Source organism: Halorientalis persicus, from assembly GCF_900110215.1.
GTDB classification, from domain to species: domain Archaea; phylum Halobacteriota; class Halobacteria; order Halobacteriales; family Haloarculaceae; genus Halorientalis; species Halorientalis persica.
Window position 1 is genome coordinate 109,596 of sequence record NZ_FOCX01000003.1, and the last position, 54,591, is coordinate 164,186.

General features: G+C 67.9%; 59 protein-coding genes and 1 tRNA gene (2 of these 60 running past the window's edge). 36 read left to right on the forward strand and 24 right to left on the reverse strand.

What is annotated here, in order from left to right:
* Both ligA and BMX17_RS04300 read left to right on the forward strand, forming a co-directional pair.
* On the forward strand, positions 1–156 hold the 3' end of the coding sequence (gene ligA, locus BMX17_RS04295; protein WP_092658021.1) for an NAD-dependent DNA ligase LigA. 1,923 nt of this gene lie to the left of the window's left edge; the window shows 156 of its 2,079 coding nt (coding positions 1,924–2,079); the start codon falls outside the window, past its left edge; it ends in the stop codon at positions 154–156.
* A gap of 52 nt (positions 157–208) precedes the next feature.
* The gene (locus tag BMX17_RS04300; protein WP_211611286.1) at positions 209–577 is read left to right on the forward strand and encodes a hypothetical protein; all 369 of its coding nucleotides are present in this window, start codon (positions 209–211) and stop codon (positions 575–577) included.
* Positions 578–601: 24 nt separating this feature from the next.
* Here BMX17_RS04300 and BMX17_RS04305 read toward each other — a convergent pair whose 3' ends face one another.
* Both BMX17_RS04305 and BMX17_RS04310 read right to left on the reverse strand, forming a co-directional pair.
* Positions 602–865, reverse strand: a complete 264-nt coding sequence (locus BMX17_RS04305) for a DUF7967 family protein (protein ID WP_092658023.1) — start codon at positions 863–865, stop codon at positions 602–604.
* Entirely contained in the window at positions 865–1,131 is a 267-nt protein-coding gene (locus BMX17_RS04310; RefSeq protein ID WP_092658025.1) for a DUF7967 family protein, read from the reverse strand. The genes BMX17_RS04305 and BMX17_RS04310 overlap by 1 nt, the downstream gene beginning before the upstream one ends.
* Positions 1,132–1,232: 101 nt before the next feature.
* Between BMX17_RS04310 and BMX17_RS04315 the strand changes: the two genes are divergently transcribed.
* The 5 genes from BMX17_RS04315 to BMX17_RS04335 all read left to right on the forward strand — a co-directional run bounded on the left by BMX17_RS04315 (position 1,233) and on the right by BMX17_RS04335 (position 7,845).
* Entirely contained in the window at positions 1,233–1,967 is a 735-nt protein-coding gene (locus tag BMX17_RS04315; RefSeq protein WP_092658027.1) for a hypothetical protein, read from the forward strand.
* Between the two features lie 34 nt (positions 1,968–2,001).
* Positions 2,002–3,759, forward strand: coding sequence for an excinuclease ABC subunit C (locus BMX17_RS04320; RefSeq protein ID WP_092658029.1), 1,758 nt, complete (start codon positions 2,002–2,004; stop codon positions 3,757–3,759).
* Between the two features lie 166 nt (positions 3,760–3,925).
* Entirely contained in the window at positions 3,926–5,740 is a 1,815-nt protein-coding gene (locus BMX17_RS25885) for a hypothetical protein (RefSeq protein ID WP_092658031.1), read from the forward strand.
* Positions 5,741–5,800: 60 nt separating this feature from the next.
* A complete protein-coding gene (locus BMX17_RS04330; protein ID WP_092658033.1) occupies positions 5,801–6,955 on the forward strand; it encodes an SPFH domain-containing protein in 1,155 nt (384 codons plus the stop codon).
* 86 nt (positions 6,956–7,041) lie between these two features.
* Positions 7,042–7,845 (forward strand): MOSC domain-containing protein, encoded by an 804-nt coding sequence (locus BMX17_RS04335; RefSeq protein WP_092658035.1) that lies wholly within the window; start codon positions 7,042–7,044, stop codon positions 7,843–7,845.
* A gap of 2 nt (positions 7,846–7,847) precedes the next feature.
* On the opposite strand, the gene BMX17_RS04340 is transcribed toward BMX17_RS04335, so the two are convergent.
* Together BMX17_RS04340 and BMX17_RS04345 are read right to left on the reverse strand one after the other, a co-directional pair.
* Positions 7,848–8,285, reverse strand: a complete 438-nt coding sequence (locus tag BMX17_RS04340; protein ID WP_092658037.1) for a universal stress protein — start codon at positions 8,283–8,285, stop codon at positions 7,848–7,850.
* A gap of 42 nt (positions 8,286–8,327) precedes the next feature.
* Positions 8,328–9,437: a sulfite exporter TauE/SafE family protein gene (locus BMX17_RS04345; RefSeq protein WP_092658039.1), complete on the reverse strand. Its 1,110-nt coding sequence runs from the start codon at positions 9,435–9,437 to the stop codon at positions 8,328–8,330.
* A gap of 216 nt (positions 9,438–9,653) precedes the next feature.
* Here BMX17_RS04345 and BMX17_RS04350 point away from each other — a divergent pair, with 216 nt between their 5' ends.
* Complete coding sequence (locus BMX17_RS04350; protein WP_092658041.1) at positions 9,654–9,839, forward strand: hypothetical protein; 186 nt, start codon at positions 9,654–9,656, stop codon at positions 9,837–9,839.
* 136 nt (positions 9,840–9,975) lie between these two features.
* On the opposite strand, the gene uvrB is transcribed toward BMX17_RS04350, so the two are convergent.
* Together uvrB and BMX17_RS04360 are read right to left on the reverse strand one after the other, a co-directional pair.
* Entirely contained in the window at positions 9,976–12,039 is a 2,064-nt protein-coding gene (gene uvrB, locus BMX17_RS04355) for an excinuclease ABC subunit UvrB (protein ID WP_092658043.1), read from the reverse strand.
* 45 nt (positions 12,040–12,084) lie between these two features.
* Positions 12,085–13,395 carry an MFS transporter gene (locus BMX17_RS04360; RefSeq protein WP_092658045.1) on the reverse strand — a complete coding sequence of 437 codons (1,311 nt, stop codon included), beginning with the start codon at positions 13,393–13,395 and terminating at the stop codon, positions 12,085–12,087.
* A gap of 153 nt (positions 13,396–13,548) precedes the next feature.
* Between BMX17_RS04360 and BMX17_RS04365 the strand changes: the two genes are divergently transcribed.
* Entirely contained in the window at positions 13,549–14,298 is a 750-nt protein-coding gene (locus BMX17_RS04365; RefSeq protein WP_092658047.1) for a HEAT repeat domain-containing protein, read from the forward strand.
* On the opposite strand, the gene BMX17_RS04370 is transcribed toward BMX17_RS04365, so the two are convergent.
* Positions 14,283–15,563 (reverse strand): MFS transporter, encoded by a 1,281-nt coding sequence (locus tag BMX17_RS04370; RefSeq protein WP_092658049.1) that lies wholly within the window; start codon positions 15,561–15,563, stop codon positions 14,283–14,285. The two genes, BMX17_RS04365 and BMX17_RS04370, sit on opposite strands and share 16 nt — an antisense overlap.
* A gap of 460 nt (positions 15,564–16,023) precedes the next feature.
* Between BMX17_RS04370 and BMX17_RS04375 the strand changes: the two genes are divergently transcribed.
* The 7 genes from BMX17_RS04375 to BMX17_RS04405 all read left to right on the forward strand — a co-directional run bounded on the left by BMX17_RS04375 (position 16,024) and on the right by BMX17_RS04405 (position 21,226).
* Positions 16,024–16,176: a 50S ribosomal protein L39e gene (locus BMX17_RS04375; protein ID WP_092658051.1), complete on the forward strand. Its 153-nt coding sequence runs from the start codon at positions 16,024–16,026 to the stop codon at positions 16,174–16,176.
* Positions 16,176–16,451: a 50S ribosomal protein L31e gene (locus tag BMX17_RS04380; protein ID WP_092658053.1), complete on the forward strand. Its 276-nt coding sequence runs from the start codon at positions 16,176–16,178 to the stop codon at positions 16,449–16,451. Before BMX17_RS04375 ends, BMX17_RS04380 begins: the two co-directional genes overlap by 1 nt.
* Before the next feature lie 2 nt (positions 16,452–16,453).
* On the forward strand, positions 16,454–17,116 hold the full coding sequence (locus BMX17_RS04385; RefSeq protein ID WP_092658055.1) for a translation initiation factor IF-6: 663 nt from the start codon (positions 16,454–16,456) through the stop codon (positions 17,114–17,116).
* A 156-nt stretch (positions 17,117–17,272) separates the two neighbouring features.
* Positions 17,273–18,373: a branched-chain amino acid ABC transporter permease gene (locus tag BMX17_RS04390; protein ID WP_092658057.1), complete on the forward strand. Its 1,101-nt coding sequence runs from the start codon at positions 17,273–17,275 to the stop codon at positions 18,371–18,373.
* Positions 18,370–19,683, forward strand: a complete 1,314-nt coding sequence (locus tag BMX17_RS04395; protein WP_092658059.1) for a branched-chain amino acid ABC transporter permease — start codon at positions 18,370–18,372, stop codon at positions 19,681–19,683. The genes BMX17_RS04390 and BMX17_RS04395 overlap by 4 nt, the downstream gene beginning before the upstream one ends.
* Positions 19,680–20,522 carry an ABC transporter ATP-binding protein gene (locus tag BMX17_RS04400; RefSeq protein WP_092658061.1) on the forward strand — a complete coding sequence of 281 codons (843 nt, stop codon included), beginning with the start codon at positions 19,680–19,682 and terminating at the stop codon, positions 20,520–20,522. The genes BMX17_RS04395 and BMX17_RS04400 overlap by 4 nt, the downstream gene beginning before the upstream one ends.
* Positions 20,522–21,226 carry an ABC transporter ATP-binding protein gene (locus BMX17_RS04405; protein ID WP_092658063.1) on the forward strand — a complete coding sequence of 235 codons (705 nt, stop codon included), beginning with the start codon at positions 20,522–20,524 and terminating at the stop codon, positions 21,224–21,226. The genes BMX17_RS04400 and BMX17_RS04405 overlap by 1 nt, the downstream gene beginning before the upstream one ends.
* On the opposite strand, the gene BMX17_RS04410 is transcribed toward BMX17_RS04405, so the two are convergent.
* Both BMX17_RS04410 and BMX17_RS04415 read right to left on the reverse strand, forming a co-directional pair.
* Entirely contained in the window at positions 21,227–22,462 is a 1,236-nt protein-coding gene (locus tag BMX17_RS04410; RefSeq protein WP_092658065.1) for an ABC transporter substrate-binding protein, read from the reverse strand.
* A 77-nt stretch (positions 22,463–22,539) separates the two neighbouring features.
* Positions 22,540–23,010: a YbaK/EbsC family protein gene (locus BMX17_RS04415; RefSeq protein ID WP_092658067.1), complete on the reverse strand. Its 471-nt coding sequence runs from the start codon at positions 23,008–23,010 to the stop codon at positions 22,540–22,542.
* Between the two features lie 156 nt (positions 23,011–23,166).
* On the opposite strand from BMX17_RS04415, the gene BMX17_RS04420 reads away from it, so the two are divergent.
* Positions 23,167–24,243: a CNNM domain-containing protein gene (locus BMX17_RS04420; RefSeq protein ID WP_092658069.1), complete on the forward strand. Its 1,077-nt coding sequence runs from the start codon at positions 23,167–23,169 to the stop codon at positions 24,241–24,243.
* Between the two features lie 845 nt (positions 24,244–25,088).
* On the opposite strand, the gene BMX17_RS04430 is transcribed toward BMX17_RS04420, so the two are convergent.
* Positions 25,089–25,195: transfer RNA gene (locus BMX17_RS04430), tRNA-Arg, on the reverse strand.
* Between the two features lie 111 nt (positions 25,196–25,306).
* On the opposite strand from BMX17_RS04430, the gene BMX17_RS04435 reads away from it, so the two are divergent.
* The 3 genes from BMX17_RS04435 to BMX17_RS04445 are packed head-to-tail and all read left to right on the forward strand — an operon-like array spanning position 25,307 to position 26,891.
* The gene (locus BMX17_RS04435; protein ID WP_092658073.1) at positions 25,307–25,867 is read left to right on the forward strand and encodes a nucleoside monophosphate kinase; all 561 of its coding nucleotides are present in this window, start codon (positions 25,307–25,309) and stop codon (positions 25,865–25,867) included.
* Entirely contained in the window at positions 25,864–26,280 is a 417-nt protein-coding gene (locus tag BMX17_RS04440) for an RNA-binding domain-containing protein (RefSeq protein ID WP_092658075.1), read from the forward strand. Before BMX17_RS04435 ends, BMX17_RS04440 begins: the two co-directional genes overlap by 4 nt.
* Positions 26,277–26,891 (forward strand): HAD family hydrolase, encoded by a 615-nt coding sequence (locus tag BMX17_RS04445; RefSeq protein ID WP_092658077.1) that lies wholly within the window; start codon positions 26,277–26,279, stop codon positions 26,889–26,891. Before BMX17_RS04440 ends, BMX17_RS04445 begins: the two co-directional genes overlap by 4 nt.
* Here BMX17_RS04445 and BMX17_RS04450 read toward each other — a convergent pair.
* Together BMX17_RS04450 and BMX17_RS04455 are read right to left on the reverse strand one after the other, a co-directional pair.
* On the reverse strand, positions 26,883–28,004 hold the full coding sequence (locus tag BMX17_RS04450; protein ID WP_092658079.1) for a molybdopterin-dependent oxidoreductase: 1,122 nt from the start codon (positions 28,002–28,004) through the stop codon (positions 26,883–26,885). The genes BMX17_RS04445 and BMX17_RS04450 overlap by 9 nt on opposite strands.
* A gap of 40 nt (positions 28,005–28,044) precedes the next feature.
* Positions 28,045–28,998: a lamin tail domain-containing protein gene (locus BMX17_RS04455; protein ID WP_092658081.1), complete on the reverse strand. Its 954-nt coding sequence runs from the start codon at positions 28,996–28,998 to the stop codon at positions 28,045–28,047.
* Positions 28,999–29,094: 96 nt separating this feature from the next.
* Between BMX17_RS04455 and BMX17_RS04460 the strand changes: the two genes are divergently transcribed.
* Positions 29,095–30,036, forward strand: coding sequence for a CBS domain-containing protein (locus tag BMX17_RS04460; protein ID WP_092658083.1), 942 nt, complete (start codon positions 29,095–29,097; stop codon positions 30,034–30,036).
* Between the two features lie 354 nt (positions 30,037–30,390).
* Here the strand turns inward: BMX17_RS04460 and BMX17_RS04465 are convergent, their stop codons facing one another.
* The 3 genes from BMX17_RS04465 to BMX17_RS04475 are packed head-to-tail and all read right to left on the reverse strand — an operon-like array spanning position 30,391 to position 32,609.
* Positions 30,391–31,419, reverse strand: a complete 1,029-nt coding sequence (locus BMX17_RS04465) for a nucleoside recognition domain-containing protein (protein ID WP_092658085.1) — start codon at positions 31,417–31,419, stop codon at positions 30,391–30,393.
* A gap of 54 nt (positions 31,420–31,473) precedes the next feature.
* Positions 31,474–32,031, reverse strand: a complete 558-nt coding sequence (locus BMX17_RS04470) for a magnesium transporter (RefSeq protein WP_092658087.1) — start codon at positions 32,029–32,031, stop codon at positions 31,474–31,476.
* Complete coding sequence (locus tag BMX17_RS04475; RefSeq protein WP_092658089.1) at positions 32,031–32,609, reverse strand: magnesium transporter; 579 nt, start codon at positions 32,607–32,609, stop codon at positions 32,031–32,033. Before BMX17_RS04475 ends, BMX17_RS04470 begins: the two co-directional genes overlap by 1 nt.
* A 121-nt stretch (positions 32,610–32,730) precedes the next feature.
* Here BMX17_RS04475 and surE point away from each other — a divergent pair, with 121 nt between their 5' ends.
* The 6 genes from surE (at position 32,731) to ftsY (ending at position 36,886) form a co-directional block, all read left to right on the forward strand.
* A complete protein-coding gene (gene surE / locus BMX17_RS04480) occupies positions 32,731–33,615 on the forward strand; it encodes a 5'/3'-nucleotidase SurE (protein ID WP_092658091.1) in 885 nt (294 codons plus the stop codon).
* Between the two features lie 171 nt (positions 33,616–33,786).
* Entirely contained in the window at positions 33,787–34,797 is a 1,011-nt protein-coding gene (locus tag BMX17_RS04485; protein ID WP_092658093.1) for an NAD(P)-dependent alcohol dehydrogenase, read from the forward strand.
* A 34-nt stretch (positions 34,798–34,831) separates the two neighbouring features.
* Positions 34,832–35,041, forward strand: coding sequence for a YgaP-like transmembrane domain (locus tag BMX17_RS04490; protein ID WP_092658095.1), 210 nt, complete (start codon positions 34,832–34,834; stop codon positions 35,039–35,041).
* A gap of 52 nt (positions 35,042–35,093) precedes the next feature.
* Complete coding sequence (rpl18a, locus tag BMX17_RS04495) at positions 35,094–35,267, forward strand: 50S ribosomal protein L18Ae (protein WP_092658097.1); 174 nt, start codon at positions 35,094–35,096, stop codon at positions 35,265–35,267.
* The gene (gene pfdA / locus BMX17_RS04500; protein ID WP_092658099.1) at positions 35,264–35,734 is read left to right on the forward strand and encodes a prefoldin subunit alpha; all 471 of its coding nucleotides are present in this window, start codon (positions 35,264–35,266) and stop codon (positions 35,732–35,734) included. The genes rpl18a and pfdA overlap by 4 nt, the downstream gene beginning before the upstream one ends.
* Positions 35,735–35,740: 6 nt before the next feature.
* Complete coding sequence (ftsY, locus tag BMX17_RS04505; protein ID WP_092658101.1) at positions 35,741–36,886, forward strand: signal recognition particle-docking protein FtsY; 1,146 nt, start codon at positions 35,741–35,743, stop codon at positions 36,884–36,886.
* Positions 36,887–36,900: 14 nt separating this feature from the next.
* On the opposite strand, the gene BMX17_RS04510 is transcribed toward ftsY, so the two are convergent.
* Entirely contained in the window at positions 36,901–37,416 is a 516-nt protein-coding gene (locus BMX17_RS04510; protein ID WP_092658103.1) for a Trp biosynthesis-associated membrane protein, read from the reverse strand.
* A 75-nt stretch (positions 37,417–37,491) separates the two neighbouring features.
* The gene (locus tag BMX17_RS04515; RefSeq protein WP_092658105.1) at positions 37,492–38,064 is read right to left on the reverse strand and encodes a hypothetical protein; all 573 of its coding nucleotides are present in this window, start codon (positions 38,062–38,064) and stop codon (positions 37,492–37,494) included.
* A 158-nt stretch (positions 38,065–38,222) separates the two neighbouring features.
* Here BMX17_RS04515 and BMX17_RS04520 point away from each other — a divergent pair, with 158 nt between their 5' ends.
* A complete protein-coding gene (locus BMX17_RS04520) occupies positions 38,223–39,635 on the forward strand; it encodes a signal recognition particle protein Srp54 (RefSeq protein WP_092658107.1) in 1,413 nt (470 codons plus the stop codon).
* A gap of 452 nt (positions 39,636–40,087) precedes the next feature.
* On the opposite strand, the gene BMX17_RS04525 is transcribed toward BMX17_RS04520, so the two are convergent.
* Positions 40,088–41,176, reverse strand: a complete 1,089-nt coding sequence (locus BMX17_RS04525; RefSeq protein WP_092658109.1) for an aminopeptidase — start codon at positions 41,174–41,176, stop codon at positions 40,088–40,090.
* A gap of 182 nt (positions 41,177–41,358) precedes the next feature.
* The gene (locus tag BMX17_RS27240) at positions 41,359–41,487 is read right to left on the reverse strand and encodes a DUF7859 family protein (protein WP_280141356.1); all 129 of its coding nucleotides are present in this window, start codon (positions 41,485–41,487) and stop codon (positions 41,359–41,361) included.
* Between the two features lie 105 nt (positions 41,488–41,592).
* Here BMX17_RS27240 and BMX17_RS04530 point away from each other — a divergent pair, with 105 nt between their 5' ends.
* Positions 41,593–42,438 carry an ArsR/SmtB family transcription factor gene (locus tag BMX17_RS04530; RefSeq protein WP_092658111.1) on the forward strand — a complete coding sequence of 282 codons (846 nt, stop codon included), beginning with the start codon at positions 41,593–41,595 and terminating at the stop codon, positions 42,436–42,438.
* A 207-nt stretch (positions 42,439–42,645) separates the two neighbouring features.
* On the opposite strand, the gene BMX17_RS04535 is transcribed toward BMX17_RS04530, so the two are convergent.
* On the reverse strand, positions 42,646–43,149 hold the full coding sequence (locus tag BMX17_RS04535) for a metallophosphoesterase (protein WP_092658113.1): 504 nt from the start codon (positions 43,147–43,149) through the stop codon (positions 42,646–42,648).
* A 104-nt stretch (positions 43,150–43,253) separates the two neighbouring features.
* Between BMX17_RS04535 and BMX17_RS04540 the strand changes: the two genes are divergently transcribed.
* Complete coding sequence (locus tag BMX17_RS04540; RefSeq protein ID WP_092658115.1) at positions 43,254–44,210, forward strand: cation diffusion facilitator family transporter; 957 nt, start codon at positions 43,254–43,256, stop codon at positions 44,208–44,210.
* Position 44,211: 1 nt separating this feature from the next.
* Here the strand turns inward: BMX17_RS04540 and BMX17_RS04545 are convergent, their stop codons facing one another.
* Positions 44,212–45,444, reverse strand: a complete 1,233-nt coding sequence (locus BMX17_RS04545) for a hypothetical protein (RefSeq protein WP_092658117.1) — start codon at positions 45,442–45,444, stop codon at positions 44,212–44,214.
* 78 nt (positions 45,445–45,522) lie between these two features.
* On the opposite strand from BMX17_RS04545, the gene BMX17_RS04550 reads away from it, so the two are divergent.
* Together BMX17_RS04550 and BMX17_RS04555 are read left to right on the forward strand one after the other, a co-directional pair.
* Positions 45,523–47,724: an ATP-dependent DNA helicase gene (locus BMX17_RS04550; RefSeq protein ID WP_092658119.1), complete on the forward strand. Its 2,202-nt coding sequence runs from the start codon at positions 45,523–45,525 to the stop codon at positions 47,722–47,724.
* 55 nt (positions 47,725–47,779) lie between these two features.
* The gene (locus BMX17_RS04555; protein ID WP_092658121.1) at positions 47,780–49,588 is read left to right on the forward strand and encodes a PAS domain S-box protein; all 1,809 of its coding nucleotides are present in this window, start codon (positions 47,780–47,782) and stop codon (positions 49,586–49,588) included.
* Here the strand turns inward: BMX17_RS04555 and BMX17_RS04560 are convergent, their stop codons facing one another.
* From BMX17_RS04560 to BMX17_RS04570, 3 genes are all read right to left on the reverse strand, one after another.
* Positions 49,589–50,110 (reverse strand): 2'-5' RNA ligase family protein, encoded by a 522-nt coding sequence (locus BMX17_RS04560; protein WP_244514932.1) that lies wholly within the window; start codon positions 50,108–50,110, stop codon positions 49,589–49,591. It lies immediately after the preceding gene.
* A gap of 40 nt (positions 50,111–50,150) precedes the next feature.
* Positions 50,151–50,366, reverse strand: a complete 216-nt coding sequence (locus BMX17_RS04565; RefSeq protein ID WP_092658123.1) for a hypothetical protein — start codon at positions 50,364–50,366, stop codon at positions 50,151–50,153.
* Between the two features lie 63 nt (positions 50,367–50,429).
* Complete coding sequence (locus tag BMX17_RS04570) at positions 50,430–50,612, reverse strand: DUF7554 family protein (protein WP_092658125.1); 183 nt, start codon at positions 50,610–50,612, stop codon at positions 50,430–50,432.
* A gap of 360 nt (positions 50,613–50,972) precedes the next feature.
* Between BMX17_RS04570 and BMX17_RS04575 the strand changes: the two genes are divergently transcribed.
* From BMX17_RS04575 to lysX, 4 genes are all read left to right on the forward strand, one after another.
* Positions 50,973–52,277 (forward strand): argininosuccinate synthase, encoded by a 1,305-nt coding sequence (locus BMX17_RS04575; protein ID WP_092658127.1) that lies wholly within the window; start codon positions 50,973–50,975, stop codon positions 52,275–52,277.
* A 4-nt stretch (positions 52,278–52,281) separates the two neighbouring features.
* On the forward strand, positions 52,282–53,814 hold the full coding sequence (argH, locus tag BMX17_RS04580; RefSeq protein WP_092658129.1) for an argininosuccinate lyase: 1,533 nt from the start codon (positions 52,282–52,284) through the stop codon (positions 53,812–53,814).
* A 229-nt stretch (positions 53,815–54,043) separates the two neighbouring features.
* The gene (gene lysW, locus BMX17_RS04585) at positions 54,044–54,208 is read left to right on the forward strand and encodes a lysine biosynthesis protein LysW (protein WP_092658131.1); all 165 of its coding nucleotides are present in this window, start codon (positions 54,044–54,046) and stop codon (positions 54,206–54,208) included.
* Positions 54,209–54,254: 46 nt separating this feature from the next.
* A protein-coding gene (lysX, locus tag BMX17_RS04590) for a lysine biosynthesis protein LysX (RefSeq protein ID WP_092658133.1) crosses the window boundary here: on the forward strand, positions 54,255–54,591 show its 5' end (the start). Its footprint extends 524 nt past the window's final position; 337 of the gene's 861 nt are visible here — the first part of the coding sequence; it begins with the start codon at positions 54,255–54,257; its stop codon lies off the right edge, out of view.

Consider the following 54,591-nt stretch of genomic DNA (forward strand, 5'->3'; position numbering starts at 1 on the left):
GGGTCGGCCACCAGCAGCGTCTCGGGCAACACCGACTATCTCGTCGTGGGCGAGAACCCCGGGACGAACAAGCGCGCGGACGCCGACGCCGAGGACGTGCCCGAGATCGACGAGGGCGAATTTCTGGATCTGCTCGACGAGCGGGGCCTGCGCTGAGTCTGCCCGTGTCGCTGTCTGTTTTATATCCTCTGGCGGCGTAGTCGAGCGTATGATCCTCCAGTTCGGTGCGTTCGAGGGCCTCGTCGCACTCGGCATGATATTCGTCGTCTTCGGCCTGGGCCTGGCGCTCGTCCTCGGCATCGCCTACATGGACCACCGCAAGGAGATGCGGCTGATCGAGGAAGGCGCCTACGCGGAAGCCGCCGAGGACAGTCGGGCGTGGATCCTCGCGGTCGGTCTCTTGCTGGTCGCCATCGGCCTGGGCAACGCCATCGAGAGCTACCTCGGTGGAGCAGGAATCGAAGGGATCACTGCCTTCCTCGTCGGACTGGCGGCGCTGGCGTACTACGCTATCAAGCGCCGGCAGGGACGGTCTGGGACGGTGGGGGAGGGAGGCGACGACGAGACGAGCGCCTGAGCCGGTCGGCGCGTCCCGGACCGCCTACACCTCGTCGTCGGGATCGTGTTTCTCGGCCATCCGTTCGGCCTCGGTCGCGTAACGCTGTCGGTCCCCGGGATCGACGGCCTCCAGGCGGTCGGGTTCCACGTCCAGCCCCGCCGTGACGGTCGAGTCGAACAGCATCCGCGTCGAGCGTTGCTGGACGACCGCCCGTTCCCCCGCCGGCGTGGCGTAGACGAGTTTCACCATGTCCTCGTGTTCGTACTCGCGGGCGACCAGCCAGACGCGCACGGTGTCGTCGGACATCAGATCTCGTCGTCGGGGTCGTTGTTCTCCGCGACCCGGGCGGCCTCGTCGGCGTAGCGCTCCCGCAGGTCGGAATCGTCGACCGGTTGCAACTGGTCGGCTGTGGCCTCCTTGGCAGCGGTGACGCCGCTGCCCTGGAGCATATTCGACGAGCGGTTGCTCTGCATATAGCGTTCGCCGTCGGGCGTGGCGTAGACGAGCGTGAGCAGCCCCTTGTCGCTGTACTCTCGCTCGACGAGCCAGACCCGTTCGGTGCCGTCGGTCATGGTCGCGGGTTCGGTGCCGGGCGGCTTGTATCCACTCATCGCGGCTCCGCGGCCGAGTCGCGCGCCAGATTCATGTGCACACCTCGCCAACCGGAGAGCCGATGGCGCGCTGGGAGGCACGGGCGAACGAACGACTCCGGAACGGCGAGACCGTCGAGGCGAGCGTCCCGGTCGGCGAGAACGGCGTCGTCGTCACCAGCCACCGCGTGTTCGCGTTCACGCCCACGAGCGATGGTCGGAACTTCCGGGCCGTCGAGCGCCCCAACGTCGAGGGGGTCGGCACGGCGGCCACGAGCGAGATCGACTGGCTCGGTCGTGCCGGCAAGGCCGCCCTGGCCGGGGTCGCGGGCGTCGCGCTCGGCCTGACGGTCGACTTCGGGACCCTGCTGGACCTCGGCGAAATCGGCAGTCAGGGTGCCGGTCGCCTCGGCATGGGCGGGATGCTGGCCGTCCTCCAGCGAATCTCGCAGTTGCTCGGACTGCTCGACGACGCGTTGCTCGTGGGGGGGCTCCTCGCGCTGGCGGGCGCGCTCGGGGCGCTGGGACTGTACCTCCAGAGTCGGACGAAGACGCTCCGGATCGCGGTCGCGGGCGGGCCGGACCTGCACGTCCCGGCCGCCGACCGGGGCGACGCTGTCGTGCGGTTGCGCCGGCACCTCGTCGACGGCGACTCGTCGATCCCGGTCGACACGGGAGCGGACTCCTCGGCGGACGAGGGCCCGGCAGTCGACGCGCCGGGAACCGATACCGTGCCGGGAGGCGACGACCCGCCCGACCGCGGGACGCTGGGGACGGTGCTGGACTCGTTGCGGGCGGACGGTCCAGACGAAGAGTAATCCACATACCCCGTCGACCCGTACGGCCGCCGAGATGGACCCGAGCGAGGTCCGGGCGCGTGCGGCCGACTTGCCCCGCGAGCCGGGGAGCTACCAGTTCCTCGACGAGTCGGGGGCCGTGCTGTACGTCGGCAAGGCCGTCGACCTGCGCGACCGGGTGCGGTCCTACGCCGATCCGCGGGGCGAGCGGATCCGCCGGATGGTCGAACGGGCCGCCGAGCTCGACGTGGCCGTCACCGACACGGAGACCCAGGCACTCCTGCTGGAAGCCAACCTCATCAAGCGCCACCAGCCCCGCTACAACGTCCGGCTGAAAGACGACAAGTCCTACCCGCTGGTCCAGTTGACCGCCCACGCGGTGCCCCGGATCGAGATCACCCGCGACCCCGACGACGACGCGATCGTCTACGGCCCGTTCACCGACAAGGGCCGGGTCGAGACGGTGGTGAAGGCCCTGCGGGAGACCTACGGCCTCCGGGGCTGTTCGGATCACAAGTACGCCAACCGCGACCGCCCGTGTCTCGACTACGAGGTGGGCCTCTGCACCGCGCCCTGCACCGGCGAGATCAGTGAAGCAGAATACGCCGAGGACGTCGAGAGCGTCCGGCGGTTCCTCGAGGGCGAGACCGGCGTCCTGACCGATCCCATCCAGCGGGAGATGGAGCGTGCGGCCCAGGAGGAGGCGTTCGAGCGCGCCGCGAACCTCCGGGATCGGCTGGCGGCCGTCGAGGCGTTCCACGGCGAGGGCGGTGAGGCCGTCAGCGCCGGCGGGAGCGACCGCGGGCGGGCCGTCGACGTGCTGGGCGCGACCGTCGAAGGCGACGAGGCGACCGTCGCCCGCCTCCACGCCGCCGATGGCCAGCTCGTCGAGCGAGAGCGCCACACGCTGGCCGCGCCGGATGGCGACGGCGGCGAGACCCGGATCGGCGCGGTGTTCGCCGCGTTCGTCCCGCAGTACTACGCCGAGCGCGAGTTGCCCGACGCCATCCTGCTCTCGGAGCGGCCCGACGACCCCGAACTCGACGCCTGGCTCGCCGCCGAGGGAGTCGAACTCGGAGTGCCCGGCGCGGGCCGGGAGGCCAAACTGGTCGAGCTGGCGCTGAAAAACGCCCGCCGGGGTGTTGGCGCGCGGGACGACGAGGGGGCGGCGCTCGCGGATGCGCTCGGGCTGGACGCGCCCGTCGAGCGCGTCGAGGGGTTCGACGTGAGCCACGCGCAGGGTAGTGCCGTCGTGGGCAGTAACGTCGTCTTCGTCGACGGGAGCCCCGAGAAGCGCGACTACCGGCGGCGGAAACTCGACGAGCGCAACGACGACTACGCGAATATGCGCGCGCTGGTCCGCTGGCGGGCCGAGCGTGCCGTCGAGGGCCGGGACGACCGGCCCGACCCCGACCTGCTGCTGATCGACGGCGGCGACGGGCAACTCGGTGCGGCCCGGGACGCGCTGGCCGAGACCGGCTGGGACCGGCCGGCCATCGCACTCGCCAAGGAAGAGGAACTGATCGTCACCCCGTCGGGAACACACGACTGGGACGACGACGCGCCCCACCTCCACCTCTGTCAGCGCGTCCGCGACGAGGCCCACCGCTTCGCCGTCCAGTACCACCAGTCACTCCGTGACGACGTGTCGACGGCACTCGACGACGTGCCGGGAGTCGGTCCCGAGACCCGCCGGCGACTCCTCCGGCGGTTCGGGAGCGTCGAGAACGTCCGCGGGGCCGACCCCGATCAGCTCCGGCAGGTCGACGGCGTCGGCGAGAAGACCGCCGAGACCATCGCCTCGCGACTGTGACCGCGAGCGCACCGACGATCTGATGGGATTCCAACAGGACGGGGTGGCGGTTCAGTGGCCTCTGTGCGGTTCGTTTCGTTCGCGATGGGCTGGGAAAATTCTAAGGCGTTGCAGAATGATATGAACACGAACATGGGGGAGGGACCGACCAGCGCGAGCGTCGCGGGTGGTCCGGCGCTCGGAGACAGTACGGCGGGACGGAGGACCGACCGGGAGTCACGGGCGTGTCAGTCCGGGGGGACACGGCGGGGACGCCGTCGACACGCCTGCGGTCGGTCCGGAGGGGGACCGGGAGATGATACCTGACGAGGGCACGCCCTGGCCGGTGATCGGCGGGTTCGTGGTCATCCTCGGCGTCGCCGTACTCGGCGGTCTCGCACTCTCGAACGCGGGGCCGGCCGGCACGGCGCTCGCCACGCAGTCCGACGACACCGACTGGAACACGACCAACGGGTCCGAGTCGGTCGCCCCGGGCTGTCCGCCCGCCGACGCGCTCCGGCAGGAGGTGTTCGACGGCCTGGAAACCCGCAGCATCGAGGAAGTCAGGTCGACCATTCCGTCCGAGGCCGTCAGATGCCTCCCCGAGGACGTGCGGGCGGCGCTGAACCTCGGGAACGAGACCGACGGCACCGATTCGACCGACGACGCCAACACGACCGAGGAGACGAATTCGACTGACGAGACCGACGACACCGACGACTGTCCGCCAGCCGACGTGACCCGGCTGGAGGTCGACGCGGCACTGGCTGACAGCTCCAAGGCGGCGGTGCGGTCGGAGTTCAGCGACGAGGAGATCGACTGTCTCCCCGCGGACGTGAAAGACCAGCTGGGTATCGGGGACGACAGCGACGGAGACGAGAACGGGACCGACGACACCGACGACAGCACGGGCGGGGTCGACTGCCCGTCGGACGAGGAGATCCGCGAGACGGTCGATGCGGCGCTCGAGAGTGCATCGGCCGCGACGGTGCGCGCACAGATCCCCGACGACTACGACGACTGTCTGCCAGCGGACGTGCAATCGAAATTGAACGAGGGGACCAACGCGACTGCGGGATCGACGGCCACGGACGACGCGACCGGATCGGGGAGTGACACCCAGACGGAGACGGACGGTGGCGACGTGGACTGTCCGCCGGCCGAAACCATCCGGAAGGACGTGAACAGGACCCTCGAGAAGATGTCGGCCGCGCAGTTCCGGACGATGGTGCCCGATCAATACGTCGAGTGTTTCCCGCCGGACGTACGCGAACGCCTCGGGCTGACGGCGGAGACGACGGCGACCGACGGCGAGTCGTCGCCGTCGGCCAGCACCGACGGGGCATCGACCGGTTCGTCGACGCCGACGGGCGACCCGGAGTCCGAGGTGCTCGACTCCGACGGTGACGGCGTCGTCAACGCGCGCGATCACGCGCCGTACAACGCCAGTGTGCAGTTCGCGGATTCGGACGGTGACGGCGTCCCGGACCCGTACGACTACGCCCCACACGACCCCGGCGTGCAGGAGAAAGACGACGTGGCTGGGGCCGCCGATCCGGGCGGTGGCGACGGAAGCGGTGACGGGAGCGGCGACAGTATCCCGGTCGCCGCCGGGTCGGCGTTGCTCCTCGTGCTTGCGGCCGGCACGGGTGTGATCGCCTACCGGTATTACGGCGGAAGCGACGGCGACGGCGATGGATTACCGGAGCCAGCCAGCACCGGGCCGGTGGGAACCGGCGGGTCGGGCGCCGAACCACACGACGTGTTCGGGCAGAGTGCGTTCGAGCCCGACGAGGCGGCCGGCACAGGCGCGGAGTTCACGTTCGACGACCACGACGGCGACGACGGCGGGTTCGTCTTCGACAACGATCCGGACGACGAGGACGTGATCACGCTCGACAGCGACGGTTCGGTTCCCGACGAGGAGACCGAGACCGGCTTCGTCTTCGAGGGCGGGCCGAGCCCGGAACTCGACGACGCGGGTGAACCCGCGGACGATTAGTGCGCGGGTGAACCGACACGCCCACCAACAGTTAAATCGCGAGCCGCCGAAGCACCAGTCATGACGGACGGGGGCCGGGAGAGTCTCGCGTACAAGCTCGGGCGAGCGACCGCGAGCGGCGGCCCCTCGGCCTCGCCACGCCGAATCGCGGCCTCGCTGGCCGTCTTCGCGGTCGTGCTGTTCCTCTTCGGCGCGATCGGCGGGACGGAACTCGTTGGGGTTCTCCTGTTGGCAATCGTCGTCGTGGCGGTCAACAGCGCGGTCGTCATCGTGCAGGCCACCGAGAAACAGGTGCTGACGGTGCTGGGGAGTTACCGACGGACGCTCGAACCGGGAATCAACTTCGTGCCGCCGTTCGTGTCGACGACCCACAGCTACGATATGCGAACGCAGACGATGGACGTGCCACAGCAGGAGGCGATCACGCGTGACAACTCGCCGGTGACCGCCGACGCCGTCGTCTACATCAAGGTGATGGACGCGAAGAAGGCCTTCCTCGAGGTCGAGGACTACAAACGCGCCGTCTCGAACCTCGCCCAGACGACGCTCCGGGCGGTGCTGGGCGACATGGAACTGGACGACACGTTGAGCAAGCGCAACGAAATCAACGCCGTCATTCGCCGGGAACTGGACGAACCGACCGACGAGTGGGGCGTCCGCGTCGAGTCCGTCGAGGTTCGGGAGGTGAAACCCTCCGCGGACGTGGAGGACGCCATGGAGCAACAGACCGCCGCCGAGCGCCGCCGCCGCGCCATGATCCTCGAAGCGCAGGGGGAACGGCGGTCGGCCATCGAACGCGCCCAGGGCGACAAACAGTCCGACATCATCCGCGCCCAGGGTGAAAAGCAGAGCCAGATCCTCGAAGCCCAGGGCGACGCCGTCTCCACGGTGTTGCGCGCCCGCTCCGCCGAATCCATGGGCGAGCGCGCCATCGTCGACAGGGGGATGGAGACGCTGTCGAGCATCGGCCAGAGTCCGTCGACGACGTACGTCCTGCCCCAGGAACTCTCCTCGCTGGTCGGTCGCTACGGCAAACACCTCTCCGGGAGCGACGTACAGACCAGCGGTGAGGGGACGCTGGAGAGTCTGGAGTTCGACGCGGAGACCCGCGAGATGCTCGGCCTCGACGACATCGCGGCGACCCTGGAGGAACTCGACACCGAGGCCGAGCGGCCGACGGGCACCGCCGAGGCGGCGGCCGACGGTGACGACTGACCGAACGTCCACCGGTTCGAGGGATACGCCGGCGTGCGTTCGGGATCACAACTATTGAGCGGCGGGGCGACGTACCGCTCGTCACGATGCCCACGCTCTCCCGCATCACCGTCTTCCCCGTCAAATCCCTGGACGGGCTGACACTCGACAGCGCCACCGTCGGCCCGCGGGGTGCGCTCGAACTCGACCGCGAGTACGCCCTGTTCGACGCCGACGGCGAGTACGTCAACGGGAAAGCCACCGCGAAGATCCACTGGCTCCAGTCGTCGTTCGACCCCGCGACCCACGAACTGACGATCGGTCGATACGGCGACGACGAACGCCACACCTTCGGCCTCCGCGACGAGGCGGGGCGAGCGGCCTGTGGCGAGTGGCTCACCGACTTCTTCGGCGACCCCGTCACCGTCGAGCGCGACGCCGCGGGCGGCTATCCGGACGACGAGGAGTTACACGGCCCGACGGTGATCAGTACGGGGACCGTTCGGGCAGTGGCGGACTGGTTCGACCTCCCGCCCGAGAACGTCCGGCGGCGGTTTCGGGCCAACGTCGAGATCGACAGTCCGGAACCGTTCTGGGAGGATCGACTGTTCGCCGACCACGGCGAGGTCGTCGCGTTCACGGTTGGAGACTGCCGCTTCCACGGCGTCAACCCGTGCCAGCGGTGTGTCGTGCCGACGCGGGACCCGGACACGGGCGAGGAGATCGCAGACTTCCGCGAACGATTCGCCGAACGTCGGGAGGCGACGCTCCCGGAGTGGACGCCCTCCGATCGGTTCGACCACCCCTATCGGCTGATGCTCAACACGGTGGTCCCCGAAGCGTCGTGGGACACCGAGATCGCGGTGGGCGACGAGGTAGCGGTCGAGGGCGTGCGAGCGGCCGAGGTCTGAAGTCAGTCCTCGTCGAGTCTGACGGTCATCACCGGGACCGGGGACTTGCGGACGACTTTCTCGGCGACGCTGCCGATGAGGTAGTGGTCGATGCCGGTCCGGCCGTGGGTGCCCATGATCACGAGGTCGACCCCGAGGTCCTCGATGGCGTCGAGGATCGCGGTCTTGGGGACGCCGTCGGCGACGTGGGTCTCGACGGTCACGTCGTCGGGGAGTGCGGCGACGGCGTCCTCGACGGCGGCCTCGGCGCGCTCGTGTTCGGCCTCGTCCCAGACCTCCGGCGAGAGGCCGCTGCTGGGGCTCTCGAAGCGGTTGCGCGTGTCGGCGACCGAGAGGACGTGGACCGTGGCGTCGAAGCGCTCGGCGACGGCCGCGGTGTGGTCGGCGGCCGCGGCGAACCCCTCGCTGCCGTCGGTGGGGAGGAGGATGTCCTGATACATATCTACCTGCGGTGTGACGCCCCGGCGTCAAAAGGGGTGGGATCAGAAGCCGCCGGACATCAGGAAGAGCGCGACGGAGATGACGGCGAAGAGGACGCCGACGCCCTTCTGCAGCGTCCGCGTGTCGAGCGCGCTGGAGACGTAGGGGGCGACCTGTCCCCCGGTGACGGTCGCGGGGACGGTGAACACGACCATGTTCCAGGGCGTCTCCGCGATGCTCAGCGCGTGGATGCCGGGGATCACGGTGCCGGCGAAGACGTGGACGAGCGACGCCAGCACGGCCGTGACCGCGACGACGATGTGGTTGGTCCCGATGGCCACCTTGGTCGGGACGTTCGTCCGGAGCTGGGAGATGATACCGAGTTCGCCGATGCCGAAGCCGGCAAGCCCCTGGAAGGTGCCGCCGACGCTGTAGTTGGCGAAGCGTTCGAGGTACCCCGACCACGTGTACTGGTAGGTCTCGCCCTGCGTGTCGACGCGCGTGATCTGGCCCTCGTCGTCGGCGTCGACGCCGGCGGGCCCGAGTTTGCCGGCGTCGTCGGGCAGGTCCCGCTCGGGTCCACCGTCGGTCGTCACTTCCGTCTCGTCGCCGGACGGTTCGTCGTGGCTGAGGTCTGCCTTGAACATGAGGTACGCGGCCGTCAGGAGGGCCGCGCCCAGCGCCGCGTGGAACAGCCACCCGGGAATGAAAAAGGACAGCAGCGCGCCCCCGATGACGAAGGGGACGGCCCCGCCGACCAGGGTGAGCGCCAGTCGGCGGTCGACCAGCCCGTGCCGGACGAACGCGATGGCCGAACTGGACAGGCCGAACGACTCGCTGATGAGGCTAACTTTCACGATCGTCTCGGTGGTGATCGGCGGCTCTACCAGCGCGTCGGGCGCGAGAAAACCCGCAAACAGCGGGTAGAGGAAGATGAAAAACGGCACGAACAGCGCCGAGCCGCTGATGCCGACGGTGTTGACGGTGGTGGCCCCTAGCAGGAAAAACGGGAACAGCCACCAGAACCGGAGCCAGTACTCCGTGCCGCTCCCAGTGGTCGGGGCGAACAGCAACACGAACGCCACGAAGACGACTGGGGCGATGAACACGAAGAAGTGCTGATACCGCAGGAACGTCTTCTGGAACCGACTGGACCTTGACGACGCGGTCATTGAGTTGTGAGTGCCGGTTTGGGAATTGCTTTACAAAGGCCTTGTCGTTTGCTCGGACAGTGAGCCACGAGAACCGGACACAACCGGCAATATTTCTGCCGGCAGTGACAGACCGTTATATTTCCTGCCGGGTTAGTGGCAACAACTGCCGATTCGACCACCGACGAATACGTTCCCCGAATCTTTAATACAGACCCGAATAAACTAATGGGTGTAATGAGCCTTAAGGAGGGACTTCCAACGGAGAACGAGCAGTCTGCAGAGACCGAGCGCCGGATGGACTCGGAGTCTCTCCCGCCGACAGCGGAGCCCCCGAAGACGGGACTCCGCGGGAAACTGGCGCGGTTCAGTCGCGAGTGGTCGCGCCGCTACGTCGAGATGCGCCTCGACGCACGCAGATAAGCGAGCGCACACGGAGCGCCGAGCGAACGCTTGTGTGAATCAGCCGGTACCGGTCAGTTTACGGACCGGATGCGGGAGACCGAGTCTTCCGGCACGGTTTCTGTGGTCGCCAACCGATCAGCACCGTCCGTCCCGATCAGAACTCCTCGGCCGGTTCCGGGACGACGCCCTCCTCGGCCTCGTCCTGTAGCTCGTACTCCTGTCTGAGTTCGCGGATGCGGTCGCGGATGTCCGCCGCGAGCTCGAACTCCAGGTTGTCGGCGGCCTCCGCCATCCGTTCCTGCAGGTCGGCGATCAACTGCTCGGCCTCGCCCTCGTCGCTCGGGTCCATCCCCGAGACGCCGCCGGTGTCGGTCTTGGAACCGGGGAGGTTGGTCTCGCCGACGGGCTTGTCGATGGTCGTCGGCTCGAAGCCGTGTTCCTCGTTGTACTCCTGCTGGATCTCGCGGCGACGGTTGGTCTCCGCGATGGCCGACTCCATGGCCGAACTCACGTCGTCGGCGTACAGCACCACCTCGCCGTTGACGTTGCGGGCCGCCCGCCCCATCGTCTGGACGAGCGTCGTCTCCGACCGGAGAAAGCCCTCCTGGTCGGCGTCGAGGATGGCGACGAGGCTCACCTCCGGGATGTCCAGCCCCTCCCGGAGCAGGTTGATGCCGACGAGCACGTCGATCTCGCCCAGTCGCAGCGAGCGGACGAGTTCGTGGCGTTCGAGCGTGTCGGTCTCGTCGTGCATATAGGCCACGTCGATCCCGGCCTCTTCGAGGTACTCGGTGAGGTCCTCGGCCATCCGCTTGGTGAGGGTCGTCACGAGGACGCGCTCGTCGCGTGCGATCCGGTCGTCGATCCGGTCCATGAGGTCGTCGATCTGCCCCGTCGCGTCGGCGATCTCGACGGCCGGGTCGACGAGGTGGGTCGGCCGGACGATCTGTTCGACCACCTGCTCGCTGACCTCGCGCTCGTAGTCCGCCGGGGTGGCGCTCACGAACAGTATCTGGCCGGTCTTTGCCTCGAACTCCTCGAACGTGAGCGGGCGGTTGTCGAAGGCGGTCGGGAGCCGAAACCCGTTCTCGACCAGACTCTCCTTGCGTGACTTGTCGCCCTCGTACTGCCCGCGGATCTGCGGGACGGTCTGGTGGGACTCGTCGATCACCGTCAGGAAGTCGTCGGGGAAGTAATCGAGCAGGGTATAGGGAGCTTCGCCGGAGTCCCGATCCGAGAGGTGGACGGAGTAGTTCTCGATGCCCGAACAGTAGCCGGTCTCCCGGAGCATCTCCAGATCGAAGGTGGTGCGTTCCTCGATGCGCTGGGCGGCGACGGCGTCGCCGTTGCGCTCGAAGTACCGCACGCGCTGGTCCATCAGCTCCTCGATCTCTTCGATGGCTTCTTCCAGTCGCTGTTCGGGGATGGAGTAGTGTTCCGCCGGGTGGAGCAAGACGGCGGGGTCGGTGCTCTTGACCTCCCCTTCGAGGGGGTCGATCTTGACCAAGCGGTCGATCTCGTCGCCCCAGAACTCCACGCGGACGGCGTAGCGCCCGTACATCGGGTAGATTTCGAGGGTGTCGCCCCGCACGCGGAAGGTACCCTGCGTGAAGTCCACGTCGTTGCGTTCGTAGTTGAGGTCCACCAGCCGGCCCAGCAACTCGTCGCGTTCGATCTCCTGGCCCTGCCGGAGTTCGAGGGACATATCGACGTAGTTGCGCGGGTCACCGAGACCGTAGATGGCCGAGACGGAAGCGACGACGATCACGTCGTCCCGCGTCAGGAGCGAGCGGGTCGCGGAGTGTCGCAGCCTATCGATCTCGTCGTTGATCGAGGCGTCCTTGTCGATGAAGGTGTCCGTCTGCTCGACGTAGGCCTCGGGCTGGTAGTAGTCGTAGTAGCTGACGAAATATTCGACGGCGTTGTCCGGGAACAGTTCGCGGAACTCCTCGTACAGTTGCGCGGCGAGGGTCTTGTTGTGGGCGATGACCAGCGTCGGCTTTTGAATCTCCTCGATCACCCACGACACGGTGTTGGTCTTGCCCGAGCCGGTAACGCCGAGCAGGGTCTGTTCGTCCATGCCCTGGCGGAACCCCTCGGCCAGCTGTTCGATGGCCTCGGGCTGGTCGCCCGCGGGGTCAAAGGGCGCGTCGACGCGGAAGTCCCGGTCCACGTCGGGACGGTCGGGCGAGAGGGGGCTCCCGGAGGTGTCGCTCATTGTCGGAGTGGTAGGGCTGGAAGGACTTGGGTGGCTCGCTCCCGGTCACCCCTCCACCGCCCCACCCTCGGCACCCGTCCCCGACCCGCCGGTTCGGAGGTGGAGGTAGCTCACGCAGGCGAGCGAGACGAGGCCGCTGACGGCGGCGAGCGCGAACATGACGCGGTAGCCGAACATGGTGTAGACCCGGGCACCGGCGAGGGTCTCGCCGGTCCAGTAGGCGTCCAGAATCGCGCCCATCGCGGTCGGGAAGACGGCCGCGCCGGTGAAGGCGACGGCGTTGACCGCGCCCGTCGCGACGCCGGAGGCACCCGCCCCGTGGCGGTTCTTCACGACGGTGTATCCCAGTGCGTACGACCCGGCGAGGAAACTCACCGCGAAGAAGGCGACTCCGACGACGAGGAACGGGGGTTTGCCGACCAGCGAGAGGGCGGCGAACGTCGCGGTGTAGAGGACGCCGCCGACGACCATCAGCTCCGTGCGTCGACCCAGACCGTCCGAGATGCGGCCGACGACGGGCGGGCCGACGAGCAGGCCGACGCTGCCCAGCAGGGTCAGCGTCGACGCGGTCGTGATGGACACCTCGTAGACCTGCGAGACGTAAGGGACGCCCCACAGCCCGAGGACGGTGATGTTGAGCCCCGTCGAGGTGAACAGGGCGAGGCCGGCGAGCCAGGTCTCGCGCTGGCCGAAGACGGTCCGGACGTTCCGGCCGACTTCCCGCAGGGAGAGCGTCGGTGCGGACGGCACGTTGTCCAGCGACCGGAGACCGGCGTCCTCGGGGGTGTCCCGGGCCAGCACCCAGACGAGGGTGGCGATCAGCAGGCCGACGATACCGATGCCCAGCAGGGTCGTCCGGACACCGAGTGCGGCCACCGTGATCGCGAGCGGCGTCGTCGCGAGGATACCGCCGAGGCCGGCGACGCCGACGGTGAGGCCGTTCATCGTGGCGAACTCGCCGGGGCGGAACCAGTTGGCACAGAACCGCAGGATGGCGATGAAGACGACGCTGCCGCCCAGACCGATACAGAGGCGCGCGAGGAAGGCGACGGCGTAGGAGTCCGCGAGGCCAAAGGCGAGGCCGCCGACGCTCATCACGACGGTGCCGGCGGTCGCGGTCCGGCGGATGCCCAGCCGGTCGGCGAGGACGCCCGCGATCACCTGCATCGGTGCGTAGACGTAGAAAAACGCCGAGTGGAGGGTCCCGAGGGCGGTCCCGGTGGTGTCGAACGCGGCCATCAGATCGGCCGAGAGGACCGCCGTCGAGAGGCGGTGGACGTTCACCAGCAGAAACGCCGTCGCCAGTGCCGTCCACACGATCCAGCGCCGCCGAATCGGATCTGACCAGATGCCCATCATCGGAGCAACCGACACCAGTTCAAAAAACGTTGTGTCGGTTCGGGAAACAGTCCCACGGTCCGAAACAACGTTCGCTTGGCCGTGGTTCCGGGTGGGTCACTTCCGGAAACGGGGCCAGTGGTTTTTTGAGTGGGTTCCGTGCTCCGGGACATGGACGCCGCCCTCCCCGTCCAGATCGAGGCGATCGAACCGGGAACGGTTCGTCGTCGGCCGCGACGCAGTCGCCACGTCCGCCTGCAGGCCGACGGCGCGACCATCGCCGTCTACGATCCCCAGACCGTGGTGACGCCGGACGCCGTCGGCACCGAGCGGGAAGTGGAACTCTCGGCGGAGGTCCCGTCGGTCGAACCCTGCCCCACGGGTGAGGTCGGCATCGACACTCTGGCGGACGGCGACGCCGTGACCTTCTACGGTATCGTCGTCACCTTCGACGACCCGGGGACGGCGGCGTTGCTCGACGTGGGCGCGGGAACGGTCCAGTTCGACACGAGTTCGGTCGACCAGCGGCTCTACGTCGGCGACTTCCTCGAACTGGCCGACCCGGTCGTCCACGTCACCGGAATGTCGCCGACGGGCCAGTCCTACGACGCGTACCTGTCCCAGCTGGATAGCGACCACCCGGCCGCGCGTCGCGAAGCGGCGACACACCTCGGCCACCGCGGACGGGAGTGTGCGGTCGACCGACTGGTCGCGCAGTTCCGCGCCGAGCGCGACCCGAGCGTCCGCCGGGCGGTCGTGACGGCGCTCGGACGGCTCGCGGTGACGGCCCGGCGACCGGACGAACGCCCCGACCCGCGGATTCGCTCGACGCTGGAGGCGGCGACGGGTGACGAGGCCCGAGAAGTCAGGGATGCCGCCGACGACTGGCTCGACCGCGTCGCCGACTACTGGTTCCCCTGAGTCCGATAGAGGGCGACCGAAGCGAGCAGGGCGACCACGCCGGCGGCGGCCGCCAGCCCGAACGCGACCCGGTAGCCAAGCGTCGAGTAGACCTGCGCGCCGTTGATCGTCTCACCGGTTCTGTAGGCGTCCAGTACGAGCCCCATCAGCGTCGGGAACAGCGCCGCGCCGGTGAATCCCATCGTGTTGACCGTTCCGGTGGCGACGCCGCTGGCCCCGCTCGCGTGGCGCTCCTTGATGACGGTGTAGCCCAGCGCGTACCCGCCGGCCAGAAAGCCCGCGGCGAAGAAGGCGACGGCGACGACGGGCAAGGGCGGCCGGCCCGTGATCGCGAGCAGGGCGAACGAGCCGGCGAAGGCGGCCTGTGCGGCGACCATCAGCCCCAGTCGCCGACCCAGGCGGTCCGAGAGCCAGCCGACCAGCGGCGGCCCGAGCAGGAGGCCGGCGCTCCCGGCGAGCGTGTACACCGACGCGCCGGTGACGGAGACGCCCTCGTAGGTCTGGACGACGTAGGGGACACCCCAGAGGCCGAAGACGGTGATGTTGACGCCGGTGCCACAGAACAGGACGGTGCCGACGAGCCAGGTCTCCCGTTCGCGGAGGACGCCCGCGGCGTTGGCGGCCACCGCCGACAGCGAGGGCGTCTTCGCCAGTGGCACGCCCTCGATCTCGGCGAGACCGGCGTCGGCCGGTGAGTCCCGGGCCAGCAGGTAGGCGACGGTCGCCAGCACGAACCCGGCGAGCCCGAGCCCGAACAGCGTCGTCCGCCAGTCGGTCGCCGCGACGACGACCGCCAGTGGCGTGGTCGCGAGGACGCCGCCGAAGCCGGCGGCGGCGATCGTCAGGCCGCTCATGCGGGCGAACTCGGTCGGTCGGAACCAGTTTGCACAGAAGCGAAGGATGGCGATGAACAGCAGACTGCCGCCGAGGCCGATCAGTGCCCGGGCGAGGAAGGCCACCGGATAGGAGTCCGCGACCGAGAAGGCGAGCGCACCGACGCTCATCACGACCGTGCCGGCGGTGACGGCACGACGGCTTCCGACTCGATCCGCCACGAAGCCCGCGGGGAGTTGCATCGCCGCGTAGATGTAGAAAAACGAGGCGTGCAGGGTGCCAAGCGCCGCGCCGGTCGTGTCGAAGGCCGTCGCCAACTGCTCGGCCAGCACCGCCGTCGAGAGTCGGTGGACACTGACCAGAGCGTAGGCCGCCGCGAGCGCTGTCCAGGCGATCCAGCGACGCTTCGTCGGGTCCGACCAGATGCGCACACGTCCCGGTGGAACCTACGGGCTGTTAAGTATTTGTAGTCGAGAGGTAGTCAACGTTCATCCTAGCAGTCGTCGACGAAACATTGTTTGGTAGTGTCTGGCAGGGAAGTGTGGCGGGAGGGCGGTCGCCGTGCAGTCGGGCACCAGCATCCGCCGAGCAGGATGGGACCGGCGGTCCCGCTTGCAGTCAGATGTCGACGACTTCGCGCCGGCGACGAAGCGAGGCGGTTCGTGGGCAAGTATCCGGCGGCCGGCGGTTCACGCGAGCAGCGAAGCCGCTCGCGCCTTTTTCGCCCACGTTCGCGGGAGCATGGCTCCCGCGAGCCCGCCAGAGATCGGAGATCTCTGGAGACGTTTTTTGCTCGGGGGGATGCGCTCGCGCTGCTCGCGCACTCCTCCAGGAAAAAGGTGGGGACGAAAGAACACAAATTTAAGCGGCGGCGGGGTAGAAGCGGGCACTATGGGTAAGAAGTCGAAGGCCAAGAAAAAGCGCCTCGCCAAGAAGGACCGACAGAACAGCCGAATTCCGGCGTGGGTCATGCTCAAGACGGACCGCGAGGTCCAGCGCAACCCCAAGCGCCGCAGCTGGCGTAACAGCGACACCGACGAATAATGAGCGCGAGTGACTTCGAGGAGCGGGTCATCACCGTCCCGCTCCGTGACGTGAACGCGGAACCGAAACACGAACGCGCCGGCAAAGCGATGACGCTGATCCGCGAGCACCTCGCTCAGCACTTCAGCGTCGACGGTGACGCCGTTCGGCTGGACCCCTCGATCAACGAGGAGATCTGGGAGCGCGGCCAGAAAAAGCCCCCGAGCAAGCTTCGCGTGCGGGCCGCCCGCTTCGAGGAAGAGGGCGAGGCCGTCGTCGAAGCAGAGACGGCATAGCTTTGCTCCGCGCGGCCTTCGCCGGTTCGGCGTACGTCGGCGTCTTCGCCCGGGCCACCGACGACTGTCTGCTCGTTCGCCCCGACGTCGACGACGACCTTCGTGAGGACCTCGCCGACGAACTCGAGGTCCCGGCCGTCCCGACGACGGTCGGCGGGTCGGGCACCGTCGGTGCGCTGGCGACCGGCAACGAGAACGGCCTGCTGGTCAGCGGCCGCGCTACCGACCGCGAACGCGAGACGATCACCGAGGCCGTCGACCTGCCAGTCACCGAACTCCCGGGTCGGATCACCGCCGCCGGCAACGTCGTTCTGGCCAACGACACTGGCGCGTACCTCCACCCGGACCTCTCTCGTGAGGCCGTCCAGACGGTGAAAGACGCCCTGGACGTGCCCGTCGAGCGCGGCACGCTGGCCGGCGTTCGGACCGTGGGCACCGCCGCCGTCGCCACGAACCGCGGCGTCCTCTGTCACCCCAAGACCACCGACGAGGAACTGGACTTCCTCGAGGACCTGCTCGACGTGCCGGCCGATATCGGGACGATCAACTACGGCGGGCCGCTCGTGGGCTCGGGCCTGCTCGCCAACGAGAACGGCTACGTCGTCGGCGAGGACACCACAGGGCCGGAACTGGGCCGGATCGAGGACGCGCTGGGCTACATCTGACCGCGTCTTGATCGGCGGGCGCTCGACACCCGCACAGTCCCCCCATCGTATGTCGCTCTCCTGGCAGATACGTCGGCGACCGGCGGCGGCTTCCACGGGGGCCGGGAGCCTGCGAGAGTCTGTGAACGTTTTATACCTCGGCGCATATGCGACAGTATGGCCACAAGTACGGAGACGAACACCGTCGTCGCGTTCGTCCGCGAGCGAGCGGCCCTCATCGCCCTGGGGCTTTTCCTCGCCTTCCTCGTTGCGGATCTGTTCCGCAAACTCGGGACCGGCGCACTCACGGCCGCGAGTCTCGCCGGCTTCGTCAAGGACGGTACAGTGCTCGGGTTGTCGCTCGGTCTCGCGGGCATCGGACTGGCGATGACCTACAGCATCCTCAACTTCGCCAACTTCGCGCACGGCGATTACATCACCGTCGGCGGCGTGGTTGGCTGGATCACCGCGTTCCTCGTCGCCGGATCGGGGTCCGCTAACGTCGAACAGCTCGTCTTGTTGCGGGCGTCGTCACGGACGCTCGGTATCAGCGTCACGACAGCCCCGGTCGCCATCGTCCTCGGGTTGATCGTCTCGGTGGTGGTGACCGCCGGGCTCGCGCTCCTGATCGATCGGCTGGTCTTCCGACCGATGCGCGGCCAGCGCGGGATCGCCCTGCTCATCGCGAGCGTCGGCGTCGCCCTCGCGGTGCGGTATCTGCTGGTGTTCGTGCTCCAGACGGGTCCACGCGGGCTGACCGCCGGGCAGGTCACGCCCTCGTGGGACCTCCCCGTCGGCGGCGGGACGGTGACGGTCACCGCCCACGAACTCACGCTCGCCGTGCTGGCGGTGGCGCTGATGCTCGGCACGCACGTCCTCCTGCGGTACACTACGTTCGGCACCGCCATGCGTGCGATGGCCGACAACGAGGACCTCGCACAGGTCAGCGGCATCCCGACCGAGCGCGTGATCCGCACCACCTGGTTGCTCGGTGCCGGGCTGACGGGCGCGGCCGGGTTCCTGATCGCGCTCGAACGGGGCGCGCTCACCACGAGTTTCGGGTGGCAACTCCTCCTGCTCGTGTTCGCGGCGGTCATCCTCGGCGGGATCGGGTCGGTCTACGGCGCGATGGTCGGCGGGCTCGTGATCGGGCTCGCGAGCCGACTCTCGGTCGTGTGGCTCCCCGAGAGTTTCATCATCGCGGCGGCGTTCGTCGTGATGATCGTCATGTTGCTGGTCCGCCCGAAGGGACTGCTCGGCGGGGTGACGACCGTATGAGCGCCCGAATCGACGACGGCACGGCCGCCGTCGCCGAGTGGTTCGACGGGCGGAGCGACGCCGCACTCCTGCTGGTGCTGGCCGTCGGACTGTACGCGCTGTTCACGGGCGTTTCGCTCGTGCTGGGATACGATCTCGGGGGGATCGTCAACACGCTTCGGCGGATCACGTTCCTCTCGGCCATCTACGCGATGCTCGTCCTGGCGTTGAACCTCCAGTGGGGGTACACGGGCCTGTTCAACCTCGGTGTCGCCGGGTTCATGGCTGTCGGCGTCTACACGATGGGGATGCTCAGCACCGCACCCACGACGAACCCGCCGGGGCTGGGTCTCCCGCTCCCGATCGGAATTCTCGGGGGCGTCCTCGCCGCCGGACTGGTCGGGGCCGTCGCCTCGTTGCCGGCCCTGCGCCTGCGCGGCGACTACCTGGCCATCGTCACCCTCGCCTTCTCCGAGATCGTCCGACTGACCTACCGCTCGCCGGTGTTCGAGACGTTCTCGGTCGCCGGTCTGTCGCTCGGGACCGGCGGCTCGACGGGGATGTCTCTGCCCACCAATCCGATCCGGATGCTGTTCTACGAGAACCCCCAGGCGGTCACGTCGCCGCCGTCGGCCTTCGGCGAGGCGGTGTTCGGGACCTTCGAGGCCCTGGGCGTTCGTGCGCCGGTCGTCGAGGGGATGGCCTACGCGATCGCCCTCCTGTTCGTCGTCGCCGGCGTGTACGTGCTGTTGCGTCGCGTCGGGAATTCACCGTTCGGCCGCGTGTTGAAGGCCATCCGCGAGGACGAGACCGTCGCGGGCGCGCTCGGGAAAGACACCCGCTTGTTCAAGGTGAAGGTGTTCGCGCTCGGCTGTGGGCTGATGGGGCTGGCGGCCATCCTCTGGCGGATCGGCGGGCTCGCCTCGACGGAGGACTTCCGGCCGATCACGACCTTCTACGTGTTCGTCGCGCTCATCATCGGCGGTGCCGGCTCGAACACCGGGAGCGTGGTGGGCGGTGCAGTGTTCGCGAGCCTGCTGTTCGAGGGCCCCAACTTCGTCCGTCGAGTCGTCACGCAGTACGTCGACATCGGCATCGGCCAGACGCCCAACACCATCTTCGAGGCCGTGGGGCCGCTGGCGTCGCTGGACGTGACGCCCCTGCTCGCGTACACGATCTCGGACGTGAACGTCTCGGCGCTCCGGCTCGTCTTGCTCGGCGTCGTCCTCATTTACCTCATCCAGAACCGACCGGAGGGCCTGCTCGGCCATCGGACGGAGACGGCCGCGAGCGTCGATCTCAGCGAGCGGCCGGGAGGTGAGGACCGATGACGACCACCGCGCCCGACAGCGACGGCGCGACCGCCGAAGAATCGGCCGCGACCGGCGACGCGGACGCCGACGACCCGCTGTTGCGGGTCCGGAACCTCGAGAAGACCTTCGGCGGGATCACGGCCGTCGACGGCGCGACCTTCGACGTGGAACGGGGCACGATTACTGGGCTGATCGGGCCCAACGGGGCGGGCAAATCGACCACCTTCGACCTCGTCACGGGCGTGCAGACGCCCGACAGCGGGCAGGTGGTGTTCGACGGGACCGACATCACGGGCTGGCGACCCCACCGCGCGGCCAACCGGGGCCTGGTCCGGACGTTCCAGATCGCCCGCGAACTCGACGAGATGACCGTCCTGGAGAACGCGATGCTCGCGCCACGCGGCCAGGTCGGCGAGAAACTCTGGCGGGCGGTCCTCCCCGGCGCTCGGAGCGCGGTCGTCCGGCAGGAAGAGCAACTGCGCGAGCAGGCCTGGGAGACCCTGGAGTTCCTCGAACTCGACCACCTCGCCGAGGAGTACGCCGGCGCGCTCTCGGGCGGCCAGCGCAAACTGCTGGAACTGGCCCGGGTCCTGATGATCGAACCGGAGATGATCCTGCTCGACGAGCCACTGGCCGGCGTCAACCCCACGCTCGAAGAGAAACTCCTCGACCGGCTCCACGCCCTGCGGGAAGACGGGTACACGTTCCTGCTCGTCGAACACGACATGGACGTCATCATGAACCACTGTGAGCCGGTGATCGTCCTCCACCAGGGTGAGGTGCTGGTCGAGGGCTCGCCCGAGCAGGTGCAAAACGACGACCGTGTGCTGGAGGCGTACCTCGGAGGTGAGGTCTGATGGCGCTGCTGGAGATCCGCGACCTCGACGCCGGGTACGGGGATCTACAGATCCTCGACGGCGTCGACATGAACGTGGACAGCGAGGAGTACGTCGCCATCGTCGGTCCCAACGGGGCCGGCAAATCGACAGTGATGAAGTCGGTTTTCGGGCTGACCACCTACATGGGTGGCTCGGTCGAGTTCGACGACGAGGAGATCAGCGGGCTGGGTCCCTCCGAGATCATCACGCGCGGGCTGAGTTACGTCCCGCAGAGCGACAACGTGTTCGCGGGGCTGACGGTGCGGGAGAACCTGGAGATGGGTGCCTACACACTCGACGGCGTTCCCGAGTCCAGGGTCGAAGCGGTGTTCGAGCGCTTCCCGATTCTCGAAGAGCGCCAGGGTCAGCGGGCCGGGTCGCTGTCGGGCGGGCAACAGCAGATGCTCGCGATGGGGCGGGCGCTGATGCTCGATCCCGACCTGCTCTTGCTGGACGAACCCAGCGCGGGGCTGGCCCCGGATCTGGTCGACGAGATGTTCGACCGGATCGACGAGATCAACGACGCGGGGACGGCCGTACTGATCGTCGAGCAAAACGCGAAGGAGGCCCTCCGTCGGTGTGATCGCGGGTACGTCCTGGTGCAGGGACAGAACCGCCACGAGGACACCGGCAGGGCCCTGCTCGACGACGAGCAGGTCCGTGCGGACTTCCTCGGGGGGTAATCAGGGCGTGATCGTCTCGACCGTCTCCACGCCGGAGTCGGTGAACTCGAAGTACTCGTAGGTGGCCGCCGCCAGGTCGCCGGCCTCGTCGAAGGCTACGGGCCCGGAGACGCCCTGGTAGTTGACGGCGTCGCCGTTGGCGGCCATCTCGATCCCGTCGGCGAGGTTGCCCGGCGTGATCTCCTCCCCGTCGCCCTGTGCGACCGTGCGCATATTGTCCCGGACCGCCGCGCCCGAGTTCTCGCCCGCGGCGGCGTTGGCCAGCACCAGCACGGCCGCGGCGTCGTAGGACTGCCGCGTGAACGGTTTCCCCGACGGATCCCCGTCGTAGACCTGCTGGTACTGCTCCGTGAAGAACTCCACGCCGGGGCCTTCACCGAGCGGCGCGGTCCCGGTGACGTTGTCCATGCTGCGCCCGACGTTGGCCGGGAGGTCGCCCGACTGGAGTCCGTCCGAGACGAGGATGTCCCGGTCGGCGCTGTAGTCGTTGTAGTAGTCCCGGAAGATCGTGACCCCGCTCCCGGGGTAGCCGACGACGACCAACACGTCGGGGTCGTCGCTCAGCGCCTGACTCAACTGCGAACTGTAGGAGTTCTGCCCCTCCGAGTACGACACCGACGCGGTGACGGTCCCGCCGTACTCGTTCTCGAAGGCGTCGACGAACCCGGCCGAGAGCCCGTTGCCGTAGGCGTTGTTGAGATACAGCGTCGCCGCGCTGCTGTGGCCCTGCCGTTCCGCGGCGATCTGGGCCAGCACCTGCCCCTGAAGGGCGTCGGTCGGCGGCGTCCGGAAGAAGTAGTCGTCGTCTTCGAGCGTCGTGAAGTCCGGCGCGGTACTGGCCGGCGAACACATCGTGATCCCGTTGGGGATCGCGACCTGGTTGGCCACCTGCAGGCTGACCTCGGAACTGAGCGCCCCACAGATCATCGGATAGCCGGCGTTGACCAGCGCGTTCCCACCGCTGACACCCTGACTCGCCGCCGTGGCCGTGTCCTCGAACTGTACGTCGACCTCGAAGTCCGTGTCGGCGTCGTTGACCTGCTGTGGCACCAGCTGGGCCGCGTTGCGGATCGGCGGCCCCAGGTCGCTCAGCCCGCCGGTGACGCCCATCAACAGGCCCATCCTGATCGTGCGGCCACTGCCGCCGCCGTCGCCGCCGGTACACCCTGCCAGGCCGGCGACACCGGCGCCTGCGATTCCTCCGAGCACCTCGCGTCTCCGTAGCCGTCTCGTCATACGTGGGTGTGGTTACCTCTCATGGTATATATACTGTTGTGTTACCGAACGTGTCCCATGACCCGAACGAGCACCGTTCAGTCCGTCACTGCCACCGGGGTCGCGTCGGCCAGGTCGGCCAGTCGCTCGGGATCGACGGGGAACACCGTCTGTGGCGTGCCGGCGGCCGCCCACACTTCGTCGTGGTCGAGCAGTGTCTCGTCGATGTAGGTCCGAACGTCCGAGTCGTGACAGAACGGCGGGACGCCGCCGATCCCGTAGCCCGTCGCGTCCCGGACGCGGTCGGGGTCGGCCATCTCGACCTCCTCGGCATCGATCTCGTCGGCCAGGTGGGCCTCGTCCACGCGGTTGGCCCCGCTGGTCACCACCATGATCGGGTCGCCGTCCGCGGCGAACACGAGGCCGCTGGCGATCTGTGCCACGTCACAGCCGACCACTTCGGCCGCGTCGGCGGCCGTCTTCGTCCCCTCGTCGAACTCGCGGACGTCGATCTCGATACCGTGGCGGTCGGCGGCCGTCTCGGCGAACTCCTCGGCTCGGGGATGCATACCCCCGCTGAGGTGTGGGTGGGACAAAAGCGTCTGGGCTGGGCAACTGCAGCCGCCGACGCTCGCCGGCAGGAACCGGGAGCGTTCGCCAGGGAACACACCACCGCGGAAACCAAACAGTAGATTTAGACAGTGGCTGAATAAACCAGTCGGCTGATGACGCTCTCGCTGGTAACGGGGATTCGCTTGCTCGGTGGCGTCGTGCTCCTGCTTGGCAACGGCTTTTTCGTCACGACCGAGTTCGCGATGACTCGCGTCAGGCAGTTCGAGGAGTCGGAATTCCAGGGCAACGGGCGCGGGCTCGAACGCGCCTGGAACATGACCGAGCGGCTGGAGATCTTCCTCACGGGCTGTCAGGTCGGGATCACCATCTGCAGCGTCGGCCTGGGTGTCGTCGCCGAACCGGCCGTCACGGCGGTGATGGGGCCACTGCTGAGTGCGGTCGGTGTCACGGGTGGGCACACGACGCTGTCGGTGATCCTCGCACTGACCGTGGTCAACCTCTCACACGTCATCGTCGGCGAGCAGGCACCGACGTATCTGGGGATCGAGCGCGCCAAGTTCGTCGCCGGCTACGGCTCGGGGTTGCTGTACGCCTGGACGAAGCTCATGTACCCGGTGATCCTCGCGGCCGACTGGGTGGCCAAGGCGCTGCTCGGCCTGTTCGGCGTCGAGATCGACCGGTCGTGGACCGAGGCGGAAGCCGAGGACGGTGTCGCGACCACTCGGGCCGAACTGCGACGCACGATGGGCGAGTCGCTCAACCAGCTCGGCGTCCCCGAGGAACGCCGGACCGAAGTCATCAACGCACTCGACATCGGCCAGCAGTCCGTCAGCGAGATCATGGTCGACCGCGACGACGTCGTCGCGCTCTCGACGACCGACGACTTCCGGACCAACATGGACCGGATCGACGGCGCGCCTTACGTCCGCTTTCCGCTGCTGGAGGGCTCGCTGGACGCGTTCGTGGGCGTCGTCTACGCGCCGACGGTGTTGCACAACTACGAGGCGCTGGACGCCGGGACCACCTCGCTCGAAGACCTGGCGACCCCGCCGCTGACCGTCCCCGCCGACACGACCGTCAGCGACTTCATCGACCGGTGCCAGGCCGAAAACCAGGAACTCGCACTGGTGACCGAGGACGACACTGTGGTCGGGCTCTTGACTGCCACAGACGCCTTCGAGGAAATTACCGGCGAACTCGACGATCCGATGGATCTTGCGTCCCAGTGACTGCCGACGCTGTCTGTCCGGACGTGACGCGCGCAGCACGGATCGAATGCGCGGTCGTCGAACGGCCTCTCGGAGTAATCGGTGTCGACGACTGTTCGATGTTCGACGTCGATACGACGAGGACACCGTGATCCTGCTGTCCGGGTTTCCCAAAGTTACTGGTCGAAAGACCTGGTGAGTGGACAGATACCGGTGGTTCGCCGTCCGCTTCGTACCGTAACGACCGGGAAATCAAACTTTATTCTGCCTGCATCAAATTTTTAATCATGGCTGGGGTTGACCAAACTGGCAACTACAGGAAGACTGACGACCGATACTGTACGAATTGCCAGCAGGTCGTGTCCCCGAAACGACGGCTCAGCTACTTCGGGCTGTTCGGGACGGTGATCGTGTCGATGATGTTTTTCACGTTCGTGAGTGCCAGCCTCCTTCTCGGATTTATCTTGGGGGGCTGTGTGGATACCTGGGATACAATGGCTATTCCCGCTCGATGGATGAGCCCACCTGCCCGCTCTGTAATGCCCAGGACCTCGAGCACCCCGAAACCCAAAATAGCGTTACCGGACGCCGGCAACAGCACAGCGACGAGGAGTGGAACTGGACGGAGTGACGCAACTGCGACACGGGGTCGTGTCGCTCGGCGCGGTGTGCGCCTCGCGGCTCGTTCCTCCCCGCTCGGACGTGCCGAGATGCTCACTACGTTCGCATCTCGCGCCTCACAGAAGCGGGCACGGTGGGATTTGAACCGGAGGAAGACGGTCGGTCTCGCTCCGCTCGACCGCTGCGACTTCCAGGGTTCAAATCCCCTGCGTGCCGGTTCGGTCGTCGCTTCGCTCCTCCCTGCACGGGCACGGTGGGATTTGAACCCACGACCGTCGGATATCTTCCGTCGGCACCAAGCGGTACCGTCGATAGAAGTCCGACGCTCTAGTCCGGACTGAGCTACGTGCCCTCGGGTTGGACTGTACCGTGAGAGACAAAAAGAACCTCGGTTTCGGGGATGGGGTTCGACCGCCACGGCCAGTCACAGCCCTTAAACGCGCTTCGGGACTACCGATGTGCAATGACCGTTATCGGGACAGTCGGCCTCCCGGGCAGTGGGAAAGGCGAGGCTGCGGAGGTCGCCCGCGAGCTGGGCGTGCCGGTCGTGACGATGGGGGACGTGATCCGCCGGGAGTGCCGGGACCGCGGGCTGGACCCGGCCAGCCATCACGGCGAGATCGCCCAGGCACTCCGCGAGGAGAACGGGCCCGCAGCCATCGCGGAGCGGTCGCTTCCGCTGATCGAGGAGCGACTGGCCGGCGAGGACACCGACACCGTCCTCGTCGACGGCCTGCGCTCGGACGTGGAACTGGACGCGTTCCGCGACCGATTCGGCGACGACTTCTATCTCGTGAGCATCGAAGCGCCGTTCGAGGTCCGCCGCGAGCGGATCACCGACCGCGGGCGTGACGACACGGACGGTGGCGAGAGCCTCCGAGAACGCGACGAGCGCGAACTCGGGTTCGGGATGGGTGAGGCCATGGAGCAGGCCGACGTGACCATCGAGAACACCGACACGCTCGAACGGTTCCGCAAGCGGATTCGGACGGTCTTCGACGAGGGACCGGAGGCGGTACGATGATCTACAGCGTCGACGTCCAGATCACCGCGCCCGTCAACGACACCGAAGTAACGGACCGGGTGGCGGATGCGATCCACAACCTCTTCCCGGACGCCGAGATCGAGGAGCGGCCGGGGGAGTTGCTGGCCGAGGCCCATAGTTTAGAAACGCTCTCTGAGGCGCTGCACCGCCAGGAGATCTTAGACGCCGCCCGGAAGGTCTTCTTCGAGAACCGGCAGGGCGATACGTTCAGCTTCGACCTGAAGAAACAGCCGGCTTTCGAGGGGGTGGTCACCTTCGCGGTGGGGAATCCGAGCGAACTGGGCGACCTCCACGTTCGCGTACGAGTGGAGGAACCGTCCGTCGAGGAGTACATCGACCACGTCGCGCCGGCGACCGAGGAGGGGCGGCCGGTCCAGTCCGACGACCGATGACGGCGGCGATCTTCTTTGCCGTCGACGGCACGCTGCTCTCTCACACCGCGGACCGGGAGACCGTCGTCGAGCGCGGGCTCGACACGGTGCTGGGCGAGGCCGACCCGGCACTGGTCGAGACCTACCTCGACACGCTCGACGAGCGGCGGGCGGCGCTGGATCCGGCGGCCGAGCGGGCGGGGGCCGAAGCGGTCGCGACGGCCGCGGACGCGGACTGCGACCCGGACGCCATCGTCGCGGCGGTTCGCGACTCCGAAATCGAGGCGACGACGGTGCCCGAGGCGGCGCGGTCGGCCCTTGCCGGACTCGCCGAGACCGACCACCTCGGTATCCTCACGAACGGGAGCCGCGACCGACAGACGGCCAAACTGGCGGCCCACGACCTCGACGGGTTCTTCGAGACGGTCGTGACTGCCCCCGAGGCCGGCGCGGCCAAACCCGATCCGGCGATCTACGCGTACGCCCGCGAACAGGTCGCCGCCGACGAGTACGTGATGGTCGGCGACGACTACGAGGGCGACGTGGCGGCGGCCCGCGAGGCGGACTTTCTCCCGGTCCGGTACGAGGACGACGGCCCGAGCTTCTGGCGGGCGCTGGACGCCCTAGTCTAGGCCGCTGACGAAGATGGCGACCCACTGGCCCAGATCCTGCCGGTGGGTGACCTCGACGCTGTCGACCCATTTGACCCACTGGAAGCCGCGGCGACCGGGGGCGACCAGTCGGAGCGGAAAGCCGTGGCCGTGTGCGAGGGGGTCGCCGTCGACGCGGGTCGCCAGCAGTGCGTCCCGGGCCTCCTCGATGGGCAGACTCCAGTAGTAGCCCGTGACGGAGCGAACGCGGACCCACGCGGCGTCCTCGGGCGGCTCCACCAGATCCAGCAGGTCGCCGACGCGGACGCCCGCCCAGTCGTGTTCTGAGTACCAGCCGCTGGTACAGTCCAGGACGGCGCGCTCGCTGGTCGCGTCGATGGGTCCGTCGGTCGCCGATCCGTCGCGTCGGCGCGGTGCCGACCGGGGCTCGGGCGGCAGGGCGTCGAGATCGAGTTCGAGGGGATCGGCGACCGCGCCGCCGACGGTCAGGGTCCAGTCATCGGGGTCGACCGGGTCGGGATCGTCGGCCACCCAGCTGGTGACCGGGAAGGCGTTGCCGTCGTCGCTCCCGTCTTCCTTCGAGCCCGTGAACCGGCGGTCCCGGCCCGGGAGCGAGAGGGCGTCGCCGGCGACCTGCTGGGCCTTCCAGGAGAGTGCGCCAAAGCCCAGCAGCGCCCCGTACTGGAGGGTGGTCCGCCGTCGATCCAGCCCCGCGGTCGAAGGCAGTCGGAACCGGTGGCGCAGGTGCCACAGGAGGACGGGAACGACGACTGTGCCAAGCACCATGTGGAGAAAGAGGAGGGGCCAGCCGGCGATCCGGACGGGGCCGGACAGCGTCCAGTAGATGCCGGTGCCGAGGGTCGCGAGCGCGAGCGTCCCGAGCAGGATCGAGACGGGCGTGCCCCCGTCCCAGAGCTTCCGGTCGGTGACACGGCGGCGGACCCGGCGGAACTTCCAGCCCAGCAGGGCCACCAGCGTGAAGCCGGCCAGCCCGTGGAGGGTGAACAGCCACGCTCCGCTCGGCCGGCCGACGGTGAGGCTCACCAGTCCGGAGCCGACCTCGAAGCTCACGAGCGCGAGGATCGACCAGTCGACCAGCGACGGCGGCGGTGCCAGTCGGGCGAGGACGCCCATACCGGGTCACAGGGCTGGACGGGCTTGGATGCTCGGTCGGCTAATACCCTCGCCGGGCCATCACGGTCCCGTTCGCGGCCCGCACGGTCACCGCATCGCCGTCGTTGTTCCAGACGGGACTTCTCTGCCCCCAGTACAGCGTCGTCGCCGTGTCCGTCCCGCTTCCTGTCCGGAGGGTGACCTGCTCGCCCGGGTCGAGAACGGTTCCGTCGGGGAACGGATAGGTGTGATCGGCCTCGTCGCTGACGGTCCATCCCGAGAGGTCGAGCGTGGTGTCCCCTCGGTTCTCGACGGCAACGTACTCGTCGTTCAGGTTCTCCCGGTCGTCGCCGGCGGCGTCCTCGTGAATCTCGACGATGGCGAGCGCACCCGTGACTGCCCCACCGTCGGTCACGGTCGTTCCGGTCGCTGTCGGCGGCTCCTCGGTCGCGCAGGCCCACAGTCCGGTGCCGTTCGCGCGGGCCCGCTGTTCGGCGGCGTCGAAGGCCTCGCGTTCGGTGAACTGGCTGTCGTAGACGCGGGCGTAGCCCTCGGTCAGGAGCCAGTAGTTGACGTTCTCGCCGTCCTGATAGATATATCCCAGCAGGCGGCCGTAGTAGCCCCGGCGGTCGCTCTCGGCGTCGACGCCGATGGTAACGGTCTCGCCGAGTAGACGCTGAGTCATCGTGCGGGTCGCGTCGTGGCCGGCCTCGCCGAGGCAGGACTCGCCAGCCGCGGTTTCGGGGACGCCCTCGAACTCCGCGGGGTCGTTCTCGCCGCCCGTCTCGGGCGTGTCGACGCCGAGCAGGCGGAGGGTGTCTTGCGTGCCGTTGCGATAGCGGATCTTGACGGTGTCGCCGTCGACCACGGCCGTGACGGTCACCGCGTAACTGTTCGCGAGGTCGGCGTCCGCGGGCGGTGCGGGCGTCCCAGGTGCGTTCGAGCCGTCCGGCGAGACTCCGAGACAGCCGCTGGCGGCGACGAGGACGACGAGGGCGACGACGGCACGGTCCATACCTCGCCTGTGTGGGCCAGCCACTTGAGCGGCGAGGCCGACCGCTCGGTGAGTCGATCCAAAGGCATAGGGAGAGTGGCCCCGGAGTGCCGACAGATGCTCGTCCCCGTCACCATCCGCGAGGTAATGAATCCGACAGTCGAGACGATCAGTCCCGACCTCGACGCCGCCGCGGTCGCCGAGTTGCTCCACGGCGAGGATATCGGCTCGGTCGTCGTCGTCGAAAATGGCGACCCCGTCGGTATCGTCACCGAATCGGACGTGGTCGGACTCGTCGCCGAGGGGCACGACGCCGACACGGTCACCGCCGCCGACTGTATGTCGACCCCGGTCGTCACCGTCGACGCCGACGAGTCCATCGAGGCGGCCGTCGACCGCTTCCGCGAACACACGATCAAGAAACTCCCGGTGATCGACGACAGCGAGGCGCGAAGCGCCTCTGGCAGCCGGACACAGTCCGGCGACGGCGACCTCGTCGGCATCGTCACCACGACCGACCTCTCCTACTACCTCCCACACCTCTCCCGGCGGACGACCGCCAGCGGTGGCTCGACCGCCGACCACCACCACCGCGAGCGCGTCGACACCGCCTACGAGCGCGACGAGTGGGAGTTCGAGAGCCTCGGCCCTCACGACGACCGCATCGAGACTGGCGACGTCGTGAAGTTCACCAAGACCCTCTCCCAGGAAGACGTGGAGACCTTCGCCGAGGCCAGCGGCGACACCAACCGCCTCCACCTCGACGCCGACTACGCGGAAGGGACCCGCTTCGGTCGCCCCATCGCCCACGGGACACTCGTCGGCGGCGTCGTCAGCGCCGCGCTGGCCCGCCTGCCCGGCCTCATCGTCTACCTCTCGCAGGACACCTCCTTCCTGGGCCCCGTCGACATCGGCAGCGAAGTCACCGCCGAGTGTGAGGTCGTCGAGGATCTGGGCAACGACCGCTACCGGCTGACGACCAGCGCCCGCGCCGACGGCGACGAGGTGATCGACGGCGAAGCCGTCGTCATCGCCGATCCGATCCCCGACACGGCCTGACCGTCTTCGGCCGAACGCCGCTCCAGTTTTCCGCCGATCCGTCCCCCGGCTGCCGGAAACGCCCCGCCAGTTCCTCTCAGTTTGCTACTCCGTGCCGTGAGACGGCTCACCACACCTATCAGATGCAAAGAATTAAGGTCGCCGGTAGTCCTTATACAATCATAATGTATTGCCCACAGTGCGGGACACGGATGGCTCTGAACGACGAGACGACAAAGTTGAACGAGTACACCTGCAACACCTGCTACAACACCGAAATCGAGACCAAGCAGCCGGTCGCCGGCCACGCACTCTGAGGGCGACGTTTCTCTCCGTTTTGTACAGTCGAGGAGCGGCCGCGCCGCGTGCCGCCGCTCAGATCGCCGTCGGCGCGAGCAAGACGACCAGCGCCACGGCGATGAACACGACTTTCAGCACCGTGTTGACGACGATCACCTTGCTGCCGAACTCGCGGCCCCAGATGCCGTACTGGAAGGGGATCGACCGCTTGAACGTCGAGACGGCGAAGGAGACGATCCCGCCCACGAGCATCGTCGCGACGGCTGCCCGCGCAGTGAAGGTCCCGTTCTCGATCAGCGGGGCGATGAAGATCGCGCCGTTGGTCGTGTCCACCGCGAACACCGCGATGGTCGGGATCGCCGCGCTCGGCAGGCCCAGCGCGCCCGTGATTGGGGCGACCGCGCCCGCGATGCCGAGCGCGTCCGGACTGCCCAGGAGTGCGGTGACGATCTCCTCGTAGTAGGCCACCAGCGTCGCGACGATCAGGTAGACGACCAGTAGCCGCGGCACGATGTCTCGGATCTTCTCGACGGTGCTCTCGGCAGCGGCCCGGAATTTGGCGCGGCGGTCACGTCCGCTCCCGCTCCCGTCGGCCTCGACGGCCGCCCCCTCGTCCACGTCGGCTTCCACCGTGGTATCGACGTTTCGCTCCGAGAGCAGGAGTGCGCCGGCCGCGACGCCGGTTCCGGTAATCGCGAGCGAGATGAGCGCCCGCGCCCCGACGTACATGAGGCCGACCTTCAGGCCGAGGATGGGGATCAATACGGGCGCGTAGAAGGTGAAGATGTGCTGGGCGAACCCGAAGAAGGTGTTCATCGTCACCGCGACGAGCGTCGCGCGGTCGTCGAGCAGGCCGGCCTCCCGATATTCGGCGAGCATCCCGTACCCGGCGGTGGGCGAGGCCGTCGTCGCCAGGATCGCCGTCCCAACCTCCGGTGGGAGGTTCGCCGGCTGTGTCAGTGGTCGTGCGAAACCCGCGATGTACTCGACCGCGCCGAACTCGACGGCGACGCTGGCCAGGCCGACCCCCAGAGCGATGAAGACGGTGATCGACGCCACGCGGACCAGCACCTCCACCAGCAACGCCGTCGGCTCCGGTGCCATTGGCGACCCTTGGTATCTGGTGGCCAAAGCCCTGACTATCCCGTCCGCAGTCCCTCAGACCACCAGCCGGACCACGGCGAACAGCACCACGACGCCCAGCACGTCACAGACGTTCGTGACGACGGGAATCACCACGTCGTCGGGGTCCAGCCCGAACCGGTAGGCGGCGTAAGTCGTCACCAGCGTCACGAAAACCGCCAGCACCGCGAGCACCGCGCCGCTCCCGAACGCCACCAGGACGACGGTCCCGATCCCGAGCGCGGTCCCGCCTACGAGCGTCTGGGCCAGCCACGCCCCGGCCCCGACCAGCGGGAACAGCGTCAGTGCCAGCCCAAGCGTCGCAACGGCGTTGCCCAGCAGGTACTCGTCGTCGGGTTCGAAGGAGAGCAAGCCGAGGTGGACCACCGTCGAGAGCCGCGCGGCGAGGATGCTCCCGAGGTTGCCCGCCATCCCGATGGTGACGGGCACGAGGACGAGCAGCGAGGGGTACTGAAGTAAGGTGCCCTCGAAGGTATCGAGGACGAACCCGCTGGCGAGTTCGATACAGGTCAGTACCAACAGGATGGGGAGCATCGTGCGCATGATCGCTCGGGGGGACCAGCGCGTCTCCATCAGAGGCCACCCAGTCCGAGGACGATTCGCGTGGCGAGCAGGAGTGTGGCGACGCCGACCACGTCGCCGGTGGTCGTGACGACCGGGCCCGCGAGCGTGTCTGGGTTGTAGCCGCGGCGATACCCGAGGAAAACGACGCCGACGACCGCCGCCGTGAGCAGGAGCCCCGAGATCAGCCCGGCGATGCCAGCGATGCCGACGAGCGTCCCGAGGGGTGCGACCTGCCGGCCCAGCACCGCGAGGACGACGAACGCGAGGACCGCGGCGAAGAGGCTGACGAGAACCCCGTTGGCCAGCGCCGCCGCGATCGCCCCTCGCAACCGCTCGTCGTCCAGATTCAGCCGCGGTTCGATCAGCCCCTGGTGGAGCGCGGAGGCGAGCCGTGCGCCGAGCGACCCGTAGACGTTTCCGCGGGTCGCCAGCAGGGCGGGAACGAGCATCAGGAGGCCGGGGACCGCCTGCAGCTCCGCCTCCATCCCGCCGAGGACGACGCCGGCGAACAGGCCACCTACCCCGCTCACGGCGAGCACCGGGAGCGCCTCGCGGTAGGCCTCGGCGGCGACCTCGCGGACGGTCATTGGCGGGCCAACGAACCCCCGAACCAAAAACCCCGGTAGCCCGACCGATAGCCGTGATGCGTGTGGGCAGGGATCATGGCGGGCCCGAAAGACTGACGCGTCGGGGCCCCAACCACAGACCGTGACTGCCCCCCACGTGCTGTTGACGAACGACGACGGCATCGACGCCCCCGGGCTGGCGGCGCTGTACGAGGAACTGACGGGGGTCGCCGAGGTGACCGTCGTCGCACCGACGGACAACCAGAGTGGGACGGGGCGGACCCGGACCCATCGCACCACCCGCGAGGACCACCCCTGGGGCTACGCGATCGACGGGACGCCCGCCGACTGCGTGGCCTACGGGGTCGGCGGCCTCGACGCCGACTTCGACCTCGTCGTCGCCGGCTGTAACCACGGCCCCAACGCCGGCAACTACGTCGTCGGCCGCTCCGGGACGGTGGGTGCCTGCGTCGAAGCCGCCTTCCTCGACATCCCGGGCATCGCCATCTCCGCGTACCACGCCCAGGATTTCTTCGTCCACCCGCCCGAGGAGTACGACTTCGGCCGCCCCGCGAAGGTGGCCCGGGAACTGCTCGTCCGGAGCCAGAGCGTCCCGGTGTTCGAGGAGGCCGACGTGTTGAACGTCAACGCGCCCGTCGACGTGCCCGAGTCCTCGATGCGGCTGACCGAACCCCACCACGACTACGCGGTCGACGTGGAACACGAGGCCACCGACCGCGACGAGGTCGACATCGGCAAGCCCCGCGAGGGCGACATCGCCATCCGCGACGTGGTCTGGCCCAACACCGTCGGCTGGGAGAGCCCGTTCCCCGCCGACGAGGACCTCCGGGAGCGCTATCCAGAGGGATCGGATCGGCGCGCCCTCGTCGAGGGCGAGGTCAGCGTCTCGCCGTTGACCGCGCCCGCCCTCTCGGTCGAGACTGGGTCGCTCCAGCAGGTCGTCGACGGATACAACGACAGCGAGCGCGCCCGAGAGCGCGCCCACGAGGAACAGCGCCGCGACTGACTGACCCGGGCCGGCCGGTCCAGGCCCCATCGTGCCCGCTCTTATATCGCCCGCCTCACGAGGGAGTTGCTTTACCGGACCGGAGCGGTTCGTCTCCGATAGCATGATTCGACGGGTAGCAGGGGCCAGTACAGAGTCACGACCGACTGTCGCCGGCGGGGTGGCCTGACCGTGCGCGCCGCGCGCTTCCACGGTCCCGACGAGGGGCTGGTCGTCGAGGAAGTCCCTCGACCCGAACCGGGGCCCGGCGAGGTGCTGATCGACGTGTCCGCCTGCGGGCTCTGTCACTCCGATCTCCACCTGATGCACGGCGATTTACCGATTCCGACCCCGCGAACGCTGGGGCACGAGGCCGCCGGCGAGGTCGCGGCGACCGGCCCCGGTGTCGACCACCTCGATCCGGGCACGAGCGCCGTCGTCTTCGGCGGCTGGGGCTGTGGCCACTGCGAGGTCTGCACGCGCGGTGACGACCAGCTCTGTAACGTGCTGGAGTGGGCCGGCATCGGCCAGGACGGCGCGCTCGCGGACTTCGTGGTCGTCCCCGACGCCAAGTACGTCCTGCCGACCGAGATCGACCCCGTCGAGGCCGCGCCGCTGACCGACGCCGCGCTGACGCCCTACCGGGCGGTCCAGCGCGCCCGCGAACACCTCTCCCCGACCGACACCTTGCTCGTCGTCGGGATCGGCGGCCTCGGCCAGTTCGGCGTCCAGTTCGCCGCCATGACCGGCGCGCAGGTCGTCGCCGCCGACCAGGACGCCGAGAAACTCGCGCTCGCCGAGGAGTTGGGCGCGGACGTGACCATCGACGTGACCCAGGAGTCGATCCAGAGTGCGATCCGACGCGTCACGGACGACGGGGCCGACGCCGCCATCGACTTCGTCGGCAAAGACGAGACCCTGCAGGCCTGCGGGAACGCGCTGGGCACGCAGGGCCGGCTCTACATCGTCGGCATCGGCGGCGGCTCCTTCGAGCTCTCCTTTAACCCCCTCGTGGGGAGCGAACTCGTCTGTACGAACGTGTTCTGGGGCAGTATCGACCAGCTTCGGGACGTGCTGGACCTGGCCGAGGCCGGCCGACTCAACGTGGGCGTCGAGCCCGTCGGCTTCGAGGATCTGGCCGCCACCTACGACCGACTGGAGGACGGCGACGTGGATCGACGGGCCGTTCTCGTGCCGGAGTGACTGAAATTAAGTCCCCCGCGGCCGATGGGGTCGTATGGTCGAGACAAACGTCGGCGGCACCGACCGGAAAGGCCGCGCACTGTTGGCGGTCGTCCTGACGGTCGTCGCCGTCGCCACGCTTCGAAAGGGGAACCGGAAGACTGGACTGCTCGCGGGGATCGGCGCGCTCGCGTTCGGATTCAACGCCACGACCTGTTTCTGTGGGCTGAACGCGGCGCTCGGCATCGACACGTCCGAGGAGTAGGCCAGAGGAGAGGTCGGTACATTCTTCCGCGTCGGTCCCGCACATCCCGAACATGACCGAGTTTACCGTCAGTGGTCGATGGCAGGCCCGAGATGGGTGGGAATCGTTCGAGAAGACCCTCGACGCCGAAAACGAGGACGTCGCGGTCGAACACACCTACGCCGAGTTCGGCTCCAAGCACGGCCTCAAGCGCACACAGGTCGAAATCAGTGAGGTGGCCCAATGAGCCTCGGTGGCGGCGGTGGCGGCGGCGGCCAGCTCCAGCAGCTCGCCGAAGAGATCCAGGCTCTCGAAGAGGAGAAGGAAGCCCTCGAAGCCGAGATCGAGGATCTCCAGGCCGAACAGACCGAGATTGACGAGGCCATCGAGGCCATCCAGACGCTGGACACGGGCGAGACAGTCCAGGTGCCGCTGGGCGGCGACGCGTACGTCCGCGCCGAGATCCAGGACATCGACGAGATCATCGTCTCGCTGGGCGGCGGCTACGCGGCCGAGCGCGACCAGAACGACGCCGTCGACACCCTGGAGAACAAGAAAGACACTCTCGACGACCGGATCGAGGACATCCGCGAGGAGATCAGCGAGGTCGAGGCCGAGAGCGACGAACTCGAGGAGAAGGCTCAGCAGATGCAACAACAGCAGATGCAACAGCAGATGGCCCAGATGCAAGAGCAGGAAGGCGGCGACGAGTAAGGGGCCATGTTCGACGGACTGAAAGACAAGCTCAACAGCTTCAAAGAGAACGTCGAGGAAGAGGCTGAACCGGTCGAGGAGGCCGAGGACGCCGACGCCGAGACGGAACCCGCGGACGCCGAGGAACCGGCCGAGGAGACCGAAGCGGCCGAACCCGAGACGGATGCAGAGCCAGCCGACTCCGAGTCCGAGCCCGAATCCGAGGCCGACGCGGACGACAGCGGGAGCGACCGCGGGCTGATGGAGCGAGCGAAACTCGCAGCCACGGGCAAGGAGGTCATCGAGGAAGACGACCTCGAAGGCCCGCTCGAAGAGCTGGAGCTGGCCCTGCTCTCCTCGGACGTGGAGATGAGCGTCGCCCAGGAGATCCTGCGGGGCATCCGTGAGAACCTGATCGGCGAGACGCGCTCGAAGGTCAAGACGACGGGGCTGGTCGTCGAGGAGGCGCTGCGTGACGCGCTGATCGACGTGATCAGCGTCGGGCAGTTCGACTTCGAGCAGCGAATCGCCGAGGCCGACAAACCCGTCTCGATCATCTTCACGGGCGTCAACGGCGTCGGGAAGACGACGACCATCGCCAAGCTTTCCCAGTGGCTCGACGAGCGGGGCTACTCGACGGTGCTGGCCAACGGCGACACCTACCGGGCCGGCGCGAACGAACAGCTCCAGCAACACGCCGACGCCCTGGACGAACGGCTGATCTCTCACGAGCAGGGCTCGGACCCGGCGGCGGTCATCTACGACGCCGTCGAGTACGCCGAGGCCAACGACGTGGACGTGGTGCTGGGCGATACGGCCGGTCGGCTCCACACCAGCAACGACCTGATGGACCAACTGGAGAAGATCGACCGCGTGATCGACCCGGACATGACGATCTTCGTCGACGAGGCGGTGGCGGGACAGGACGCCGTCAACCGCGCCCGGGAGTTCGACGACGCGGCCGCCATCGACGGCGCGGTCCTCACCAAGGCCGACGCCGACCCGCAGGGTGGTGCGGCCATCTCGATCGCCCAGGTCACGGGCAAACCGATCCTGTTCCTGGGGACCGGGCAGGACTACGACGACCTCGAACCGTTCGATCCCGCGGTCATCGTCGACCGCCTGCTCGGCCACGACGACGAGGAACCGGGGCCCGACGAAGCCGCGGCGTAGCTGTCCGTTTCTCTCTACTCGCCGGTCGCGGCCGCTGGATCGGCGTCGTGCCGCCAGTACGACAGGAGCGCGTAGCCTCCGGCCGCGAGCAGGAGGCAGCCGCCGAGGCCGAGGACCGCCAGCCCGGGCTCCAGTTCGACGGTCACGGCGTCGCCCGCCATCTCCGGGCCACTCTCGGCGACACGCCGCTGGATCCGGCTGCGCGTGGCCCGGAACTCCCTGTAGTCGAGGGCCGCGACGGCGGTGACGAGCGTCCCGGTGAGCGCGGTGACGGCGGCCGTCTTCGGCCCGGGTCGGGACCTGACGGCCGCCGCGACCAGGACCGCGAGCGCGAGGACCGCGAGGACGAGCGTGATCGTCCCGTCGCCGTCGAGGCCGGTGACCGTCTGCGTCTCGGGGACGTTGGGCAGGTCCGCCAGCGCCGCGTCGAAACGAACGGTCGCCCACGGAAGGACGGAACCGACCGCGGCGACGACGGCTCCGATACCGGCCAGCAGTACCCAGCGCGGCAACGACACGTCGGTATCCATACGCAGGGTCCTGTTTCCGGCGGGTAAAACCGGTTCCGGAACGGTCGATTACGGTCTTCGATACTCTCCCCACCGCTACCGACAGGACTCCTCGAACGTCTCCGCCTGCGCCCGGAGGAAGCCGATCAGTTCGTCAAGTGGATCGGGAATCTCCGCCGTCGGGTCGACCCCGGTCTCGTACGTGGAGCCGTCGACGGTGAGCGTGACGTGCGGCGTCGGCGTGTCGGTCGGACACGGTTCGTCGCAGTCGTAGTGATCGGCCCACGACGCGGGGTCGGCCGCTGCGACCAGCCGTTCGAGCCGGTCGGCCTCGGTGCGGGTTAGCGCTCCCTCGCGCGGGCCTCCGCTGGCGGTGTCGGTCAGCAACTGTCCACAGTCGTAGATGTAGGTGAGGCGGCCGCTCGGGTCGATATCCAGAGTCTCGCCCCGGCCAGTGTAGCCGCTTCCGTACCGGTAGGTCACGGCCACGTCCATCGACACCGACGGCGGCGCTTCGGTTGCCGACACCGTCGGGGTGGACGATTGGCCGGTCGTGAGCGTGCCGGTCGTCGCAGGCGACCGGTCGGTTCCCGATTCGGTGTCTCCGGCACAGCCGGCGGTCAGCGGCAGGACAGCGGCGAGTGCCCCCACGAACGCACGGCGGTTCATGCTCTCACCGAGTCGCGGTGCGAAAAAAGCCGTTGCGGTGGCTCAAACGTCCCTTTGACTCTCCCGCGGTCGGCGAGCGTGTCCTGACGGTGTGGCGTCGCCGGTGCCCGACAGAAAAAGCCTTTACCGCTTGGCTAGCGTACCTCGGGTAACTAACTATGGTACTCGACGATCTGGGGAGTTCGCTCCGGGGGACGCTCGACGACCTCCGGGGGAAGTCCCGCATCGACGAAGCCGACGTGGAAGACGTCGTCAAGGAGATCCAGCGCTCGCTGTTGCAGGCCGACGTTGACACGAGCCTGGTGATGGAGCTGTCGGACAACATCGAACAGCGGGCGCTGGAGGAGGAACCGCCGAGCAGTACCTCCGCCCGCGACTGGGTCCTCCGTGTCGTCTACGAGGAGATGGTCGACCTGGTGGGCGACTCCACGGAGTTGCCTCTCGAAGAGCAGACGATCCTGCTCGCCGGCCTCTACGGGTCGGGGAAGACGACCACGGCCGCCAAGATGGCGTGGTGGTTCTCGAAGAAGGGGCTGCGCCCCGCGGTCATCCAGACCGACACCGACCGCCCTGGCGCGTACGACCAGGCCAAGCAGATGGCCGACAACGCCGAGGTCGACTTCTACGGCGACCCCGACGAGGACGATCCGGTCGAGATCGCCCAGGCCGGCCTGGAGGAGACCCAGGAGGCCGACGTGCGCATCGTCGACACCGCCGGTCGTGACGGCCTGAACCAGGAACTCATCGAGCAGATCGAGCGCATCGACGACGCCGTCGACCCCGACCGGAACCTGCTCGTGATCGACGCCGCGATGGGCCAGTCCGCGAAGGATCAGGCCCGCGAGTTCGAGGAGGCCATCGGCATCGACGGCGTCGCCATCACGAAACTCGACGGGACGGCGAAAGGTGGCGGCGCGCTGGCGGCCGTCAACGAGACCGGCTCGTCGATCGCCTTCCTCGGGACCGGCGAGACGGTGCAGGACATCGAGCGGTTCGAGCCCTCCGGGTTCATCTCCCGCCTGCTCGGGATGGGCGACCTCAAACAGCTCACCGAGCGCGTCGAGCGCGCGATGGAGGAGACCCAGGACGAGGAGGACTGGGACCCCGAGGACCTGATGGAAGGGGAGTTCACCCTCCGGGATATGCGCCACCAGATGAAGGCCATGGACAACATGGGCCCGCTCGATCAGGTGATGGACATGATCCCCGGCATGGGCGGCGGGCTGATGGACCAGTTGCCCGACAACGCCATGGACGTGACCAAAGACCGGATGCGCTCTTTCGAGGTCATCATGGACTCGATGACCGAGGACGAACTCGAACACCCACGCTCCATCGGCCAGAGCCAGATCAAACGCATCGCGAAGGGCTCGGGGACCAGCGAGGACCGCGTCCGCGAACTGCTCGAACAGCACAAGATGATGGCCAAGACCCTCAATCAGTTCCAGGGCATGGGCGACGCCGACATGGAGCGGATGATGAAACAGATGCAACAGGGCGGCGGCGGTCCCGGCGGCCCCGGCGGCGGCATGGGCGGGATGGGCGGCGGTGGCGGGCCGTTCGGCGACTAAATTTTTACTGCGGGGGAGTTTCCTCGCTCGCGTCGCTCGCTGCGGGAACCCCCCTTGCAAAAATTTAGTACAAAAACCGCCGGACGCGAGCCACCGGCTCGCGTCCGGTACACAGTGCTGGTGTCTCCGCAACCGCAAGTCGCCCTATCCTTCGAACCCGTCCTCCGCGGCTCGTCCCTCGCCGCTCCAGTTTGAGGCGCTCACTGCGTTCGCGCCTCCCTACTCCTCGCGGGCCACTCCGTTCCCCGCTCGGATTTCCGGAGACACTCCCTGCGTCGCCGGCGTGGTCCGGGAGAGCGAAGCTCTCTCGTCCTCACCAGAACGCGGAGCGTTCTGGTTAGCAGCCAGATGCCGACGGCGTCTGGCGACATCACGAAAGGCGCTTCGCGCCTTTCGAACGACTTCGCGCCGGCTGCCCGAGGGATCTTCGATCCCTCGCTGGTCGTGTCTCCCTACTCCTCGAACCGGAACACACCGTCTTCCTGCACCACGTCCCCGTCCACCTCGATCCGGGAGTCCTCGCTCATGTCGACGATCATGTCGACGTGCTGGGCGCTCTGGTTCTGCGTGTTGTCCTCGCCGACGGTCTCCTCGTAGGCGCGACCGACGGCCATGTGGACGGTGTCGCCCATCTTCTCGTCGAACAGCATATTGTAGGTGAACTGGTCGATGTCGCGGTTCATGCCGATCCCGAGTTCGCCCAGCCGTTTCGCGCCGGGATCCGTTTCGAGGATGGACTCCAGTACTTCCGCGTTCTTCTCGGCGTCGTACTCGACGACTTCGCCGTCCTCGAAGACGAGTCGCGCCCCGAGGACCTCCCGGCCGTTCTGGTAGACGGGTTTGTCGAATAGCACTTCGCCCTCGACGGAGTCGGGGACGGGCGCGGTGAACACCTCACCGCCGGGGATGTTGTGGACGTTCGTGTCGTTCAGGGCGTGGTTGCCCGCGATGGACATGGTCACGTCGGTCGTCTCGCCCGAGACGATGCGGACTTCCGCGCCGTCTTCGAGGATCTCGACCATGTGTTCCTGAAATTCTTCCTGGGCGTCCCAGTCTTTCAGGACCGCGTCGTAGACGAAGTTCTCGTAGGCTTCAGTGCTCATCTCGGCCAGTTGGGCGTTGGCTGGCGTGGGGTGCTGGGTGAGCGTCCAGCGGTCGGAGAGTCGTTCGTTCAGGATTGGGCTGTGGGCCTGCTGGTACTCCGCCGTCGTATCGCTGTCCACGTCGTCCATCTCGGTGACGTTCGCGTTGGCCCGGATGACGACGTGGCAGTCGGCTTCCTCGACCAGCGCCTGCTCGTGACCGGGCGTCTCGAACTCCACGTCGGCCTGGTCGGCCGAGCGGAGGTAGCCCCGGATGGCGCGGCCGCTCCGGTTGGTTCGGAGCGTGACGGGGTGGGCACCGCGGTCGCCGGCGAGTTCGTAGAGGGCGACGACCAGGTCGTCGGCGGCCGGCTCGGCCTTGATGACGAGGTTGTCGCCCCCGTCCAGATCGATGGCGTCTGCGAGCACCTGCGCGTGTTCGCGGATGCGTGGGTCCATGCCACGGGGGAGGGCCGGTCGCCGGTAATCGGTTTCGAAAGGGGCGAGGCGCGAGCGCCTCGACAATGCGAGCGGGGAGTGTGAGGTCTTCGACCTCGATTCGACCGGGCTACGGCCGCGAGAACGCGCCGACTCGCGAGGTCGAGGATCCCTCGACAGTCAGCGCGACCAAGCTGGAACGACTACCCGTTCCGTCTCCCTTCGTTCATCCCCTCTTTCACCGCCGTAGCGGTCCGGCGGAAAAACAGGTAGACGAGGAAGACGAACCCGAGCATGACGGCGACCATCCCCCACAGTACCAGATCGGCCATGTCGCCACGTAGCTCACGCGGCGGCAAAGCCCTTTTCCTCGACCCGGCTCACAGCCGGGAAGACGTAACAAAGTTGATGCCCGATGCTATCGTAGCCGGCGAACGATGTCGCTGTTGCCCTCCGAACCCGACACGTCCGCGGCCGAGGAGGCCGAGCCCCGCGTCATCGGCGTCGACTCAGAGGACGCCGACGACGTGCTGTCGGCGCTGACCTCCGAGACGGCCCGGGAAGTCCTGTCGGAACTCCACGACGACCCCGCCCCGCCCGCCGCCCTCTCCGATCGGGTCGACACCTCCCTCCAGAACGTCCAGTATCACCTCAACAATCTGGAAGACGCCGGCGCGATCGAGGTGATCGACACGATCTACTCCGAGAAGGGCCGCGAGATGAACGTCTACGCCCCCGCCGACCGCCCGCTGGTCATCATGGCCGGCGGCGACGACGACGACAAGTCCACCCTCCGGAGCGCCCTCTCGCGCTTTCTCGGCAGTCTCAGCATCGTCGCCCTCGGAAGCCTCGCGATCCAGGCGACCGTCGGCGACGGCGGGTTCCTGAACCCGACCGGGAGTCGAGATTCCGCTGGCTCCGAACCAGGGGCCGCCCCGCCCGCCGGCAACGACACCGGGACCGCGACGGGGACACCCGGAGCGGAGAGCTATCGCTCGACCGACGGCGGCGGCGGTGGTGGCATGGAAGCCGCCGACGTGTCCAGCCAGAACGCCACCGAGACACCCGTAGCCACCCGCCCGGAGACAGCCAGACCCGAGGCCACCGACGGTGGTACCTTCGATACCGCCACCGAAGCCGCGCGAACGGCGACCGAGACGGCGGCGTCGGGGGCCGGCGACGCCGTGGCCGGCGCGCTCTCGCTCCCGCCGGGGCTGCTCTTTTTCCTCGGCGGGGTGACCGCGCTGGCCGTCGTCGCGGGCGTCTGGTACCTCACGGACTGACCGCACCGAATCGCCGGTTCGGTGGGCGATCCGGCCGCCCGCTCTTGCTTTCCACCGTAGCTAAAACGGTCGTTTGACCTTCCGCTGGCTACATTTAAGTGGGGTCTGTAGTGTGTGGTGCGCCCGCTCGCTTCGGCCCTCCCGAGACCTGACTCGTCTCCGACCCCCTCTCCGAAGCTCTGGACTCGTTCGGGCGCATCGCCCTTCTCAGATCGTAAACGTCTCGAAGACGGTGCCGTCCGGGTCGACCAGTCGGCCCTCGACCGCGTCGCCGTCGGGTTCCAGTTCCGCGTGGGCCGGCCGGTACCGGCGGGGCTGGGCGTGACTGCCGGGGTTCAGCAGCGTCACGCCGTCGCCCTCGTGGACGCCGGGGCGGTGGGAGTGGCCGAAGACCACGAGATCGGCGGCTTCCTGCCGACCCAGCAGTGAGAGGGCGGTGTCGGTGTGTTCGTGGCCGTGGACGACCACCAGTCGGAGCCCCTCGTGTTCGACCACTCGCTGGGTCGGCAGGCGGTCCCGCACGGCGGGTCGGTCGTTGTTGCCGACGACGCCGTACAGCCGAGAAGCTTCGGCCTGGAAGGCGTCCAGCACCGACTCGGTCATGAAGTCCCCGGCGTGGACGACGGCGTCGGCCTCGCGGACGGCCTCGCGGGTTCGGCCCGTCAGCCGGTGGCCCTCGCGGCTGTGCGTGTCGGAGACGACGGTGAGCATGCACGCGCGTACGACGGGGCCGGGTAAACCTCCGACGGATCGCGGTGGTGGGGAACTAGTCGGTTCCAGAACAGCTTTGGGTCTGCCGGGGGAGCCGTTCGGTAATGGCAGGCAACAGCAAGGGGGTCGTCATCGCCGCGCTGATCGCCAACGGGGCGATCGCGATACTGAAATTCTTTGGGTATCTGCTGACGCTCAGCCCGGCGATGCTCTCGGAGACGTATCACTCGATCTCCGACACGGGCAACCAGGTGTTCCTGCTGATCGGCATCCGCTACGGGGCACAGGACGCCGATCGTCGCCACCCCTTCGGCTACGGGAAGGCGCAGTTTTTCTACAGCTTCCTCGTCTCCGTCCTCCTCTTTGGCATCGCCGGCTGGGAGTCGGCCAAACACGGCTACGACGCCCTGATGCACGGCACCCACGAGGCCGCTCGCCAGCCGACGATCCCGCTCACCGACATCACGCTCACCTTTCCGCCAGTCTACGTCAACTACGCCGTCTTGATCGGGGCCATCGTCTTCGAGACCTACGCGTTCATCAAGGCCCGCAAGGAACTCAAGCGTCAGATCGACGTGCACGACTGGAGCGGGTACAAGGAGGCCTTCCGGAAGACCTCCGACGTGACTACCCTCACGGCGTTTACCGAGGACTTCATCGCACTCGCGGGCGCGGGCATCGCGCTCTTTGGCATCTACCTCTCGCGGGCGACCGGGAATCCGGTCTTCGACGCGGGCTCGGCGCTCATCATCGGGCTCATGCTGATGGGCTTTGCCATCGCGCTGGCCTGGGAGAACAAACGACTCCTGCTCGGCGAGAGCATGCCGAAAGACGACGAGGCGGAACTCCGCGACCTCATCGCCGGCTGGGACGGCGTCGACGAACTCGTCGACTTTCGGACTGTGTACTTCGGGCCGGGTGAGGTGATGGTCGCCACCGAGGTGGCCTTCGCCGACTCGCTCACTGCCGACGTGCGCCCTGACGTGATCGACGACATCGAGGCTGCCATCCGCGAGGCCGAACCCCACGCCAACCGGATCTACGTCGAACCGGTCGACTGAGCTACCGGAACGCCGCGTACCACGTTTCTGCGTGCATCACTGCGACGACCAGCCGGTCGGCCGTCGGATCGGAGAGCGTCGGACGGAGCGTTTGCTCGGGGCCGCCGCCAGAACTGTACCTGACCGGTGGCCCGCGGCTGGCGACGGCGACCTTTGCGTCTGTGTCCAGTGAGGTGTTTAGCGGTAGGTAGGTCTGCAGTGACTCGTTGTAGACGAACACGGCGAGGCCCTGCTCGCTGGCTCCGCCCGGAAGCGCGGCGGAGTCGTAGCCGACCCTGACGGTCGCGTTCGTGACCTGCCCCTCGATATCCAGGTCGATCAGCGCTGACGCCCGCGACTCGTCGACGTGGTCGCTCCCGACGACCGCGTCGTTCGTGACGGCCTCGACGCTCGCGTCCACGTCGGTCCCGGTCACGCGAAACCGCGTGTCGAGGGCCGCGTGTTCGACGACGACCGTCTCCAGGCCGTCCGATTCGGTCGTCCGGAGGTCGGTCAGCCAGTCGGGCTCGTCGACTGTCGTCTCCCCGACGTTCGAGAGGTCGAACCAGCGCGAGACCAGCAGGCCCTCACCGGGCCGGTCGCTCTCCGGCGGGACGTACTCCCCGCTCGTGTAGTTGTGGATCTGGCCGCGCTCGTCCACGACTGCCCGACGATAGGGGAGCGTCTGGTCGGCAGTCTCGTAGTCGTAGCCGGTGGTGAGGACGTATCGGGTCTCGCCGTCCCGCTGGATCGTGTCCGTCACCGTCAGCGATTCGACACCGACCAGCGCCTGCCGGCCCGTGGGCACCGCGGTCCGGTTGGGCTGGGCGACCGTCTTCGTCACCGGCCCGTCCTCGAACCGGACGTACTCGCGACCCTCGCGGGCGTACAGCGCCGCGGCCTCGCCGCGGCGCGGGTGGTACTGGAAGCGTTCGATCTCGAACAGTCCGTCGTCGGCCCGGAGGCGCGTCGAGGCCTGCTCGCGTGCGCCGGAGGCCAGTCCGTAGCCCGACCGGAACGCGTAGCTCTCGTTCGCCAGCGCGGTCTCGTGGGCCCGCACCAGCGCGGACGCCTCGACCTCCGCGCCGACCGACAGGGTTAGGTTCGTCGTCTCGGTCGGTTCGCCGTCGCCATTCGCGGGTGTCGCCGTCGGGGTTCCATCCTCGGCCGTCGGTGTCGGGCCGCCCGGGCCGCCCGAACAGCCCGCCAGCGCGACCAGCGCCAGACAGCACGCGACCAGCAGTCTCCGGTCCATGGACTGTCACAACGAGCACGGGAAAATCAGTGCTGTGGACGGCGAGACTTTTTGTCCGGGAACGAACAAGGGGGCAGTGTGTCGAGCGACGGAGACGACGCTGGCTACGTCCGGTTTTTCCCCTACGAGGAGCCCTACGACCACCAGCGCGACGCGATGGACCGCATCTACGACGCGCTGGGCGAGGGGTCGGACGTGCTCTTCGAGGGGGCGACCGGAACGGGCAAGACCCTGGCCGCGCTGGTGCCGGCCCTGGAGTACGCCCGCGAGGAAGACAAGACGGTCGTCATCACGACGAACGTCCACCAGCAGATGCGCCAGTTCGTCCACGAGGCCCGCGCTATCACCGAACAGGAGCCGATCCGAGCGGTCGTCTTCCGCGGGAAGGGCTCGATGTGTCACATCGACGTGGGCTACGAGGAGTGTCAGGCGTTGCGGGACACCACCCGCGAAATCGTCGACAAAGAGCAGGATCTGGCCGAACTGAACGAACGCGAGGAGACCCTGCTGGCGGACAGTCAGGCCGGGAGCGACGAGGCCGCCGAGGCCCGCGGGGCAGTGCTGGAGGAACTCGAGGGCGTAGAGGACGAACTCGAAGACCTTCGCGAGACGGGCAACACCTGCGACTACTACTATCAGAACCTCACCGGAAACACGGACGAGTTCTACCAGTGGTTGTTCGCGGACGTACGCGACCCCGACGACATCTACGAGTACGCCGAGATGGAGGGCTTTTGCGGGTACGAACTCCTCAAGGAGGGGATGGAGGGCGTCGACCTGGTGGTCTGTAACTACCACCACTTGCTCGATCCGGGCATCCGCGAGCACTTCTTCCGGTGGCTCGGGCGTGACCCCGAGGACGTGATCACGGTCTTCGACGAGGCCCACAACGTCGAGGACGCGGCCCGGGACCACGCGACCCGCACACTGACCGAGACCACGCTCGACAGCGCGCTGGACGAACTGGCCGAACAGGACGACCCCGCGGCCGAGGCCGCACAGAACGTCGTCCGGGCGTTCCGATCCGCACTGGTCGAGACCTACGACGACGCGCTGGGCTTTGGCGAACGCGAGCGGATCGAGGAGAACTGGGCGGACCTATCAATCACCAACGAGGACGGCCGCGACGATCTGACGATCAACTTCCTGCAGGCCTACACCGGACCGGGCTACGACGTGGACCTCCAGGCCGCGCTGAAGTTCGGCCGGGCCTTAGACGAGCAGTACGAGGAGGCCTACAAGAACGGCGAGGCCAGCACGCGACAGGAGTGCCAGACCCTGCAGGCCGTGCAGTTCGTCACCGCCTGGATGGACGAGGGCGACACGCAGGGTCACTACCCGGTCGTGAGCGTCCGCCGGGACGAGCAACGCGGCGACGTGTACGGTCGGGCGGAACTCTACCGGTGTATCCCCCAGGAGGTGACCCGCTCGCTGTTCGACGAACTCCACGCCAGCGTCCTGATGAGTGCGACCCTGCGCCCCTTCGAGGTCACCGAGGACGTGCTGGGGCTCGACGACCCCGAGACGATGGCCTACGGCGCGCAGTTCCCCGAGGAGCGTCGGCGGACCTACGCCGTCGAAGCGCCCGCGCTGTTTTCGAGCGAGCGCGACGACCCCGCGGTGCAGAACACCGTGACGGACGTGCTGGAGGACGCCATCAGGTTCACGCCGGGCAACACGCTCGCGTTCTTCCCGAGCTACAGCGAGGCCGAGCGCTACCACGACCGGGTCCAGGCCGACGCCGAGTGGTTCCTCGATAAACCCGCCACGAGCGCCAAAGAGCTCCGCGAAGCGTTTACCGACAGCGAGAACGGCGTCCTCTTCACCTCGCTGTGGGGCACGCTCACTGAAGGAGTGAGCTTCGACGACGGCGACGCTCGGACGGTGGTCGTCGTGGGCGTGCCCTATCCCCACCTCGACGACCGGATGGACGCCGTACAGGAGGCCTACGACCGGACCTTCGGCGATGGCGGTGGCGAGTGGATGGGTACGGAGGACGCGGGCTGGGCCTACGCCGTCGAGATTCCGACCGTTCGCAAGACCCGGCAGGCCCTGGGCCGGGTGGTACGCTCGCCCGAAGATTTCGGCGCGCGCGTGCTGGTGGACAAACGCTACACGATGGTCGGTGAGCAGGAACTGGGTAACTACACGGTCCGGGAGACGTTTCCGCCGGAGGAGCGGGCGGAGATGATCGACATCGGCCCCGAGAAGCTGAAGTTCTCGATGCTGAACTTCTACGGCGACATGGACGCCTGGGACGGGGCGCCGCCGAAACCGTAGTGTGGCGACGAACACGTCGGTTTAATGCTCTCCAGCGTCAAGGTCTCGCAATCGGATGACTGACGACCGTGACGCCGATCGGGCGCTGTTCGCCGCCGCGCCGGACGGTATGGCCGTGGTGGACCCCGAGACTGGCCAGTTCCGCGACGCGAACGAGCGGTTCTGCGAGTTGCACGGCTACGCGCGGTCGTCGCTACTCGACCGCTCCGTCGGCGTGCTCACCGCGTCCGACCGGTCGTCACCCGACGACTTGCTGGATCGGCTCCGGGAGGCGGACGACGGCGAGCGGTTCGCCTGGCGGACCGAACACGCCGACGGGACGGCGATGCCGGTCGAGGTGGCGGTCGCACGTGTCGGGGACGACGAGCGGTTGCTCGTTCGCGTGGCCGAACGGACCGACGCCCGGGACCAGCAGGCGGAACTCGACGTGAAGACCCGGGCGATGGACGAGGCCCCGGTCGGGATCACGATCACCGGGCCCGTCGACGCGGACACCCCGCTGATCTACGTCAACGACGAGTTCCTTGACCTCACGGGCTATGAACGGTCAGAGGTGCTCGGTCGGAACTGCCGGTTTCTGCAGGGCGAGGGCACGACCGAGGAACCCGTCGCCAGGCTCCGCGAGGCGATCGACGCCGAGGAGCCGGTGACTGTCGAGCTCCGCAACTACCGCCGCGACGGCGAGCGGTTCTGGAACCGCGTCACCGTCGCGCCCGTCCGGGACGACGGGGTCGTCACTAACTACGTCGGTTTCCAGCAGGACATCACCGAACGCAAGCGACAGGAACGCGAACTGGAGCGGTACCGGCGGCTGTTCGACCGGCTTCCGGTCGGCGTCTTCCGGGCCAGAGACGGCGGCGAGGGCGCGTTCGTCGACGCAAACGCGGCGCTCGTGTCGATGTTTCGGGCGGAATCGAAAGACGACCTGCTCGGTCGGTCGGTGGACGAACTGTACCTCGACTCCGCGGAACAGACTGCCCTCGCCGAGCAACTCCGCGAGACCGGCGAAGTCGTCGAGCAGGAGTTGCAGTTCCGCCGACTGGACGGCGAGCGGTTCTGGGGTGCCGTCACCGCCGTGCTGGTCGAGGAGGGTGACGAGGTCTATCTGGACGGTGTCGTCCACGACATCACGAGACGCAAACGGTACCGCCGCCGCCTCGAAGACCAGCGCGACGGGCTCGAGATCCTGAACGAGGTCGTCCGGCACGACATCCGGAACGATCTGCAGTTGATAATCGGGCACGCCGAACGCCTCGAAGCGTCTCTCGACGAGGAGGACGTTCCGGGCCTGTCGGCTATCATCGGGAGCGCCAACAACGCCGTCTCACTCACGCGCACGGCGCGTGTCCTCGCCGAGACGATGCTCCGGACGGACGCGGAGCCCGAACCCATCGCGCTCCGCCCGCTACTGGAAGACCAGGTCGCGGAGGCCGCATCGGCACACGAGGCGGCGTCGATCTCCGTCGAGGGCGACGTTCCGGACGTTCGAGTCCTCGCCGACGAGATGCTCGCGTCCGTGTTCCGGAACCTGCTGAACAACGCGGTCCAGCACAACGACACCGACAGCCCGACGGTGACGGTGTCGATAACCGAGACGGCCGACCGGGTCCGCGTCCACGTCGCGGACGACGGCCCCGGTGTTCCCGACGACCGCAAGGACACAGTCTTCGGCAAGGGCGAGAAGGGGCTCGACAGCAACGGGACCGGCATCGGGCTGTACCTGGTCTACACGCTGGTCGACCAGTACGGCGGCGAGGTTCGGATCGACGACCGCGAGGCGCGAAGCGCCTCTGGCAGCCGGACGCAGTCCGGCGACGCCGACCCGCGGGGTGCCGTGTTCACCGTCGAACTCCCGCTGGCGTAGCTACGCCGGCAAGGAGACGCCGCTGACCTGTGTGATGCGCTCGGAGTCCCAGAAAACGAGCTCGTCGACGGTCCACTCGATGGGGTCGATCTCCCGGGCCTGCAGTTGCTCGGCGGCAACCGGGTCACCGCCGCGGGCGATGGTGACGTGAGGGCTGTAGCCCTCCCCTTCGATGTCGTCGACGGGGTCGAACACCGCACAGAGGTCCTCGTGGAGCGCCCGGAGGCCGGGGCTCTCGACGTTCAGGTAGACCACGGGGGAGCTACCGACGGGTGCCTCCTCGAAGATCTCGATCCCGGTGATCCGGGCGTCGAACGGTGTCGTGCCGGCGAGTGCCTCCCGCGTCCGGGCTTCGAGGCGGGCGTACTCGCTCGGGCCGTCGCCGCCGAGTCGCTTGACGCCCAGCGTGTGCCGACCGCGGTCGCGGGTGTGTGCGGTCGGCAGTTCCGTCGCTAGCTCGCCCGCGAGGGCGGCGACCGACGACGGGACCGGAACGTTCAGACTGTACACGTGTGTCTCCACTGATTGTCCAGGCGGTCAAAGGACTGCTGGTCGCGACCGCTCAGAAGTTCGCGATGAACAACAGTCCGCCCGCGACGAACCCCAGCAGGATCAACAACAGCGGAAACACCGGAATCTTGATCCCCCAGTAGCCAGCCAACCCCTGGAAGATGACCATCAACTGGAGTAACCCCAGCCCCAGGAAGATAAAGAGGTTTCTGACCTTCGTCGCCGTGACTCGGCCCTCGCTGGCCGTCGTAACTTGCCCCTCGCCCATATCGGTGATATCTACCGGTTTCAGCTTAAAACCAATGGTTCGACAGGCGACAGGCCCGGTCGGTCAGATGCGGTCGAGCAGAAAGAGGACGATGAGAGCGAGGATCACGAGCGCGAGCAGGGGGCCGAGCAGGCCGAAGACGAAGCCGACGACTTCTTCGACGAGTTCGACGGCCAGCAAGACGATCACGAGCACCAGTACGATCTTGAGCAGGTCGTCGGTGTCGAGCGCGGCACGGAGGTTCATGTCAGGGACTGCGCGCGACGGCGGCAAAGGGGTTGTGGCCGTCCCAGCCCGGTGGCATCCGACGAGCGGTCGCGCGCCGGCGTCCCCGAGATGTGTCATCGCGGGTCACGGGAACGGAATCTCGGAAGGTTTTAATACGAATCTCCGGTAGTGGCGGGTACATGACACGGACCTGCGGAACCGGTTCGCCTGCGTGCGGGACCGGCGGGTCCGTTCACCGTTTCCCGCGACCGCGATTTTTCCGACGACGGGGCCGTTAGGCCCACCTCATTCCCACTTCACTCTACGGTCGTTTCGTCTCGAACCGCCCACTGACTGGTTCCGGGCGGTCCGCACTACACCGCGATTCACACCACACACATGCCAGAACCCGACGACACCGAAGGAACGGTCGCGCTCGCCTTCTCGGGCGGGCTCGACACGACAGTCTGTGTACCGCTGCTGAAAGAAGAGTACGGCTACGACGACGTGATCGGCGTCACCGTCGACGTGGGCCAACCCGCCGAGGAGTTCGAGGAGGCCGAAGAGACCGCCGATGCGCTCGGTCTCGATCACTACGTGGTCGACGCGAAAGCCGAGTTCGCCGACCTCTGTCTGGACGCCGTCAAGGCCAACGCGACGTATCAGGGCTACCCCCTGGGGACCGCGCTGGCGCGCCCGGTCATCGCCACGGCGATCCTCGAAGTCGCCGAGGAGCAGGGCTGTACCGCGCTGGCCCACGGCTGTACCGGCAAGGGCAACGACCAGCTCCGCTTCGAGACGGTCTGGCGCGACTCGGATCTGAACGTCCACGCGCCCGTTCGCGAACTCGGCCTCACCCGCGAGTGGGAACAGGAGTACGCGAAGGAGAAGGACCTGCCTGTCGAGGGCGGCGACGGCGGCCGCTGGAGCATCGACACGAACCTCTGGAGCCGCTCGGTCGAGGGCTCGGAACTGGAAGACCCCAGTCACGTCCCCGGCGACGAGATCTACGACTGGACAGAGAGTCCCAGCGGCAAAGAGGCCGAACTGGTCGACATCGAGTTCGAGCAGGGCGAGGTCGTCGCCGTCGACGGCGAGGAGCTGAATCCCGTCGAGATCATCGAACAGCTGAACGAGCAGGCCGGCGCGCACGGCATCGGTCGTACGGACACGATGGAAGACCGGATGCTCGGCCTGAAAGTGCGGGAAAACTACGAACACCCCGCGGCCACCGTCCTGCTGGCGGCCCACGAGGCGCTCGAAGGACTGGTGCTCACCAAGGAAGAACGCAGTTTCAAGCAAGGCATCGATCAGGAGTGGGCCGAGAAGGGCTACCAGGGCCTCGTCAAGGCACCGCTCTTCCGCGCGCTCGAAGGCTTCATCGAGGAGACCCAGACACGCGTCACCGGCACCGTCACGGTGAAACTCGAAGGCGGGCAGGCCCGCCCGGTCGCTCGCGAGAGCGAGTACGCCTGCTACGCGGAAGGACAGGCATCCTTCAACACGGAAGCGGTCACCGACGACATCGAACAGGCCGACGCCACCGGCGTCGCGAAGTACCACGGCTTCCAGGAGCGCCTGGCGAACAAGGTCAGCGAGTCCGTCGACAGCGCGGCCGCCGAGGCCGTGACGGACGGGGGTCCCGCGAGCGACGCGAGTGGGACGTCGTCGGACGGAAGCGGCGAGACAGAGACCGACGAGTAAACCCATGACCGAGGAACCCACCGACGACGCGAACGCCGACGCTTCCGGCGACACCGTCGGAGCAAGCTCCGACGAGCCCCCGGTCGCTGACGCTCCCGGGGATGTCGTCCGTCGGGACCGCTTCAGCGGCGGCCCCGCCCGTGGGTTCCTCTCCTCGCTCGCCGCGGACGAGCGCATCTTCGCCGCGGACCTCGCCGTGGATCGCGCCCACGTCGTGATGCTCGCCGAGCAGGGCATAATCGACGCCGACGACGCGGGTGCGATCCTCACGGCGCTCGACGAGATCGAGGACGCGGGCCACGCCGCACTGCCCGAGGGGGAGGACGTGCACGCCGCCATCGAGACGGCAGTGATCGAGCGCGTCGGCCCCGAGGGCGGGCGGATGCACACCGCGCGCTCGCGCAACGACGAGGTGGCGGCCTGTATCCGTTACCGCCTGCGCGAGGATCTGCTCGACGCCGTCGAGACCGTCGTCGGGGCCCGCGAGCAACTGCTCGACGCGGCCGACGAGCACGCGGAGACGCTGATGCCCGGGTTCACCCACCTCCAGTACGCCCAGCCGACGACGGTGGGCCACTACCTGCTCTCCTACGAGCGGGCGCTGGCCCGTGACACCGAGCGGTTGCTCGACGCCTACGCGCGGACGAACCGCTCGCCGCTGGGCGGGGCGGCCTTCGCCGGGACGCCCTTCGACATCGACCGCGAGCGGACCGCGGAGTTGCTGGGGTTCGATTCAGTACTCGGGAACTCGATGGACGCGGCGTCGGCGCGGGACAACCTGTTGGAGGCGACGACGGCGCTGGCGAACCTGGCGACGACGCTGTCGGGCCTTTCCGAGGATCTCGTGATCTTCGCCAACGACGGGTACGTCGACCTCTCGGACGATTACTCCTCGACATCGTCGATCATGCCCCAGAAGAAGAACCCGGACACGCTGGAACTGGTCCGCGCTCGCGCGGGCGACGCCCACAGCGCGGTGTCGGGCCTGTTGACGACGCTGAAGGGGCTCCCTCGCGCGTACAACCGCGACCTCCAGCGGGCGGGGCAGTACGGCTGGGAGTCGGTCGACGCGGTGATCGAGGCCACCGAAGTCGCGGCCGGTGCGGTCGCCACGGCGGAGTGGAACGCGGACCTGCTGGCCGCGGAGGCCGGTGCGGGCTTCTCGACGGCGACGGGCGTCGCGGACCTGCTGGCGATGGAAGGACTGCCCTTCCGGACGGCCCACGAACTCGTGGCCCACGCCGCGGAGCAGGCCGCCGACCCCGACTACGAGACGCTGGACGCGGCGGCCGAGGCGGTGCTTGGCGATTCGCTGTCGGCCTACGTCGATCGCGCGGCCGTCGAGGACGCCCTCGATCCCGCGGCGAGCGTGGCGAGCCGGGACTCGGTCGGCGGCCCCGCGCCCGCGGCGGTGGCCGACCAACTGGAATCGGCGCGGGGCGACCTCGACGCCGACCGCGAGGCACTGGCCGACGAGCGGACTGCGCTGGCCGACGCCGACGACCGACTCCGCGCGGAGGTGGCCGGCTATGTCTGAGTCCCGACCCGTTCGGCTGCGACGCGAACACCCGCGAGGCCGGGGCACAGCGGCCCCCGCACCGCGACCGCGATCCCCGCGAGGGGACGAATTACCAGAACCATGATACAGGATTCATGAAATGCCGCAAAAGTCGACCTTTCCACGGTTAGACGGCACTTTACGTCGTTAATTCTTCCCGACAAGTCCGAAGGTTTTAAGTGGTAACGAGCGTGACTTGCAGGTACCAATGACGGAATGCATCGAGTGTGGGGCCGAGGTTACCCTGCACGACGACCTGGAAGTGGGAGAGATCGTCGACTGTTCGACCTGCGGTGCGGAACTGGAAGTCGTCGACACCGACCCCGTCGAGCTGGACTCGGCACCCGAGCTCGAAGAGGACTGGGGCGAGTGAGTCAGCGTTCGGCCGCGCGGCGGGCCCGTCGCCGGCCGGTGATACCATGAATTTCGGCATACTCTACTCGCGCATCCGCAAAGACGAGAAACTCCTCCTCTCGGAGCTTCGCGACCGGGATCACGAGGTCACGAAGATCGACGTCCGCAAACAGCAGTTCGGACTGTCCGAGCCGCCTGCCGACTTCGAGGGCGTCGACCTCGTGGTCGATCGGTGTCTCGCGACCAGCCGGAGCGTCTACGCCACGCAGTTCGTGGACGCCTACGATATCCCCGTCGTCAACCACCCCGACACCGCCGGGGTGTGCGCCGACAAGGCCAAAAACAGCCTCGCGCTGGTCGAGAACGCGGTCCCCACGCCCGAGACGACCGTCGCGTTCACCA

Coding starts and splice junctions, on each gene's coding strand:
- BMX17_RS04300 (WP_211611286.1), top strand. CDS start 209: ATGATCCTCCAGTTCGGTGCGTTCGAGGGCCTCGTCGCACTCGGCATG.
- BMX17_RS04305 (WP_092658023.1), bottom strand. CDS start 865: ATGTCCGACGACACCGTGCGCGTCTGGCTGGTCGCCCGCGAGTACGAA.
- BMX17_RS04310 (WP_092658025.1), bottom strand. CDS start 1,131: ATGACCGACGGCACCGAACGGGTCTGGCTCGTCGAGCGAGAGTACAGC.
- BMX17_RS04315 (WP_092658027.1), top strand. CDS start 1,233: ATGGCGCGCTGGGAGGCACGGGCGAACGAACGACTCCGGAACGGCGAG.
- BMX17_RS04320 (WP_092658029.1), top strand. CDS start 2,002: ATGGACCCGAGCGAGGTCCGGGCGCGTGCGGCCGACTTGCCCCGCGAG.
- BMX17_RS04330 (WP_092658033.1), top strand. CDS start 5,801: ATGACGGACGGGGGCCGGGAGAGTCTCGCGTACAAGCTCGGGCGAGCG.
- BMX17_RS04335 (WP_092658035.1), top strand. CDS start 7,042: ATGCCCACGCTCTCCCGCATCACCGTCTTCCCCGTCAAATCCCTGGAC.
- BMX17_RS04340 (WP_092658037.1), bottom strand. CDS start 8,285: ATGTATCAGGACATCCTCCTCCCCACCGACGGCAGCGAGGGGTTCGCC.
- BMX17_RS04345 (WP_092658039.1), bottom strand. CDS start 9,437: ATGACCGCGTCGTCAAGGTCCAGTCGGTTCCAGAAGACGTTCCTGCGG.
- BMX17_RS04350 (WP_092658041.1), top strand. CDS start 9,654: ATGAGCCTTAAGGAGGGACTTCCAACGGAGAACGAGCAGTCTGCAGAG.
- uvrB (WP_092658043.1), bottom strand. CDS start 12,039: ATGAGCGACACCTCCGGGAGCCCCCTCTCGCCCGACCGTCCCGACGTG.
- BMX17_RS04360 (WP_092658045.1), bottom strand. CDS start 13,395: ATGGGCATCTGGTCAGATCCGATTCGGCGGCGCTGGATCGTGTGGACG.
- BMX17_RS04365 (WP_092658047.1), top strand. CDS start 13,549: ATGGACGCCGCCCTCCCCGTCCAGATCGAGGCGATCGAACCGGGAACG.
- BMX17_RS04375 (WP_092658051.1), top strand. CDS start 16,024: ATGGGTAAGAAGTCGAAGGCCAAGAAAAAGCGCCTCGCCAAGAAGGAC.
- BMX17_RS04380 (WP_092658053.1), top strand. CDS start 16,176: ATGAGCGCGAGTGACTTCGAGGAGCGGGTCATCACCGTCCCGCTCCGT.
- BMX17_RS04390 (WP_092658057.1), top strand. CDS start 17,273: ATGGCCACAAGTACGGAGACGAACACCGTCGTCGCGTTCGTCCGCGAG.
- BMX17_RS04395 (WP_092658059.1), top strand. CDS start 18,370: ATGAGCGCCCGAATCGACGACGGCACGGCCGCCGTCGCCGAGTGGTTC.
- BMX17_RS04400 (WP_092658061.1), top strand. CDS start 19,680: ATGACGACCACCGCGCCCGACAGCGACGGCGCGACCGCCGAAGAATCG.
- BMX17_RS04405 (WP_092658063.1), top strand. CDS start 20,522: ATGGCGCTGCTGGAGATCCGCGACCTCGACGCCGGGTACGGGGATCTA.
- BMX17_RS04410 (WP_092658065.1), bottom strand. CDS start 22,462: ATGACGAGACGGCTACGGAGACGCGAGGTGCTCGGAGGAATCGCAGGC.
- BMX17_RS04415 (WP_092658067.1), bottom strand. CDS start 23,010: ATGCATCCCCGAGCCGAGGAGTTCGCCGAGACGGCCGCCGACCGCCAC.
- BMX17_RS04420 (WP_092658069.1), top strand. CDS start 23,167: ATGACGCTCTCGCTGGTAACGGGGATTCGCTTGCTCGGTGGCGTCGTG.
- BMX17_RS04435 (WP_092658073.1), top strand. CDS start 25,307: ATGACCGTTATCGGGACAGTCGGCCTCCCGGGCAGTGGGAAAGGCGAG.
- BMX17_RS04440 (WP_092658075.1), top strand. CDS start 25,864: ATGATCTACAGCGTCGACGTCCAGATCACCGCGCCCGTCAACGACACC.
- BMX17_RS04445 (WP_092658077.1), top strand. CDS start 26,277: ATGACGGCGGCGATCTTCTTTGCCGTCGACGGCACGCTGCTCTCTCAC.
- BMX17_RS04450 (WP_092658079.1), bottom strand. CDS start 28,004: ATGGGCGTCCTCGCCCGACTGGCACCGCCGCCGTCGCTGGTCGACTGG.
- BMX17_RS04455 (WP_092658081.1), bottom strand. CDS start 28,998: ATGGACCGTGCCGTCGTCGCCCTCGTCGTCCTCGTCGCCGCCAGCGGC.
- BMX17_RS04460 (WP_092658083.1), top strand. CDS start 29,095: ATGCTCGTCCCCGTCACCATCCGCGAGGTAATGAATCCGACAGTCGAG.
- BMX17_RS04465 (WP_092658085.1), bottom strand. CDS start 31,419: ATGGCACCGGAGCCGACGGCGTTGCTGGTGGAGGTGCTGGTCCGCGTG.
- BMX17_RS04470 (WP_092658087.1), bottom strand. CDS start 32,031: ATGGAGACGCGCTGGTCCCCCCGAGCGATCATGCGCACGATGCTCCCC.
- BMX17_RS04475 (WP_092658089.1), bottom strand. CDS start 32,609: ATGACCGTCCGCGAGGTCGCCGCCGAGGCCTACCGCGAGGCGCTCCCG.
- BMX17_RS04490 (WP_092658095.1), top strand. CDS start 34,832: ATGGTCGAGACAAACGTCGGCGGCACCGACCGGAAAGGCCGCGCACTG.
- rpl18a (WP_092658097.1), top strand. CDS start 35,094: ATGACCGAGTTTACCGTCAGTGGTCGATGGCAGGCCCGAGATGGGTGG.
- pfdA (WP_092658099.1), top strand. CDS start 35,264: ATGAGCCTCGGTGGCGGCGGTGGCGGCGGCGGCCAGCTCCAGCAGCTC.
- ftsY (WP_092658101.1), top strand. CDS start 35,741: ATGTTCGACGGACTGAAAGACAAGCTCAACAGCTTCAAAGAGAACGTC.
- BMX17_RS04510 (WP_092658103.1), bottom strand. CDS start 37,416: ATGGATACCGACGTGTCGTTGCCGCGCTGGGTACTGCTGGCCGGTATC.
- BMX17_RS04515 (WP_092658105.1), bottom strand. CDS start 38,064: ATGAACCGCCGTGCGTTCGTGGGGGCACTCGCCGCTGTCCTGCCGCTG.
- BMX17_RS04520 (WP_092658107.1), top strand. CDS start 38,223: ATGGTACTCGACGATCTGGGGAGTTCGCTCCGGGGGACGCTCGACGAC.
- BMX17_RS04525 (WP_092658109.1), bottom strand. CDS start 41,176: ATGGACCCACGCATCCGCGAACACGCGCAGGTGCTCGCAGACGCCATC.
- BMX17_RS27240 (WP_280141356.1), bottom strand. CDS start 41,487: ATGGCCGATCTGGTACTGTGGGGGATGGTCGCCGTCATGCTCGGGTTC.
- BMX17_RS04530 (WP_092658111.1), top strand. CDS start 41,593: ATGTCGCTGTTGCCCTCCGAACCCGACACGTCCGCGGCCGAGGAGGCC.
- BMX17_RS04535 (WP_092658113.1), bottom strand. CDS start 43,149: ATGCTCACCGTCGTCTCCGACACGCACAGCCGCGAGGGCCACCGGCTG.
- BMX17_RS04540 (WP_092658115.1), top strand. CDS start 43,254: ATGGCAGGCAACAGCAAGGGGGTCGTCATCGCCGCGCTGATCGCCAAC.
- BMX17_RS04545 (WP_092658117.1), bottom strand. CDS start 45,444: ATGGACCGGAGACTGCTGGTCGCGTGCTGTCTGGCGCTGGTCGCGCTG.
- BMX17_RS04555 (WP_092658121.1), top strand. CDS start 47,780: ATGACTGACGACCGTGACGCCGATCGGGCGCTGTTCGCCGCCGCGCCG.
- BMX17_RS04565 (WP_092658123.1), bottom strand. CDS start 50,366: ATGGGCGAGGGGCAAGTTACGACGGCCAGCGAGGGCCGAGTCACGGCG.
- BMX17_RS04570 (WP_092658125.1), bottom strand. CDS start 50,612: ATGAACCTCCGTGCCGCGCTCGACACCGACGACCTGCTCAAGATCGTA.
- BMX17_RS04575 (WP_092658127.1), top strand. CDS start 50,973: ATGCCAGAACCCGACGACACCGAAGGAACGGTCGCGCTCGCCTTCTCG.
- argH (WP_092658129.1), top strand. CDS start 52,282: ATGACCGAGGAACCCACCGACGACGCGAACGCCGACGCTTCCGGCGAC.
- lysW (WP_092658131.1), top strand. CDS start 54,044: ATGACGGAATGCATCGAGTGTGGGGCCGAGGTTACCCTGCACGACGAC.